Source organism: Colwellia sp. 12G3 (assembly GCF_002836775.1).
Taxonomy (GTDB): Bacteria; Pseudomonadota; Gammaproteobacteria; order Enterobacterales; family Alteromonadaceae; genus Colwellia.
The window spans coordinates 57672-103810 of record NZ_PJAQ01000008.1 but is presented as its reverse complement, the minus strand read 5'-3'; the positions used below and the strand labels follow the sequence as shown (position 1 = coordinate 103810).

The 46139-nt window shown below is 37.5% G+C and carries 40 protein-coding genes and 5 tRNA genes (1 of these 45 only partly in view); 19 read left to right on the top strand and 26 right to left on the bottom strand.

Annotation, left to right across the window (positions count from 1 at the left end):
• Positions 1-779 precede the first annotated feature (779 nt).
• Positions 780-1169 carry a helix-turn-helix transcriptional regulator gene (locus CXF71_RS21880; RefSeq protein ID WP_101228125.1) on the top strand — a complete coding sequence of 130 codons (390 nt, stop codon included), beginning with the start codon at positions 780-782 and terminating at the stop codon, positions 1167-1169.
• A 351-nt stretch (positions 1170-1520) separates the two neighbouring features.
• Here CXF71_RS21880 and CXF71_RS03295 read toward each other — a convergent pair.
• The 5 genes from CXF71_RS03295 to fdxA form a co-directional block, all read right to left on the bottom strand.
• A tRNA-Val gene (locus CXF71_RS03295) sits at positions 1521-1597 on the bottom strand.
• Positions 1598-1731: 134 nt separating this feature from the next.
• Complete coding sequence (locus CXF71_RS03290; RefSeq protein ID WP_101231561.1) at positions 1732-3129, bottom strand: MATE family efflux transporter; 1398 nt, start codon at positions 3127-3129, stop codon at positions 1732-1734.
• 164 nt (positions 3130-3293) lie between these two features.
• Entirely contained in the window at positions 3294-3500 is a 207-nt protein-coding gene (locus CXF71_RS03285) for a CPXCG motif-containing cysteine-rich protein (RefSeq protein ID WP_101231560.1), read from the bottom strand.
• 145 nt (positions 3501-3645) lie between these two features.
• The gene (locus CXF71_RS03280; protein WP_101231559.1) at positions 3646-4566 is read right to left on the bottom strand and encodes a fructosamine kinase family protein; all 921 of its coding nucleotides are present in this window, start codon (positions 4564-4566) and stop codon (positions 3646-3648) included.
• Between the two features lie 88 nt (positions 4567-4654).
• Positions 4655-4990 carry a ferredoxin FdxA gene (gene fdxA, locus CXF71_RS03275; RefSeq protein WP_101231558.1) on the bottom strand — a complete coding sequence of 112 codons (336 nt, stop codon included), beginning with the start codon at positions 4988-4990 and terminating at the stop codon, positions 4655-4657.
• A 148-nt stretch (positions 4991-5138) separates the two neighbouring features.
• Between fdxA and CXF71_RS03270 the strand changes: the two genes are divergently transcribed.
• Positions 5139-6818: an NAD(P)/FAD-dependent oxidoreductase gene (locus CXF71_RS03270; RefSeq protein WP_101231557.1), complete on the top strand. Its 1680-nt coding sequence runs from the start codon at positions 5139-5141 to the stop codon at positions 6816-6818.
• Positions 6819-7055: 237 nt separating this feature from the next.
• Here CXF71_RS03270 and CXF71_RS03265 read toward each other — a convergent pair whose 3' ends face one another.
• A complete protein-coding gene (locus CXF71_RS03265; protein ID WP_101231556.1) occupies positions 7056-7781 on the bottom strand; it encodes a hypothetical protein in 726 nt (241 codons plus the stop codon).
• A 426-nt stretch (positions 7782-8207) separates the two neighbouring features.
• Here CXF71_RS03265 and thrS point away from each other — a divergent pair, with 426 nt between their 5' ends.
• From thrS to CXF71_RS03240, 5 genes are all read left to right on the top strand, one after another.
• Positions 8208-10118 carry a threonine--tRNA ligase gene (thrS, locus tag CXF71_RS03260; protein ID WP_101231555.1) on the top strand — a complete coding sequence of 637 codons (1911 nt, stop codon included), beginning with the start codon at positions 8208-8210 and terminating at the stop codon, positions 10116-10118.
• 123 nt (positions 10119-10241) lie between these two features.
• On the top strand, positions 10242-10799 hold the full coding sequence (infC, locus tag CXF71_RS03255; RefSeq protein WP_101228117.1) for a translation initiation factor IF-3: 558 nt from the start codon (positions 10242-10244) through the stop codon (positions 10797-10799).
• 167 nt (positions 10800-10966) lie between these two features.
• Entirely contained in the window at positions 10967-11161 is a 195-nt protein-coding gene (gene rpmI / locus CXF71_RS03250; protein ID WP_033080618.1) for a 50S ribosomal protein L35, read from the top strand.
• Positions 11162-11177: 16 nt separating this feature from the next.
• Complete coding sequence (gene rplT / locus CXF71_RS03245) at positions 11178-11537, top strand: 50S ribosomal protein L20 (protein ID WP_101228116.1); 360 nt, start codon at positions 11178-11180, stop codon at positions 11535-11537.
• A gap of 220 nt (positions 11538-11757) precedes the next feature.
• The gene (locus tag CXF71_RS03240; protein ID WP_101231554.1) at positions 11758-12861 is read left to right on the top strand and encodes a phosphoribosylaminoimidazolesuccinocarboxamide synthase; all 1104 of its coding nucleotides are present in this window, start codon (positions 11758-11760) and stop codon (positions 12859-12861) included.
• A gap of 81 nt (positions 12862-12942) precedes the next feature.
• Here the strand turns inward: CXF71_RS03240 and CXF71_RS03235 are convergent, their stop codons facing one another.
• A complete protein-coding gene (locus CXF71_RS03235) occupies positions 12943-13980 on the bottom strand; it encodes a Leu/Phe/Val dehydrogenase (RefSeq protein WP_101231553.1) in 1038 nt (345 codons plus the stop codon).
• Between the two features lie 229 nt (positions 13981-14209).
• Here CXF71_RS03235 and CXF71_RS03230 point away from each other — a divergent pair, with 229 nt between their 5' ends.
• Entirely contained in the window at positions 14210-14617 is a 408-nt protein-coding gene (locus tag CXF71_RS03230; RefSeq protein ID WP_101231552.1) for a DUF4826 family protein, read from the top strand.
• A gap of 7 nt (positions 14618-14624) precedes the next feature.
• Here CXF71_RS03230 and CXF71_RS03225 read toward each other — a convergent pair whose 3' ends face one another.
• The 6 genes from CXF71_RS03225 to CXF71_RS03200 form a co-directional block, all read right to left on the bottom strand.
• Positions 14625-15098: a GNAT family N-acetyltransferase gene (locus CXF71_RS03225; RefSeq protein ID WP_101231551.1), complete on the bottom strand. Its 474-nt coding sequence runs from the start codon at positions 15096-15098 to the stop codon at positions 14625-14627.
• 235 nt (positions 15099-15333) lie between these two features.
• Positions 15334-16704, bottom strand: coding sequence for an adenylosuccinate lyase (gene purB, locus CXF71_RS03220; RefSeq protein WP_101231550.1), 1371 nt, complete (start codon positions 16702-16704; stop codon positions 15334-15336).
• Positions 16705-16780: 76 nt separating this feature from the next.
• Complete coding sequence (gene hflD, locus CXF71_RS03215) at positions 16781-17413, bottom strand: high frequency lysogenization protein HflD (RefSeq protein WP_101231549.1); 633 nt, start codon at positions 17411-17413, stop codon at positions 16781-16783.
• A gap of 62 nt (positions 17414-17475) precedes the next feature.
• On the bottom strand, positions 17476-18603 hold the full coding sequence (gene mnmA, locus CXF71_RS03210) for a tRNA 2-thiouridine(34) synthase MnmA (protein ID WP_101231548.1): 1128 nt from the start codon (positions 18601-18603) through the stop codon (positions 17476-17478).
• A 98-nt stretch (positions 18604-18701) separates the two neighbouring features.
• Complete coding sequence (locus CXF71_RS03205; RefSeq protein ID WP_232771365.1) at positions 18702-19211, bottom strand: NUDIX hydrolase; 510 nt, start codon at positions 19209-19211, stop codon at positions 18702-18704.
• Positions 19201-19806 carry a pseudouridine synthase gene (locus tag CXF71_RS03200; protein WP_198559821.1) on the bottom strand — a complete coding sequence of 202 codons (606 nt, stop codon included), beginning with the start codon at positions 19804-19806 and terminating at the stop codon, positions 19201-19203. Before CXF71_RS03200 ends, CXF71_RS03205 begins: the two co-directional genes overlap by 11 nt.
• A 179-nt stretch (positions 19807-19985) precedes the next feature.
• Between CXF71_RS03200 and CXF71_RS03195 the strand changes: the two genes are divergently transcribed.
• On the top strand, positions 19986-22217 hold the full coding sequence (locus CXF71_RS03195) for an NADP-dependent isocitrate dehydrogenase (RefSeq protein ID WP_101231546.1): 2232 nt from the start codon (positions 19986-19988) through the stop codon (positions 22215-22217).
• A 268-nt stretch (positions 22218-22485) separates the two neighbouring features.
• Positions 22486-23736, top strand: coding sequence for an NADP-dependent isocitrate dehydrogenase (icd, locus tag CXF71_RS03190; protein ID WP_101231545.1), 1251 nt, complete (start codon positions 22486-22488; stop codon positions 23734-23736).
• Positions 23737-23830: 94 nt separating this feature from the next.
• Here the strand turns inward: icd and cspD are convergent, their stop codons facing one another.
• Positions 23831-24049 (bottom strand): cold shock domain-containing protein CspD, encoded by a 219-nt coding sequence (gene cspD / locus CXF71_RS03185; protein WP_101231544.1) that lies wholly within the window; start codon positions 24047-24049, stop codon positions 23831-23833.
• Between the two features lie 253 nt (positions 24050-24302).
• Here cspD and clpS point away from each other — a divergent pair, with 253 nt between their 5' ends.
• Positions 24303-24623 carry an ATP-dependent Clp protease adapter ClpS gene (gene clpS, locus CXF71_RS03180; RefSeq protein WP_101231543.1) on the top strand — a complete coding sequence of 107 codons (321 nt, stop codon included), beginning with the start codon at positions 24303-24305 and terminating at the stop codon, positions 24621-24623.
• Positions 24624-24643: 20 nt separating this feature from the next.
• Complete coding sequence (clpA, locus tag CXF71_RS03175; protein WP_101231542.1) at positions 24644-26902, top strand: ATP-dependent Clp protease ATP-binding subunit ClpA; 2259 nt, start codon at positions 24644-24646, stop codon at positions 26900-26902.
• A 197-nt stretch (positions 26903-27099) separates the two neighbouring features.
• On the opposite strand, the gene CXF71_RS03170 is transcribed toward clpA, so the two are convergent.
• The 4 genes from CXF71_RS03170 to CXF71_RS03155 all read right to left on the bottom strand — a co-directional run bounded on the left by CXF71_RS03170 (position 27100) and on the right by CXF71_RS03155 (position 27624).
• Positions 27100-27175 (bottom strand) — tRNA-Asn (locus CXF71_RS03170).
• Positions 27176-27215: 40 nt separating this feature from the next.
• Positions 27216-27291, bottom strand: a tRNA-Asn gene (locus tag CXF71_RS03165).
• Positions 27292-27331: 40 nt separating this feature from the next.
• Positions 27332-27407 (bottom strand) — tRNA-Asn (locus CXF71_RS03160).
• A gap of 141 nt (positions 27408-27548) precedes the next feature.
• Positions 27549-27624 (bottom strand) — tRNA-Asn (locus tag CXF71_RS03155).
• Between the two features lie 634 nt (positions 27625-28258).
• Here CXF71_RS03155 and CXF71_RS03150 point away from each other — a divergent pair.
• Together CXF71_RS03150 and uvrB are read left to right on the top strand one after the other, a co-directional pair.
• Entirely contained in the window at positions 28259-29647 is a 1389-nt protein-coding gene (locus CXF71_RS03150) for an MATE family efflux transporter (RefSeq protein ID WP_101231541.1), read from the top strand.
• Positions 29644-31665 (top strand): excinuclease ABC subunit UvrB, encoded by a 2022-nt coding sequence (gene uvrB, locus CXF71_RS03145; RefSeq protein ID WP_101231540.1) that lies wholly within the window; start codon positions 29644-29646, stop codon positions 31663-31665. Before CXF71_RS03150 ends, uvrB begins: the two co-directional genes overlap by 4 nt.
• A 12-nt stretch (positions 31666-31677) precedes the next feature.
• Here the strand turns inward: uvrB and CXF71_RS03140 are convergent, their stop codons facing one another.
• The 3 genes from CXF71_RS03140 to queC form a co-directional block, all read right to left on the bottom strand.
• On the bottom strand, positions 31678-31890 hold the full coding sequence (locus CXF71_RS03140; RefSeq protein ID WP_101231539.1) for a hypothetical protein: 213 nt from the start codon (positions 31888-31890) through the stop codon (positions 31678-31680).
• 179 nt (positions 31891-32069) lie between these two features.
• A complete protein-coding gene (locus CXF71_RS03135; protein ID WP_101231538.1) occupies positions 32070-33044 on the bottom strand; it encodes an ion transporter in 975 nt (324 codons plus the stop codon).
• Positions 33045-33084: 40 nt separating this feature from the next.
• Positions 33085-33741, bottom strand: coding sequence for a 7-cyano-7-deazaguanine synthase QueC (gene queC, locus CXF71_RS03130; RefSeq protein ID WP_101231537.1), 657 nt, complete (start codon positions 33739-33741; stop codon positions 33085-33087).
• 301 nt (positions 33742-34042) lie between these two features.
• Between queC and queE the strand changes: the two genes are divergently transcribed.
• A complete protein-coding gene (gene queE / locus CXF71_RS03125) occupies positions 34043-34711 on the top strand; it encodes a 7-carboxy-7-deazaguanine synthase QueE (protein ID WP_101231567.1) in 669 nt (222 codons plus the stop codon).
• 15 nt (positions 34712-34726) lie between these two features.
• Here the strand turns inward: queE and alr are convergent, their stop codons facing one another.
• Positions 34727-35809 carry an alanine racemase gene (alr, locus tag CXF71_RS03120; RefSeq protein ID WP_101231566.1) on the bottom strand — a complete coding sequence of 361 codons (1083 nt, stop codon included), beginning with the start codon at positions 35807-35809 and terminating at the stop codon, positions 34727-34729.
• A 232-nt stretch (positions 35810-36041) separates the two neighbouring features.
• On the opposite strand from alr, the gene murQ reads away from it, so the two are divergent.
• The gene (gene murQ, locus CXF71_RS03115; RefSeq protein WP_101231536.1) at positions 36042-36968 is read left to right on the top strand and encodes an N-acetylmuramic acid 6-phosphate etherase; all 927 of its coding nucleotides are present in this window, start codon (positions 36042-36044) and stop codon (positions 36966-36968) included.
• A 10-nt stretch (positions 36969-36978) separates the two neighbouring features.
• Complete coding sequence (locus CXF71_RS03110; RefSeq protein ID WP_232771364.1) at positions 36979-38157, top strand: exo-beta-N-acetylmuramidase NamZ family protein; 1179 nt, start codon at positions 36979-36981, stop codon at positions 38155-38157.
• A gap of 50 nt (positions 38158-38207) precedes the next feature.
• On the opposite strand, the gene CXF71_RS03105 is transcribed toward CXF71_RS03110, so the two are convergent.
• Positions 38208-39476 (bottom strand): GGDEF domain-containing protein, encoded by a 1269-nt coding sequence (locus CXF71_RS03105; RefSeq protein WP_101231535.1) that lies wholly within the window; start codon positions 39474-39476, stop codon positions 38208-38210.
• 292 nt (positions 39477-39768) lie between these two features.
• Positions 39769-40878 (bottom strand): NAD(P)/FAD-dependent oxidoreductase, encoded by a 1110-nt coding sequence (locus tag CXF71_RS03100; protein ID WP_101231534.1) that lies wholly within the window; start codon positions 40876-40878, stop codon positions 39769-39771.
• A 217-nt stretch (positions 40879-41095) separates the two neighbouring features.
• On the opposite strand from CXF71_RS03100, the gene fdhD reads away from it, so the two are divergent.
• Complete coding sequence (gene fdhD / locus CXF71_RS03090; RefSeq protein WP_101231532.1) at positions 41096-42049, top strand: formate dehydrogenase accessory sulfurtransferase FdhD; 954 nt, start codon at positions 41096-41098, stop codon at positions 42047-42049.
• 154 nt (positions 42050-42203) lie between these two features.
• Here fdhD and CXF71_RS03085 read toward each other — a convergent pair whose 3' ends face one another.
• Entirely contained in the window at positions 42204-44519 is a 2316-nt protein-coding gene (locus CXF71_RS03085) for an FdhF/YdeP family oxidoreductase (protein ID WP_101231531.1), read from the bottom strand.
• A gap of 322 nt (positions 44520-44841) precedes the next feature.
• On the bottom strand, positions 44842-45537 hold the full coding sequence (locus CXF71_RS03080; RefSeq protein WP_101231530.1) for a 2OG-Fe(II) oxygenase: 696 nt from the start codon (positions 45535-45537) through the stop codon (positions 44842-44844).
• A gap of 183 nt (positions 45538-45720) precedes the next feature.
• Here CXF71_RS03080 and CXF71_RS03075 point away from each other — a divergent pair, with 183 nt between their 5' ends.
• On the top strand, positions 45721-46139 hold the 5' end (the start) of the coding sequence (locus CXF71_RS03075; RefSeq protein ID WP_101231529.1) for a S8 family serine peptidase. Its footprint extends 1942 nt past the window's final position; the window shows 419 of its 2361 coding nt (coding positions 1-419); its start codon is at positions 45721-45723; its stop codon lies off the right edge, out of view.

Here is a 46139-nt window from a genome sequence, read left to right as displayed (position 1 = left end):
AAAGAAGTCAAAAGGTAATCTTGAATGCTAACGTCCGCTTTAGATTGTGAGCAGTCCTTTTTGAATTAGGGGCTAGTGTCTCCTTTGTGGTAACAGTGAGCCTATCCAGCGAATTAAGAAATGTCAGGTTTTAGTAAAACAACCACTTATGAAATTGTTATAAGTGGTATTTAGGCAAATAAACCTGCTTTACAAACGGCTCGCTTCGGCGGGCTTTTTGTTGCCTAGAGTAATGAGATTAGCCCAAAATGATTACCTTTTATATAAGAAACATTATTAGAGTTAATAAGGTAATCATTTTAGGAAACTTAAGCTTAATAGGTACTAAATGGATACTTTCTATTAGTTTAGTAATCATTAGCGATGTGGCTTATTGCCTCTAGAATCTAGGGCGCTGCAAATACTAGGGTTGTTGTGGTTACGCTTTAACTTACCGCCAGCTCTTATTCCTTATGGTGTTACATACCGAAACCAACGTAACCAGTTCTTTAGGGCTTGCTTGACGGTGAACCTTAGGTCGTAATCAATTGCCAACGAAATGTGGGAAAGAAACTTTTCGAAAGTTAAGTATTGCTTTGTTGGCACTACGCTAGAAGTAAACGACACAGATATTTCTGTCACGGCTTCTGGAGATGAAGACAAAGTATCCATGAGATTTAATATCAATTCACCATTTGGCTTAAAGCTCAGATAAACTCGGTCAATATGTACAATTAAATTTTTTGGTAAAAGTACGTAATTTCATTGATAGTTAGAGCTTTAATAATAAAGGATCTGACATGAATAATTTGGAGTTTGAACTTCTCAATGGGTATTTAGAACAACTATCACTTAAAACCCAAAATACTATTAATGAATTGCAGTTAGTTAAACGACACATTGATGGATTTAAATCACAGCTTACAAAACGAGATATATCAGAACAAACAAGAGCAAATATTCCTGAACAAAAACTGAGTATTGAACAAACTCAGACACGTAGTAAGCAGCCTAGCGACCTAATCAGAATCAAAGAAGTTATAAGCATGACAGGACTATCAAGATCTTCGATATACACTTATAAAAACAAAGGTGAATTTCCAAGCCCAATACAGTTATCTTCTCGTTCTGTAGCATGGGTTAGAGTTGATGTTGAACAATGGATTTTAGGTAAGATAAACAATAGATAATCCTGTCAATAAATCACAGGGCTATTATTGTATCCCAAGATATTATTCATATAGTTAAACCATCAAACTGTTAGAATAATTGCCAAAATATTGCTGCTTGGGTTGACCCCTTAAGTATGAAAAAAGAGTAGTACTTCAGTTTTCTCATATCTTTGCAGGAAAGTATTCACGATTATTTGACGTTAACAATTGGTCATTGCTAACGTTAACAATTGGTCATTGCTAACGTTAGCAATAAATCATAGAATAATTATAGGCACGGCTTGAATGTTTATCGTGTGTACAAATTGGAATAGAGCTTGGATAGCAGAAAGCAAAAGAGCCACCCGAAGGTAGCTCTTTGCTATTATATGGTGCTCGCTACGGGACTCGAACCTGTGACACCTTGCATGTCATGCAAGTACTCTAACCAACTGAGCTAAGCGAGCACATGTTGATAACTCAACGAGCGCTATGTTAGCTTTTGCTTAAACGCCTTGCAAGCAATTTTGTTTAATTCATTGATAAATAGGTTCTACTTGCTTGTTAAATAAACAAAATGCTTGAATATGAGGCTAGCTAGCTAAGTTTGTACTTTTTCATTGTCACCTGGTTGTAAGAATTTACCCTTTTTAATCCGCTGTTGAATTACTTGTAAACGCCAAGCGAGTAATATTGCTGCGGTAGTTAAACCAACGATAAAGCCTATCCAAAAACCATAAGGTCCCATTTTAGGCACAATCCAGTCTGTTATACCTAAAACCAAACCTACGGTTAACCCGACCAGCCAATAAGATACGAAGGTTATATATAATATAGATTTAGTGTCTTTGTACCCGCGCAATGCGCCGGCAGAGACAACCTGAATAGTATCTGAAAATTGATAAATGGTGGCTAGTAACATTAAGCTAGCGGCTAATTCTATCACCGGCGCTTCAGTACTATAAATGCCTGCAATTTGTGTTCTGAAAAGTACCGTTATTAGCGCTGTGATACAAGCTAGGGCTAAGCCAAGCACTATTGAGTACAAGGTATAGTCTCTAGCTTGTTTGAAGTTTTTATTCCCAATAGCAAAACCGACTTTAATCGTAGTAGCCATGGCAATACTTAAAGGCACCATAAACACTAAACCGGTAAAGTTTAATGCTACTTGGTGACTTGCGACAACTTGCGATCCAAAGGGCACCAAAATAATAGCGACAATAGCAAAAAGGCTGACTTCAAAAAGTAGTGATAAAGCGATAGGAATGCCTAGGGCAAGGATTGTTTTTATTTCACTTAATACCGGCCAATAAAAATCACTAAACAAATTGGCCTGTTTTAATACTTTTGAATAAAAACAATAAATAAGCATACTAATAAACATTGACCAATAAACTAACGCTGTGGCTATGCCACAACCAGCACCGCCAAGAGCGGGCATGCCAAATTTACCGTAGATAAATATATAGTTGGCTGGAATATTAACCAGTAAACCAATAATACTAATAATCATGGTTGGCTTAGTGTATGAAAGACCTTCAGAGTAATTTCTTAGCACAAGGTATAAACAAAAGCCTGGTGCGCCCCAGACAATAAATCCCAAATAATCAAACATTAATGCTTCAAGATTACCGTCTAAGGTAACGAGCGGTGCAATTATTGGTGTAAGTAAGTAGTAAAGGCCTATTAACGATAAGCCGAGCACCAAGGCTATCCAGCCGGTTTGATACGTTTGTTCTACTATATCGTTATATTTCCCTCCGCCTGCAAGCTGTGAAACAATCGCGGAAAGTGCCATGATTAAGCCATAAATGGTTAATATCAAGGGCAGCCAAATACTATTTGCTACAGCAACGGCGGCTAAATCAGTAGCACTAACGCGTCCTGCCATCACAATATCAACAAAGCCCATTAAGTTTTGAATTAATTGTGCGATTAAAATAGGGTAAGTGAGTTTTAATAAGCTTTTGCTATGGGTAAAGAAGTCGGCTAAGTTCATGTCATTGGTAACTTTAGTGAAGGGAGGGGAACGAATTATTGACTATCGCTAAACTGCAAGCATCATAGATGAGATAGCTTGAGCAAACAAGGCAAAAAATGTCTTAAAAAGTAAAGTGATATTGTAAGTTTGTGCTTATGAAAAAAACGGAATTAATTGTTCAGTTAAAAGACTTGTTCATCATCACTATCAACGGTTAATTGAATCTTCTTTCTATATTCGTCTATATGTAAATGGTAGTGAATTTCCATGCAACAAGCGGGGCATTCATCATAATAATCTTGATCACCCGCTGTTGCATCTATCGTTGTATGCAAATGATGACCACAGTGAGGACAAGTAATGCGCTTTTCGGTGAGTTTAATTGTCATGATAGCCACCATAAGTAAAGGGAAGTGATTTTATATAATCATATCATCTGCATTGAGTATGACTATATTTGACTAAATTACCAAAATAGCCCGCTGTTTTAATGATTACTGACTAGGTTTTTGATCTACATGGTCTCTGCTTTTACTAGTGTAATGGTAATGACATTATTCGCGATAATGCTGCTTTTGCTTGGTTAATGTAAATCCCACCAAAAACATTGGCATGGTTTAAGATATGGTAAAAATTATAAACTAACTTTCTTTGCTCATAACCTGCATCTAAAGGATATTCTGCTTGGTAGCCATGATAAAAGTCATCAGGAAAATGTCCAAAGAGTTCGGTCATGGCAATATCAACTTCTCGGTCACCATAATAACAAGCAGGATCAAAAATCATGGCCTGTTCGCCGCTAAAGCCTGTATTGCCTTGCCATAAATCACCATGCACTAGACAAGGTGTAACATGGTGATGCAGTAATGCGTCGTGACAAACTTGTGTGATATATTCAATATTACCCAGCATAACGGAACGCTCGGACAATAATTGCAATTGCCAAGCAATGCGTTGGTCTGCAAAAAAGGTTGTCCAGTTGCTACTCCAGTGATTGGGCTGAATAGTGTTGCCAATGAAATTATCATGTTGCCAACCAAATTGACCATGGCGTGTTTCATAATGCATTTGAGCGAGTTGTTGGCCGAGTTGATACCACAGCATAGGTTTTGCTTTACTAAAATCAATATAATCTAACACTAAAAAACTTTTGTCTAAGCTGGTGCCGATGCTGGTTACTTTTGGACTAGCAATATTAGCCAGTGTATTAAGCTGCTTTAATGAGTATGCTTCGGCTTGAAAGTGTTCTAGGTAGGCTTTGTTGTTGATTTTTAGAAAATAAGTCCTTTCGCCATCCGTTATTTTGAATGCTAAATTGGACGGAGGTGCTTTCTGAGCAATTAAACTACTCAATGAAGAGGTGTTGCCGATTCCCGTTGATATTTCCTGTTTTTCTGAAATATGAAATGGTCTGCCAGTTTCAACACTTATGGCTTGTTCAATGCTGTGCCACATAATCATCTCCAAGGGTAATTATATGGTATTTAGTATAGCTGTTTTCTTACCGAGTGCTGTATTGACAAAAAATGTTTTTTAGCAATTATTATTCATCTGATTGGGTATCTAGATATTGAATTTTATCTGTGACGCCATCCCATTTTTTTGCCTGCTCTAACGGCGGTTTAACTTCGGTAATTCTAGGCCAGTGTTTTGCTAGTTCGGCATTGAGTTCAATAAACTCTTGTTGGTCTGCGGGTACATCATCTTCTTGGTAAATAGCACCTGCAGGGCACTCAACTGGGCATAAGTCGCAATCAATACAATCATCAGGGCTAATAACGAGGAAATTAGGTCCTTCATAAAAAGCATCAGCAGGACATACTGCGACACAGTCAGTGTATTTACATAAGATACAGTTATCAGTTACTACAAATGCCATAGGTTTATCTAAATTTGTTAATTATTGTCTTAATCATGTGGTGGATCATACCTTTGTTGAGGGCAAATTCAATCTCTTGTTTATAAAATGATGGCGTACAGGTAAAATAGTGAAAAATATTACTCTTCCTATGCTGGATCTCAACAGAATGATTCGTTTAACCAATATTAAACTTCCGCTTGACCATCAAGAGCACGAACTTGAACAAGCAATTTTAACTAAATTATCAATAAAAGCGGTTCAGTTAATAAAATTCACCGTGTTTAAACGTGGTTACGATGCACGTAAGAAAAATAGTATTTTCCTGATTTATACGCTTGATGTTGAAACGAATGCTAACGAAGCCCTTCTTGCAACATTTCAGGATGATACTCAAGTAAAAGAAACGCCAGATATGGCCTATAAGTTTGTTAGTCAAGCGCCAAAGAACCTTAAAAACCGTCCTGTTGTTATTGGTATGGGACCCTGTGGGTTATTTGTAGGTTTAGTGTTGGCACAAATGGGCTTTAATCCTATTGTACTAGAACGTGGTCAAGAAGTTAGACAACGCACCAAAGACACTTTTGGCTTTTGGCGTAAAAAGATATTAAATACTGAATCGAATGTGCAATTTGGTGAAGGGGGCGCAGGAACATTCTCAGACGGTAAGCTTTATAGTCAAGTTAAAGATCCTATGCATTATAGTCGTAAAGTTCTTCATGAATTTGTTGCAGCAGGTGCACCTGAAGAGATCCTTTATGTAAGTAAGCCGCATATTGGTACCTTTAAATTAGTTACTATGGTTGAAAAAATGCGAGCCAAAATTTTTGAGCTTGGCGGTGAAGTGCGATTTAATCAACGAGTAGATAAAATTCACTTTGTTGATGTTGATGGTAATGAATGCACCGCGCAAGGCATTGAAGGTTACCAAAACAAAAAAGTTACTGGTTTAACACTCTCAAATGGTGAACACATAGAGACGAACTATATTGCTTTAGCCATTGGACATAGTGCTCGTGATACTTTTAGTATGTTATTTGATGAAGATGTTTACATGAAAGCCAAACCCTTTTCTGTTGGCTTTCGTATTGAACATGAACAAGCGGTTATTGATGAAGCACGCTTTGGTAATAATGCCGGGAATGAAATTTTAGGCTCTGCAGATTACAAGTTAGTTCACCATTGCAGTAATGGCCGTTCGGTTTATAGTTTTTGTATGTGTCCTGGGGGAACTGTTGTTGCCGCTGCCTCGGAAGAGGGCCGTTTAGTGACCAATGGGATGAGCCAATACTCTCGTCTTGAACGTAATGCGAATAGTGCTATTGTTGTGGGTATTGAGCCGGAAGATTTCATCACCAGTGAATTTGCGTCAGATAGAAATTATGTACTTGCGGGTATGGAATTTCAACGTAACTTAGAAGAAAGAGCGTTTAAACTTGGCGGTGAAAATTATGATGCGCCAGTTCAGCTTGTAGGCGATTTTCTTGCAGGACGTAAAAGTGGCGAACATGGCTCAGTAGCCCCGTCTTATAAACCCGGTGTTACTTATTGCGATTTAAGTGAAACCTTACCTGATTATGCGATAGCTGCAATTAGAGAAGCACTACCTGCTTTTGATAAGAAAATTAATGGTTTTTCAATGGCAGAAGCAACCTTAACGGCAGTAGAAACTCGAACCTCATCACCGATTCAAATTACGCGAGATAAAGATACGTTGCAAAGCCTTAACGTGCAAGGTTTGTATCCAGCGGGCGAGGGTGCGGGTTATGCGGGTGGAATTTTGTCTGCGGGTATTGATGGTATTAAAATTGCGGAAGCAATGGCATTAGCCATTACAGCAGACCAGTAAATTAATGTTCCTATGCACATGGCTTAGGGACGTCATCCCCGTGGTGTTTTAATCGGCCGTAGCATGGATGCTACTTATTAGAGAATGCAGGACGCACATTCTCCTGGATCCAGTTTATAAAGAGTGATGGATCTTCGACAAGAGAACTCGGGAATGACGATGAATGGATTCAGGATGATTGAAATCTGACTAAGCTTTTGATGTCTTGGTTATTGGTGATGCTCTCGTCGTTATTCGTTAAGGTTTATCAGTTAAAGGTATTACAGCGTATTCAGTAATACCTTTAACGGTTTGTTGCTGCCACTTTTCCCTGGGTAACTGACGCCTAATATTACGCATACTTTTCCAAATAGACTTAAGAGCTAAATGATCAGCCAACCACTTTGGTGTGTCTCCTCGACCATCCGCAATAAAAATATATTCAATAGCAATATCACTACCTTTAGCTTCTGACTGCTTAGGCATTATTGTCCAATGAGCACGGTGGGTCTTAACCTGTAGGTAATCTTTTAAATCTCTCACAGCCGCTAGCATGTAGTCTTCAACGTTTACTGCGTCTGTTAATTTTATCTCAACACTTAAGTCATCGTTTTGCCAATAAACAGAATTGAGTATTAAAATTCTTGCCTGTAATGGCCAGATCTTCGTTAGCTTTATATAGAAGTTATTTTCGGTCGCTGAGTATTGCTTAATTATTTTGCTTTCACTGGCATTAACTAACCAATGTCGGGTGTTATCGACATCTTGTAAAAATAACATAAATCCAGAAATACTTGAGTGCACAACGGCTGTAGCCTTAATTTCGATTAGCGTTGTGTTAATATTGCCTTTTATTATAGCGGGACGATAACTAACACTTTGTGAACTGTTTTTTTTCCATAACTTCCATGGGTTTTCTGAAGCATTTGCGACGGATAGCAAAACATAAAACAGTAGCACTGTAGCAAGGGTAAATATTTTCACTAAATTCAGCTAGTTATTAAGTACTTTATCAATAGTATTACTGATTTTTCAGTAAAGTGCTATGTAGATCCGGCGCAGATAGCGTTGTCATTTTCTTGCTGATAAAGGTTTGCGAAACAAGTTGATTGATCCATAACCGCATCAGTTTATATTTATGTGCATTATTTTAAAGACCCTTTTACATTTTATTTTATTATTGAATAATAAAAAATGATTAAACTCGGTTAAAGCCCTTGTTTAAAAAGGGTAAGGCTTTTACAATCATCGGGTAAAAAACCTAATTCTAAAAAAAGAGCTATGTGCTCTTTTTTATGTTCAGGATGAACGTGATTAAGCGATTGCAGGACGCAACGGCTAAAACTATTTATTTTTAACTATTAAAACTCAAGCGACGCTTCGTGTGCGCCGCCACTGATAAGGAAAAACATGCCTGTAATTACTCTCCCTGATGGTTCTCAACGTTCTTTTGAACAAGCTGTATCTATAATGGATGTTGCTCTTGATATTGGCCCTGGTCTTGCTAAAGCAACCATTGCTGGCCGTATCGACGGAAACCTTGTTGATGCCTGTGAATTAATAACTCAAGATGCCTCTTTACAACTTATCACCAGTAAAGATAGTGAAGGTCTTGAGATCATTCGTCACTCATGTGCACATTTATTAGGGCATGCAATAAAGCAGTTATACCCAAATGTTAAAATGGCTATCGGTCCAACGATTGAAAATGGCTTTTATTATGACATTGACCTTGATGAATCAATTACCGAAGATGATTTAGCTAAGCTTGAAAAACGCATGACTGAATTAGCACGTACAGGCTATGAAGTAGTTAAGAAAACAGGTTCTTGGCAAGATGCTTATGATGCCTTTACGATACGCGGTGAAACATACAAATTAGCCATTCTTGATGAAAACATCGAGAAAACAGATACACCGGCTTTATATCATCATCAAGAATATATTGATATGTGTCGTGGTCCTCATGTACCAAGCATGCGTCATTGTCATCATTTTAAATTAATGAAAGTTGCCGGTGCATACTGGCGTGGTAATTCAGACAACAAAATGTTGCAACGTATTTATGGCACTGCATGGGCTGATAAAAAGCAACTTAAGGCTTATATAGTACGTTTAGCTGAAGCTGAAAAGCGTGACCATCGTAAAATAGGTAAAACATTAGACTTATTCCATTGGCAGGAAGAAGCACCAGGCATGGTGTTTTGGCATAACGATGGTTGGACTATTTATACTGAATTAGAAAAGTTTATTCGTGAAAAATTACACGAGTATGATTACGACGAAGTTAAAGCACCAATGATGATGGATAGAAGTCTTTGGGAAAAATCAGGTCACTGGGAAAAATATGCTGATGGCATGTTTACTACTACCTCTGAAAAGCGCGAATACGCCATTAAACCAATGAACTGTCCAGGTCATGTTCAAATATTCAATCAAGGTTTGAAGTCTTATCGTGATTTGCCACTGCGCATCGCTGAATTTGGCTGTTGTCATCGTAATGAACCTTCGGGGTCTTTACATGGTTTAATGCGCGTTCGTGGTTTTACGCAAGATGATGCACATATCTTCTGTATGGAATCACAAGTTCAAGCGGAAGTGAAAAAGTGTATTGAAATGGTATACGACGTTTATGGCTCATTTGGCTTTGAAGATGTTGTTGTCAAGCTTTCAACGCGCCCGGAAAACCGTATTGGTAGTGATGAGATCTGGGATAAAGCTGAAGCAGGTTTAGCACAAGCATTAACAGACAGTAACATTGCTTTTGAATACTTGCCGGGTGAAGGTGCTTTTTACGGCCCTAAAATAGAATTCACGTTAATGGATTGTTTAGGTCGTGCTTGGCAATGTGGAACGGTACAACTTGATTTTGCCTTACCAGAACGTTTAGGTGCAACTTACGTTGGTGAAGATAACGAAAGATATACTCCGGTAATGATTCACCGAGCAATATTAGGTTCATTAGAACGTTTTATTGGTATTTTAATTGAAGAGTTCACTGGCAAGTTTCCAACATGGTTATCGCCTATTCAGACAACAATTATGAATATTACCGATAAACAAGCGCCATATTGTGAGAAAGTTGTTAAAAAACTAAAAGAAAATGGCTTTAGAGCAAAAATAGACTTGAGAAATGAGAAGATAGGCTTTAAAATCCGCGAGCACACTTTGAAGCGAGTTCCGTATTTATTAGTTGTCGGTGACAAAGAAATGGAATCAGGTGAAATATCCGTTCGAACTCGAAGTGGTGAAGATTTAGGAAAAATGTCGGTTGATGACTTTATTGCTAAGTTATCTGATGAAGTTAAAGCTCGTCAGTAAGGCTTAAATAACAATAAAGCTATAAACGGATAACACATAATAAAAGCAAAGTAGTCTGCCTTTTCTATAATTCTATAGAATAAAGGCAGAGATTAAATAAATTAAAGAGTTCTTTGGAGGAACATGGCTATTAAAGGTGGACAACGAGGCGGGCGTAAAGAGCCGGCTCATCGTTTGAATGAGTTAATTACAGATATCCTAGACAACGAAATTCGTTTGATTAAGTTTGACGGAGAACCTGGTGGCATCGTTACATTAGACGAAGCAATGGACCAAGCGGATGACGCTGGTGTTGATCTAGTTGAAATTAGCCCTACTGCTAAACCACCCGTTTGTCGCGTGATGGATTACGGCAAGTTTATCTATGAAAAAGCTAAAGAACAAAAAGAACAACGTAAAAACCAGAAACAAATACAGGTTAAGGAAATTAAATTCCGTCCTGGTACAGATGAAGGCGATTATCAGGTAAAACTACGCAACCTGAAACGCTTTTTAGAAGGCGGTGATAAGGTCAAGGTAACTTTACGTTTCCGTGGCCGTGAAATGGCCCACCAAGAGCTAGGTTTAGCGCTTCTTACTCGTGTTAAAAACGATTTAGAAGAGCTAACAGTGCTTGAGTTCTTCCCGCGTCGTGCGGAAGGACGTCAAATGGTGATGGTCTTAGCCCCTAAAAATAGATAAAACTTGGTTTAATAAGAGTAAGAAACTTTATAGTTTCTTATCCACCAACTTTATCTTTACGCTGTAGTTAAGGCTTACAAGTAAGGTATTCAAGTTTTCTTGGTTACTTTCGCCCTAGCTACTTAATGTTTGGCAATACCTACGGGTATAAATGCGGAGTTATTCTCATGCCTAAAATGAAAACGAATAAAGGTGCTGCAAAGCGCTTTAAAAAAACAGCCAATGGCTACAAGTTCAAACAAGCTGGCCTTCGTCATATCCTGACTAAGCGTCGTACTAAAGTTAAGCGTCATCTTCGTGCTAAATGCATGATCGCCGCATCTGACATTAAGTCAGTTAAAAAACTTTTACGTCACGGTTAATTAGGAGATATAGAAAATGGCTAGAGTAAAACGTGGTGTACAAGCTCGTGCACGTCACAAGAAAGTTCTAAAGCAAGCTAAAGGTTATTACGGAGCACGTAGCCGTGTTTATCGTGTTGCTTACCAAGCAGTAACTAAAGCAGGTCAATACGCTTACCGCGATCGTCGTCAACGTAAACGTCAATTCCGTCAGCTTTGGATCACACGTATTAATGCAGCAGCTCGTCAAAATGGTTTATCTTACAGTAAATTCATTAATGGTCTTAAAAAGGCTTCTATTGAAATAGATCGTAAGATCCTAGCTGACATCGCAGTATACGATAAAGCAGCATTCACTTTCTTAGTTGAAAAAGCGCAAGCTTCTTTAGCTGCTTAAGATTATAGAATGTAAGCTTAGCTAAGTTTTAGTTAAGCTTGAATAAAAAGGACGCTTTATAGCGTCCTTTTTATTTTTAAATGAATCTGTTTAACTAAAGTTATTACTCTCAATAGTGCTAGTAACAATATTTGTAGTAACTTTAGTTAAGCAGCATGGTTGTATATACATGTGAGAATATTTAATCTTTGACCAAAATAAATAATCAAGAGAAATGACTATGAACCTAGCTGATAAAGTTTTAGCTGTTAATAATGATCTTCCTATCCGTACTGATGCACCAGTACACAGTGGTAAAGTGCGTTCTGTTTATTGGTTAACAGCAACAGATAGTAAGCGCCTTATCGAAGAGAAGGGCTATGATGTTCCTATTGATACATCATTAGCCATTATGGTAATTAGTGACCGAATATCAGCTTTTGACTGTATCTGGTCAGGTGAGAACGATATGCGTGGTGTACCAGGTAAAGGTGCAGCATTAAATGCTATATCAAACCACTGGTTTAAGTTATTTAAAGAGCAAGGACTAGCAGATAGTCATATTTTAGATATCCCGCATCCCTTTGTATGGATTGTACAAAAAGCTAAGCCAGTGATGATTGAAGCCATTTGTCGTCAATATATTACGGGTTCAATGTGGCGTGCATACACTAAAGGTGAAAGAGACTTTTGTGGTATTGAATTACCTGAAGGGCTAGAAAAAGATAGTAAGTTAACGTCGTTACTGCAAACGCCTTCTACCAAAGGAATTTTAGAAGGTATTCCCGGCGTTCCTGCCGTTGATGATGTTAATATTACCCGTAAAAATATTGAAGATAACTTTGAAGCTTTTAACTTTAAATCAGTCGATGATATTGCACGTTATGAAAAACTACTCACCGAAGGTTTCGATGTTATTTCAGCGGCTTTATCGAAAATAGATCAAGTCTTTGTTGATACTAAGTTTGAATTTGGCTATGTCAAAGACGTTACCGGTGATGATAAGCTTATTTATATGGATGAAGTAGGTACGCCTGATTCTTCACGTATATGGGATGGCGAGCAATATCGAGCAGGTAATGTTGTTGAAAATTCTAAAGAGGGCTTTCGCCAGCTGTTATTAAAGCATTTTCCAGATCCTGATATATTGCTAAATAAAGACCGGATGATTGAGCGCGAAGCATTAGCACGAGATAATAAACTGCCGTTGTCAGTACTTATGGATGTGTCAAAAACTTATACCGGTATCGCTGAGAAAATTACCGGTCAAAAAATTGTTTTATCTGATAATCCTAAAGCCGAAATTATTACAATTTTGCGTGAGCAGTATCAGTTAATTGATTAAGCTATAAAATATATTTTCAATAAAAAACCCAGCTGATTGCTGGGTTTTTGTTATCTACTCGTTAAGTCTTAGTGGACGTGGTTATATTTTACCACCGTTTTTGATGATTTCACGTGCCATTTCATCAGCAATGATGCCGGTAGGTCTACTTTGAGCATCTGCTTTAGTGTAAATATCTAGTAAGGTGTGATAAATCTCGCCAACCTTTGTAGTCGACTTTTCACAATCATAATTATCTTCAAATGAGACATTGATGATACCACCCGCATTAATAACATAATCCGGTGCGTATAATATGCCTTGGTCAACTAAGGCTTGATCATGACGAGGTTCGGCTAATTGGTTATTTGCACACCCTGCAATAATACTCGCTTTCAAACGACTTAGTGTTTTATCATTAATGGTAGCACCGAGTGCACAAGGAGCATAAATATCTACATCTTGATCGTATATTTCATCTAAACCAACAACTGTCGCATTAAACTCTGTAGCGGCAATGTCTAAAGCGGTTTGGTTGATATCAGTGATAATAAGTTCTGCGCCAGCTTTATGGAGGTGTTCACACAAAAGATATCCTACGCTTCCTAAACCTTGAACCGCAACTTTGAGTCCAGTTAAGTCATCACGATTAAGTTTATGCTTTACCGACGCTTTAATACCCAGAAATGTGCCAAGAGCAGTAAAAGGAGCAGGGTTACCACTTTTACCTTCTGTGCCAGTTACAAAAGGCGTCACAGTGTTTGCTATAGCAATATCGCTGGTGGTGATATTGACATCCTCTGCACTTAAATAGCGACCATTTAGGCCATTTAATGCTTCGCCAAAAGCTTGGAATAATGCTTCAGATTTGAGTTTTTTAGCATCGCCAATAATGACAGATTTACCACCCCCCATTTTAAGACCTGCCATTGCATTTTTATATGTCATGCCTTTTGATAGTCGCAAAACATCAACGAGTGCTTCCTCATCGCTAGCATAATCCCACATTCTACAGCCACCTACCGCTGCACCAAGTTTGGTACTATGTACGGCAATAATAGCTTTTAGTCCACTCGCATCATCACTGCAATAAACTACTTGCTCGTGGTCATCAAAATCAGGTAAATCAAATAAAGCCATTTAGTTTCTCCATTTTTTCTTGCTAGAAAAGGCAATTTAAATGTGTTGTAATGTTGTTATGGAACGATAGCACCTACAAAATAGCCAAGCTAGTCACTGATAAAATTAACAATTTAATATTAAGATGCCAGTTGTAAGCTAAAGGCTACAATTTGCTAATTAATCATGACAAACTTGCTCAGCTATTAAAGAAATAATTCAAAAAAATTCTAATGATTAGAGAGATAAAATGACCGAAGCAGTACAGATGACAGAAGAGCAACAGCAGCAGTGGGTAAAAAAACAATATCAAATTGCCACTAAATACTTAGCAGAAAAGGGTATTGTTACTAATAGTGTTAGTGTAGAAGAAAGTCGCTATTTAGTACCTTTATTGGCGTTATGGAAATTAACAGCAATGGACGGTAAAAAGTTTTGGGTTTTATGCGGCGATTTGCCCAGCGATCACAGTAGTATTGATGTAGCACCGAATGCGCGTGAAGCATTAAGGCACTTTGCGTTAAAGTGGCAGATGCAAGCGGAAAACTTATTACAGGCTAAGGATGAAGAGCAAAAGACGTTTGCTCATTTATTAATTGGCCGTGCCGAGGGTTTGTATAAACTATATAACGATGAGCCTTTGTGGGAATCAAAATAGTTAAGTTTTAATGATTTAAGTAGTACTTTGCTTTTTCAGCATGCTTAACTGCTTTGGATATTGCGCATGCCATACGTTGTTTTGGCATGCCAGCTTCCATGTATACTGAGCCAATAGGGTAAAATTCATGCTTAGTAAAATACTCTACTTTTTCAAGCGGACTTGAAATAAAAACTTCTTTAAGGGTTAATCTATCTGCAATACGAAATAGCCCCAGCATTATAAACTTATCTATTTTTTCACTTCTATAACCCATAACTACGGCAATTCGACTTATTTCTCCTTGTGGAGATATACGGCCAGTAGCAATAGGCTCTTGGTTATTATCATCACATACCAGCATGTGGTATGCAGTTCTATCACCTTGGTCAAACTCAATTTTTTTGGGGATACGTCTTTCACAGATAAATACTTTTTCACGAATGTTTTTAAGTAGTGGAGCTGCTTGTTGCCATTTTACTTGGCTAATACTGTAAGACATTTATAGAACCAACGTTAACTAGATAAGGTGAAGACCAGAAGTACATTCAGACTAGTTAAAAATTTGGGTTATTGCCAATAGATATTCGTATTTTTTTGTTCTTTTTTTTTACGATTTGTTATCGAAGGTTAAGTTAAATTACTTTAATCGATTAGTACTAAATTGTAGACATAAAAAAAGAAGGCATAGTGCCTTCTTTTTTATACTATTTAGATAGAAATATCTATTTTACAATCTATTTTAGTTCATCAATGAAAGCAACAGCGCGGCCAATGTAGCTAGCAGGTGTCATTTCACATAATTGAGCTTTAGCATGTTCTGGTAATTCAAGTGTCATGATAAAAGCGCGCATAGAGTCGCCATTAACACGTTTACCACGCGTTAATTCTTTTAGTTTCTCATAAGGCTTTTCAATACCGTAACGACGCATAACCGTTTGTACTGGCTCTGCTAATACTTCCCAATTACTGTCTAATTCAGCAGCTAAGTTAGCTTCATTTACTTCTAACTTACTAATACCTTTTAGTGTTGCGCCGTAAGCAATCATTGTATGGGCAAAACCAACACCTAAGTTACGTAATACTGTTGAGTCAGTTAAGTCACGCTGCCAACGAGAGATAGGTAATTTTTGTGATAGGTGAGTGAATAGGGCATTAGCAATGCCTAAGTTACCTTCTGAGTTTTCAAAATCAATAGGGTTAACTTTATGCGGCATAGTTGATGAGCCAATTTCGCCAGCAATAGTTTTTTGCTTAAAGTGGCCCATCGCAATATAACCCCAAATATCACGATCAAAATCGATTAAAATGGTATTAAAACGTGCAACAGCATCAAATAACTCAGCAATGTAGTCATGCGGTTCAATTTGAGTTGTGAATGCGTTAAATGATAAACCTAATGAAGTAACAAACTCATTAGCAAATTCATGCCAATCAACTTCAGGGTAAGCACTAAGGTGAGCATTGTAGTTACCTACAGCACCGTTAATTTTACCTAACATTTCAACATTAGCAATTTGCTCACGTTGACGTTGTAAACGTACATAGACGTTAGCCATCTCTTTTCCTAACGTACTAGGAGAAGCCGGTTGTCCATGAGTACGACACATCATAGGAATAGTTTTGTATTCAATTGCTAGTGCTTTCATTGCCGCTAAAATGTTATCCATTTCAGGTAACAATACGTTTTCACGACAGTCAGTTAGCATTAAAGCGTGTGATAAGTTGTTGATGTCTTCTGAAGTACAGGCAAAATGAATAAATTCAGTCACAGCGTTTAATTCAGCGTTATCAGCAATTTTGTCTTTTAAGAAGTACTCAACCGCTTTTACATCATGGTTAGTTGTTGCTTCAATTTTTTTGATCGACAGAGCATCTTCTTCACTAAAGTTAGTAACGATGTTATTTAAAACGTCATTCGCTTGTGCTGAAAATGCCGGAACTTCTGCTATTGCGCTAGTTGCAGCAAGTTTTTGTAACCAACGTACTTCAACCGTAACACGGTATTTAATTAGGCCAAATTCACTAAAAATAGGGCGCAATGATTTTACTTTGCTACCATAACGACCATCTACAGGTGATATTGCACTTAATGCTGAAAGTTCCATAATTTTTCCTAGGTTATATTAATATTCTCTTTAACTAAGATGCTTAATTTAAGAGCTAAATAGTGTTTAATTTTTATCAAATAGTGTTTAGTAATTGTTTTGCGGTATCGACTATTTTTTTACGGCTGAATAATATGTGCCGTCTTTTTCCGCCTACTTGTCGCCATAAAACAGCTGCACGAATACCAGCGAGCAACAAAGCTCTAATTTTATATTGATTTACGTTTTGTTTTAAAATACTTGGCTCGCCAGTGACCTGAATTTTATGACCTAAGGGACTGATAATATCGCTATAAATACTAGCGAAACTCGCCGTTAACGTTTCACTTGTTAGCGTGTAATGCTCAAGTTGGCGCTCGATTGCATTTATACGGTCACCAAGAGCGTTAAGCTGTTGTGGTTGTTTAGCAAGACGTCTTTCTAGATTTATTAAACTAATGATATAGCGAGTTAACTCAGGATCTTTGTGTTTTTTTGAGTTAGTACTGCTGTCATCACTGTCTAAATGGCTAATTAATAGCTCAAGACCTTTTTTAATATTCTCGATTTCACCACCATAAACCGCTAAGGTATTTACCGGTGAGGTTTCAATAATACTTTGCAATAAAACACCGAAATCTTCATCAGTGATTTGTCCTGTGCGTGATACTTGCTGTACTTGATAGGCTACTTGGCAAATAGCCGCAAAGGTAATTGTTTGATCTTTCATTTTGTCTCTAGTTCTTAGTTTATCTTGTCTTAGATGAGCTTGGCTTAGGTAATGCCTAGAACTTAGCGAATAAGGGTATCAATGATACCACCACCTAAACAAACATCATCTTGGTAAAATACGACGGACTGTCCTGGTGTTACTGAACTTTGCTGTTCGGTAAAATCAATTTGATATTCACCTGAAGCAGACTCGCTTATCGGCGTGACGGTGCATGAAACATCTTCTTGACGATAGCGTGTCTTGACGGTGCACTTAATACTACTTGTCAGTGCTTTTCTATCCACCCAATGTAACTGATTAGCAATTAAGCCTTTAGAAAAGAGGCGAGGGTGATTATGCCCTTGACCAACAATAAGCACATTGCGTAATAAATCTTTTTCAACAACATACCACGGCTCTTCACCAGCATCAGCTAATCCACCAATACGTAAACCTTTTCGTTGACCTAAAGTATGATACATCAAGCCATCGTGATGACCAACAGCAACACCTTCTGCTGACTCAATAATACCGGGCTTTGCAGGTAAATATTGACCAAGAAAGTCTTTGAATTTACGCTCGCCGATAAAACAAATACCGGTGCTGTCTTTTTTATTATGGGTAATTAATCCCGCTTTCTCGGCAATTGCACGAACTTCTGGTTTTTCGATATGGCCGACAGGAAATAAAGTTTGTGCTAATTGTTTTTCGTCAAGCGTGTAGAGGAAGTAGCTTTGGTCTTTGTTATTATCAAGACCACGTACCATTTTCCATGAATTATCACGTAACTCACGTTGCACATAATGCCCAGTGGCAATGTAATCTGCGCCTAAGTCTTCACAAGCAAATTCTAAAAAAGCTTTAAATTTTATTTCTTTATTACACATGATATCAGGATTAGGAGTACGTCCTGCTTTATATTCCTCAAGAAAATATTCGAAAACATTGTCCCAATATTCGGTCGCAAAATTGATAGTATGTAATTTAATATCTAGTTTGTCACAAATAGCCTGTGCATCTTCTAAGTCTTGGGCTGCAGCACAATACTCATCGGTATCATCCTCTTCCCAATTCTTCATAAATAAGCCTTCTACTTGATAACCTTGCTCTTTAAGCAAATAAGCAGAAACAGATGAGTCGACACCTCCAGACATACCAACAATGACTTTGGTTTGCTCTGGAGCTTTATTATTTGAGGCTGTTAACATGTTATTTGACCAATAGACGTTAAGAAAAAAATGTACTAACTAACTGTACCGAAATAAGAGGCGCAAAATTATAACATGCAGAACTAGTAGGATATAGATTAAAGATTAGATTTTAGCTGCGATAAGGGAATTTTATTGCCAGCTAAGTAATCTTCAATGCATTCTAGCACCATAGAACTGCGTAATTCCTGACGTCTATCTTTTATTTGATCTAGGCTGAACCAGTGAGTATCAATTATTTCACTATCTTGCGGTTGCCCGGTTAAACACTGCTCTAATTCAATGACAAAACAAAAGCGTAAAAAATATAGCTGTAGGTCGGGCCGGTGGAAATAATAAATACCACACAAGTAATCGGGCTCTAAAGCTAATCCCGTTTCTTCGAGTATTTCTCGCTTAATTGCGGTTATAAGGTTTTCATTTTCTTCTAGGTGTCCAGCGGGTTGATTAAAAACCATTTGGTTATTTTCTTGTTCTTCAACAAACAAAAATTTACCTTGGTGATGAATAACAGCAGCAACGGTTGTATTAGGCTTAAATTGTTTTGCCCCATGGTCGTTTGTCTCGGACTCATGAATACCAGATTGAACATAGTTGTTACTCTTCAACTTTATATTCTCCATTCTTAATATCGTCTAAGGTCCAGTTACCGATACGATATCTAATGAGGCGAAGGGTAGGGAATCCTATATTAGCTGTCATGCGTCTAACCTGTCTATTACGCCCCTCCGTTATGGTGATTTCCAGCCAAGTGGTAGGGATACTCGCACGCTCCCTTATAGGGGGAATGCGTGGCCAAATTTTAGGTTCAAGCATAATGGCGACTTTAGCTGGTTTTGTCATACCATCCTTTAATTCAACGCCTTGACGTAATTTAGCTAAATCTTGCTCTAAAGGGGCCCCTTCAATTTGCACCCAGTAAGTTTTCTCAGTTTTTTTCACTGGGTTGGCAATTTGATGCTGTAATTTGCCATCATTGGTCAGTAATAATAATCCTTCACTGTCTCTATCAAGTCGTCCTGCCGCATATACACCAGGTATGTTTATAAAGTCTTTTAAGGTTCGTCGATTATTTTCATCGGTAAATTGGCATAAAACGTCAAAGGGTTTATTGAAAAGCACTATTTTTCGCTTTTCATCAACTGGTCGTACCTTTTGTGCTGTTTTAGCGCTATGTCTTGTATAGCCTTTGCTCTGATTCATTTGTAGACTTATTTTCCTTACGAATATGGAATGGCTTTTTGTTCGGCTATATTAATACGCTTTGAATTACTATACTATGCGCGCGAAAAATAAATTTTAGCTTGGGTGAATATTAATTAATTTGTCGTGAATTTTTATGTGATCACCGGAGCTTTTGGCTAATTAAAGTAGGAATCTCAATGAGCACTGATAACTCAAAAATCATTTATACTATTACCGATGAAGCGCCTGCCTTAGCGACGTATTCTTTATTACCAATTATTCAAGCTTATACCGCTTCTTCAGGCATTAATGTTGAAACACGTGATATTTCTTTAGCAGCTCGTATCTTAGCTAATTTCCCAAAATATTTAACGGAAGAACAACGTGTTGATGATGCATTGGCTGAGTTAGGCGACTTAGCTAAAACGCCAGAAGCCAATATTATCAAATTGCCAAATATTTCAGCCTCTATTCCACAGTTAGAATTAGTTATCAAAGAATTACAAGCAAAAGGCTTTGATTTACCTAATTATCCAGCGGAACCACAAAACGAAGCAGAAGAGTCTATTAAGCTTACTTACGCTAAAGTATTAGGTTCAGCGGTTAATCCTGTTTTACGTGAAGGTAATTCAGATCGTCGTGCTCCTGCTTCTGTTAAACAATATGCTCGTAATAACCCCCATTCAATGGGCGCTTGGTCTAAGGAATCAAAATCTCACGTTGCTCACATGGCATCAGGTGATTTTTACGGCAGTGAAAAATCAGTAACTATTGATGGTGCAACCAGTGTAAATATTGAATTTGTTGCTCAAAATGGTGATGTGACTTTATTGAAATCAAAGTTACCGTTACTAGATAAAGAAATTATTGATGCATCAGTAATGAGTAAATCTGCATTGGTAGAATTCTTTGAAACTGAAATAAATAAAGCCAAAGAAGAAGATGTTTTACTTTCATTGCATTTAAAAGCAACCATGATGAAAGTTTCTGATCCAATCATGTTTGGTCACGCAGTTAAAGTATTCTACAAAGATGTCTTTGCTAAACATGCAGCGACTTTTGAGCAGTTAGGTGTTGACGCGGATAACGGTATCGGTGATGTTTACGCTAAAATAGCACGTTTACCTGCAGATCAAAAAGCAGAAATAGAAGCCGATCTTCAAGCTGTTTATGCCACTCGCCCTGAAATGGCGATGGTTGACTCTGATAAGGGTATTACTAACTTACATGTACCTAGTGACGTAATCATTGATGCATCAATGCCAGCTGCACTTCGAGCTTCAGGTATGATGTGGGGACCGGATGGTCAACAAAAAGATACTAAGTTTATGATACCTGATCGTAACTATGCAGGTGTATTTTCAGCGGTAGTAGATTTTTGTCGTGAAAATGGTGCTTTCAATCCTTCAACTATGGGTACAGTACCAAATGTTGGTTTAATGGCACAAAAAGCAGAAGAGTATGGCTCACATGATAAAACATTTACCATGGCAGCAGCGGGCGTTGTTCGTGTTGTTAATGATAATGGTGAAATACTAATTGAGCAAAATGTTGCTCAAGGCGATATATTCAGAATGTGTCAGGTGAAAGATGCACCTATCCAAGATTGGGTTAAATTGGCTGTTACTCGCGCTAAAGCGACTGGAACTCCTACAGTATTCTGGTTAGATGAAAATCGTGGCCATGATGCACAAATGATCAAAAAAGTTAATACGTATTTAGCTAATCATGATACTACTGGCTTAGATATCCAAATTCTTGAACCAGTGAAAGCTTGTGAATATACGCTTGCCCGTGTTGCTAAAGGTGAAGATGCGATCTCTGTTACCGGTAATGTATTACGTGATTACTTAACCGATTTGTTTCCAATTTTAGAGCTTGGCACAAGTGCAAAAATGCTTTCAATTGTGCCATTAATGAATGGTGGTGGTTTATTCGAAACTGGCGCTGGTGGCTCTGCACCTAAGCACGTTCAACAGTTTGAAAAAGAAAATCACTTACGTTGGGATTCTTTAGGCGAATTTTTAGCGCTTGCAGCATCACTTGAACATGTTGCAGTAACTACCGGTAATGCTAGAGCACAAATATTAGCGGATACCTTAGATTCGGCTACAGGCAAGTTCTTAGATACAAATAAATCACCTTCTCGCAGAGTAGGTGAGTTAGATAACCGTGGTAGTCACTTCTATCTTGCAATGTACTGGGCACAAGCCATCGCAGCGCAAACAATAGATACAGAGCTACAAGAAAGTTTTATCGGCGTATCTCAAGCACTAACTAAGCAGGAAGAAAAAATTGTTGCTGAATTAAATGCAGCTCAAGGTCCTGCTATTGATATTAATGGTTACTATTTTGCTGATACTCAACTGGCCGAAAAAGCAATGCGACCAAGTGAAACATTTAATACAATATTATCTGCATTACTTTAAGGTAGTGTTTGTTTTAAATAGATAAAAATAATACGGTGCTAGCTAATAGCACCGTATTAATCAAAAGCTAAGTAGTAATACTTAGCTTTTTTTTTGATTGTTTATTTTATTAGGCTATAGTCTAAGAGCTATTCATTCATTTTAATGATAATGGGTATCACTAAATAGTGATTAGTGCCTCGTCCTTTTTTGAATTAGTTTAGTAGAGAAACCTTTATACAAAATGTATTAATTTATCCATATACCCGTTTAACGTGGAGCTCGTCCTATGACTAATCAAATCATCATTCCCACTACTGGAGATAAAATTACTTTTATTGACGGTAAATTATCAGTACCAAATAATCCAATAATTCCTTTTATTGAAGGTGATGGCATAGGTGTTGATGTAACACCCCCAATGCTAAAAGTTGTGAACGCCGCAGTTGCTAAGGCTTATGCTGGGGAAAGAGAAATAGTATGGATGGAAGTCTATGCGGGAGAGAAAGCCACTAAAATGTATGATAGTGAAACGTGGCTTCCTGATGAAACACTTGCCATATTACAAGAATATAAAGTTTCCATAAAAGGCCCATTGACCACACCTGTTGGTGGGGGAATGAGTTCTTTGAATGTCGCAATAAGACAAATGCTTGATCTTTATGTATGCCAACGTCCAGTACAGTGGTTTACGGGTGTTCCAAGCCCAGTAAAGAGACCATCAGAAGTTGATATGGTTATCTTTAGGGAAAATACTGAAGACATTTATGCAGGTATTGAATTTAAGGCAGGTAGTGACAAAGCGAAAGCTATGATTAAGTTTTTGACTGAAGAAATGGGCGCAAGTAATATTCGCTTCACTGAAAATTGTGGCATAGGTATAAAGCCGGTATCAAAAGAAGGAACACAACGCTTGGTGAGACAAGCGATACAATACGCCATTGATAATGATAAAGACTCGGTAACTTTGGTTCATAAAGGTAATATTATGAAATTTACTGAAGGAGCTTTTAAAGATTGGGGCTATGAGCTTGCTTTAGAGGAGTTTGGTGCAAGTTTGATTGATGGCGGCCCTTGGTGTTCGCTTAAAAACCCTAAGACAGGTAAAGAAATCATCATTAAAGATGTTATTGCCGATGCTATGTTACAGCAGATTTTATTACGTCCTGCGGAATATAGTGTTATAGCTACGTTAAATTTAAATGGTGACTATTTATCAGATGCACTTGCGGCACAAGTTGGTGGCATAGGTATTGCGCCAGGTGCCAATTTAGGTGATGAAGTTGCCGTGTTTGAAGCTACCCATGGCACAGCACCAAAATATGCTGGTAAGAATAAAGTCAACCCAGGCTCGGTAATCCTTTCTGCTGAAATGATGCTAAGACATATGGGCTGGCTCGAAGCTGCTGATCTACTTCTTAAAGGGATGTCGGGAGCAATTAAAGCGAAAACAGTTACTTATGATTTTGAACGACTTATGGATGATGCCACGTTGGTCTCTTGTTCAGCGTTTGGAGATTGTATTATTGATCATATGTAATTATTGATGATATGCAGATACCGGAAATAAGATAATAAAAAACACAGCTAAATAGCTGTGTTTTTATGTGTCACTTTAGCGCAAAGTTTTATATTTATTCTATTTCGCCTTCAGCTAACTTAATACTAGCTGCATGGTGACCTTTAGGGCCATCATTTAGTTCGTAATTGACATCTTGTCCGGCTTTCAATGTTCGATATCCTTCCATCTCAATTGTTGAATAGTGCGCAAAAATATCATCTCCGCCGCTATCTGGACGAATAAAACCAAAACCTTTAGCATTATTAAACCATTTAACTGTACCGTGTGCCATACTTCAACTTCCTTTTATATCCTTTAGTATTTAATTATGTTTTACTTCTCTTTGTACTCCATATTCCCCAAGGAGTTGCAAACAATAGTATATACATAGACAACAAACTAAGCGGCTAAATATTAGCCACTTATAGAATCGTAGCTAATTTATAGAATTAGTCAAGTTGAAAAAGTGCTTTTTTCACGGTTTTTTAAGCATAATTGTACGAAAAGTTACAGCAAAAGTAAAAAGTAGAGACTAAGATAAACATATGAGCAACTGGAAAGAGTTATTTGACACCCAAGGCATCGTGGAAGATGAAGTTAGAGATAAAATAGAAGAGCCGGCAAGATACCATGTTTTTTTACTCAATGATGACTATACCCCGATGGACTTTGTTGTAGATGTATTGTGTAACTTTTTTAATAAAAGTGAAGAGCAAGCAACAGATATTATGTTAACCATTCACTATAAAGGAAAAGGCCTTTGTGGCACATATACTGCAGAAATAGCAGAAACAAAAGTAGAACATGTTGTCCAGTACGCTTTTGACAATCAGCACCCACTAAAGTGTGTGATGGAAAAAGCATAAAGTTATAAATTGGAGTAGCTATGCTAAACAAAGACTTAGAAGTATCACTTAATTTAGCCTTTCGCCAAGCTAAAGAATCTCGCCATGAATTTATGACTGTAGAACATTTATTGTTGGCATTGTTAGATAACCCCTCAGCGATTGAAGCCCTAGGAGCTTGCGGAGCAAATTTAGCAAAATTGCGTAAAAGTCTATTAGATTTTATAGGTGAAACAACACCCATGATCCCTGTTGGAGAAGATGAAAGAGAGACTCAACCAACGTTAGGCTTCCAGCGCGTTCTACAGCGAGCTGTGTTCCATGTTCAATCATCGGGTAAAAATGAAGTCAGTGGCTCGAATGTGCTAGTTGCAATTTTTAGTGAGCAAGAATCACAAGCGGCCTATATTTTGAAAAAGTCAGATATTAGTCGTCTCGATATTGTTAATTATATCTCTCATGGTATTGCAAAGGTTGATGATGATAATGCGCCTCATGCTTTGGATGGTGATCAACAAAGCGAAGAAGAACCACGTACCATTGAGAATTTTTCTGTAAATCTTAATGAAGAAGCCCGTAAAGGTAATATTGACCCATTAATAGGTCGAGACGATGAACTTGAACGTACTTTACAGGTATTAAGTCGACGTAGAAAAAACAATCCATTGTTTGTTGGGGAAGCTGGTGTTGGTAAAACTGCTATTGCAGAAGGATTAGCTAATTTAATTGTTAATAATCAGGTGCCTGAGTTTTTAGCTGATGCGACAATTTACTCCTTAGATATGGGGGCTTTATTAGCAGGTACTAAATATAGAGGTGATTTTGAAAAACGTTTTAAATCTTTATTAAAAGAACTTGAAGAAGATAAAAATGCAGTACTATTTATTGATGAAATCCATACAATTATAGGTGCTGGAGCGGCTTCTGGTGGCATGATGGATGCTTCTAATCTGCTTAAGCCACTTTTATCAGCAGGTAAAATTCGCTGCTTAGGCTCAACAACGTACCAAGAATATCAAAGTGTTTTTGAAAAGGATCGAGCATTGGCTCGTCGTTTCCAAAAAATTGACATAGCAGAGCCTAGTGTTGCTGATACAACTAAAATACTGCAGGGCTTGAAAGAAAAGTATGAAAACCATCATGGTATTCGTTATACCAATAAAGCCTTATATGCAGCAGCTCATTTATCAGATAAATATATTAATGAGAGGTTTCTCCCTGATAAAGCTATTGATGTTATTGATGAAGCGGGTGCTAGGCAACAACTTATTGCACCGAATAAGCGTAAAAAAGTCATTAATAATACCGATATTGAAAGCATTGTAGCAAAAATGGCTAGAATACCTGAAAAATCAGTATCGCTAAGTGAAAAAGATGGTCTTAAAAACCTTGACCGTAATTTGAAACTTGTTGTGTTTGGTCAAGACAAAGCTATTGATGAACTGTCATCTGTTATTCGATTATCTCGAGCTGGTCTAGGTAATGAAGAAAAGCCGGTAGGCTCTTTCTTATTTGCAGGTCCTACAGGAGTTGGTAAAACAGAAGTAACCCAACAGCTCGCTAAAATAATGGGCATAGAACTGTTACGTTTTGATATGTCAGAATATATGGAGAAACATGCTGTTAGTCGCCTTATTGGTGCCCCTCCAGGTTACGTCGGTTATGAGCAAGGTGGGTTATTAACAGATGCGGTTATAAAACATCCCCACGCAGTTGTATTGTTGGATGAAATAGAAAAGGCTCATGAGGATGTATATAACATCTTATTGCAAGTGATGGACCACGGCACATTAACGGACAATAACGGCCGAAAAGCGGACTTTAGAAACATTATATTGGTGTTAACAACCAATGCAGGTGTACAAGAAACTGTGCGTCAATCTATTGGCTTTAAACAGCAAGATCATAGCCTTGATGCATTAAGTGAAATTAATAAAGTATTTTCACCGGAATTTAGAAACCGTTTAGATAATATTTTATGGTTCAACCATCTAGATAACATTGTTATTCAGCAGGTTGTTGATAAATTCATTGTTGAATTACAAGCACAGCTCGATGATAAGGGTGTTTCACTTGAGTTAAGCAAGCAGGCGAGGTTATGGTTAGCTGAGAATGGTTACGATAAGTCGATGGGCGCAAGACCTATATCACGCTTAATACAAGAACACTTGAAAAAATCACTGGCAAATGAATTACTCTTTGGTGAATTAACACATGGAGGCGTAGCTAAGGTAAATGTTAAAAAAGATCGTTTAGTGATTACTTGTGAAAACAAACAAGAGTTGATTACTGAGAAATAATATTAGTAGTCATTTATTAAAAACCTAACAAGTTTACTTGTTAGGTTTTTTTATGTCAGTTATGAAGAGAAAGTGGTTTAGCTTGAAGGGGTATAACGGTGTTTATCAGTCAAAAGTTTTTTATTAAATGTGAGTTTTTACTTTATTCGAGACGAAAAAAAACCTGCATTAAGCAGGTTTCGTTTCACATTTTAATGTGGCTCCCCAAACTGGGCTCGAACCAGTGACACATGGATTAACAGTCCATCGCTCTACCAACTGAGCTATTGGGGAATAAACTTTTTTAACTTCTGTTTATTAATGAAGTTTAATGTGGCTCCCCAAACTGGGCTCGAACCAGTGACACATGGATTAACAGTCCATCGCTCTACCAACTGAGCTATTGGGGAATAAACTTTTTTAACTTCTGTTTATTAATGAAGTTTAATGTGGCTCCCCAAACTGGGCTCGAACCAGTGACACATGGATTAACAGTCCATCGCTCTACCAACTGAGCTATTGGGGAATAAACTTTTTTAACTTCTGCTTATTATGAAGTTGAAACTTTTCCCAAGCGAAGCTTGAAAAAACAACCAGTATTATATGCTTATTAAAGATAGTGCAGTTAACGCAATAGCTTTCTTAACATCGTACTCATTGTTAAATGTGGCTCCCCAAACTGGGCTCGAACCAGTGACACATGGATTAACAGTCCATCGCTCTACCAACTGAGCTATTGGGGAATCTCGTGTTAACCTCAGTGGCTAACGGGGCAGAATAATAAAGACCTGTGGCCTAAGTGTCAACAGAAAAATAATAAATTATTGAAATAAATATTGTTTGCTGAAGATGTGTTCAGAAGAGGTGCTTTTACACCACTTTTCGGCGGTTTTTTGAACTCTTGGGTGGGGTGGTTAAAATATGTTCGTAAAAAGGATAAATCTTTAGTTATCCACGATTCCTGTGGATAACTCTGTGGGTTAAAGTGTAGATTTATATTGATAATGCGTTTTTATTGGCGTGGCTATAAGTCAATATAAAATAAATTTGTTTTTAAATACTTTAATATCAATGCCTTGTTGTTATTTTGTGATTTACTTAATAAGTAGAGTGATTTTTAACCATGTTGTTTGGTAGCTATTATAACGGTGTGTTTATTTATAATGTCATGCCTCGGCTATGTACCTTGAGGTGTTTTCGTTATGACATAAAAGTAAAAGAATTTGTGACGTATTTATTATTAAGACATTAAGCAAAGGTGTTTTTTTTAAAGCAAGGTTATCTGATAAATCTGCGCTAGGTAAAAGTTAGTTAATCTTTTACAATGTATCGCTACGTATTATTTACCTTGACTAATAGAACCACTGATAATATTAAATGACTAAAACAAACACGGCTAGGCATAATAACAAACAAACTAATCTACTCGAAGATCCTGTACCTAATACGTTAAAACGCATGACCATTCCTATGATATATGGAATGATTCTATTAATGACGTTTAATTTAGTCGATACCTTTTTCGTTGGACTGCTCGGGACGCAACCCCTAGCAGCAATTAGTTTTACATTCCCTGTGACTTTCACTGTACTTAGTTTAATGATTGGTTTAGGTATAGGAACCTCTGCCGTTATCGCTAAGTTTTTAGGGAAAAAAGATCCAAAGTCCGCAAAAAATGCTGCAACCGCCGCATTATATTTAGCAGCCATTATTGTTGCGTGCTTATCAACAGTAGGGTATTTCATTACAGACCCCTTATTTACTTTATTAGGTGCTCAGCCGTCTTTATTACCCTTAATCCATCAGTATATGGATATTTGGTATATCGGAAGCATATGTTTAATTGGTCCGATGATCGGTAATGCCGTATTAAGGGCATCAGGAGATACTAAAACACCCAGTATAATTATGGGAAGTGCTGGACTCATTAACGCTGTACTTGATCCTATTTTTATATTTGGTTTTGGTCCTGTTCCTGCCATGGGGATACAGGGGGCAGCAATTGCTACCTTAATTTCATGGGTTTTTGGATTAGGGTTTGTACTGTACATTTTAACTAAAAAGCACGACCTTATTCATACTACTATGTTACCTATGAAAGAGCTGATTTGTGCTTGTAAACACATTTTGAAGATAGGTTTGCCTGCTGCAGGCGCTAATATGTTAACACCTATTGCTGCGGCTATAATGACCGCGATAGTAGCGACATATGGTGAGTCTGCGGTTGCCGCTTTTGGTGTTGGTTCAAGACTTGAATCAATAGCTTGTTTGATTGTGCTAGCTTTATCGATGACGTTACCCCCTTTTATTAGTCAAAATTTTGGAGCGGGTCAATTACAGCGTGTAGAAGATGCTTACAAAGTCTCTATAAGATTTATCTTAGCTTGGCAAATTATAATTTATGTATTATTAGCTCTTTGCGCCCCTTGGATTGCGAGTGTATTTACCAAAGAAACTGAAGTTGCCAACTTAATTAAACTATTCATTTGGATACTCCCACTGGGTTATGGTTTACAAGGCATCGTTATTCTGACCAATTCATCATTTAATGCTTTACATAAACCAATGATCGCGTTGGGATTAAGTGTTATACGATTATTTGTTTGTTATTTGCCTTTAGCATACTTGGGTAGTTTATTTTTCGGATTAGCAGGCCTATTTGCAGGTGCATTATGTGGAAATATCCTAATGGCTATGATTTCGTACCGATTATTTATGAAGCAATTTACCTTAAATAAGTCGATTTCATCTGAGCAAGTAGTATGAAAAAATTAACTATATGCTCTGATTACACGCCAAGTGGTGATCAGCCAACAGCAATAAAGCAATTATTGGAAGGCATTGATTCGGGTTTAGCCCATCAAACGCTTCTAGGTGTCACTGGCTCAGGTAAAACCTTTACTATTGCTAACGTGATTGAGAAACTTAATCGACCTACCATGATGTTAGCCCCGAATAAAACCTTGGCGGCGCAACTTTATGGAGAGATGAAAGAGTTTTTTCCAAATAATGCTGTTGAGTACTTTGTTTCTTATTATGATTATTATCAGCCAGAAGCTTATGTGCCAACAACAGATACTTTTATAGAAAAAGATGCCTCGGTTAATGAACACATTGAACAAATGCGTTTATCTGCAACGAAAGCACTATTAGAACGTCGTGACGTTATTATTATTGCTTCTGTTTCTGCTATTTACGGTTTAGGGGATCCCGACTCTTATTTAAAGATGATGTTGCATATTAGCCAAGGTGATATTATCAATCAGCGCGATATTTTACGTCGCTTGGCTGAATTACAATATAAGCGTAATGATGTTGCTTTTGCACGAGCTACTTATCGAGTTCGTGGTGACGTTATTGATATTTTTCCTGCTGAATCTGATCGTCTTGCGCTACGTGTTGAACTATTTGATGAAGAAATAGAGCGAATAAGCCAATTTGATCCTCTAACTGGACAAGTTGAAAGAACACTACCTCGAGTCACTGTTTACCCTAAAACACATTATGCGACGCCTAGAGAGAAAATATTAGCGGCAGTAGAAAAAATTAAAATTGAGCTGAAGCACAGATCGAAACAGCTCAAAGATAATAATAAGTTAGTCGAAGAACAGCGTCTTACTCAACGCACCCAATTTGATATCGAGATGATGACTGAGCTTGGTTATTGCTCGGGTATAGAAAACTATTCTCGCTATTTATCAGGGCGAGAAGAGGGAGGTGCACCTCCAACATTATTCGATTATTTACCTGATGACGGTTTACTTATTATTGATGAGTCCCATGTTACCGTGCCACAAATTGGCGCTATGTATAAAGGGGATAGGTCGCGTAAAGAAAACTTAGTAGAGTATGGCTTTAGACTTCCCTCAGCTTTAGATAACAGACCAATGAAGTTTGAAGAGTTTGAAGCTATTTCGCCACAAACAATTTATGTTTCTGCTACGCCAAGTAAATATGAACTAGAAAAATCTAATGGCGATATTGCAGAACAAGTTGTTAGACCAACAGGTCTACTTGATCCTCAAATTGAAGTTCGACCGGTTGAAACACAAGTTGATGATTTATTATCAGAGATACATAAGCGTCTACCATTAGACGAAAGGGTTTTAGCTACCACGTTAACTAAACGCATGGCCGAAGATTTAACGGATTATTTGGATGAGCACGGTATTAAAGCGCGCTATTTGCATTCAGATGTTGATACCGTTGAACGGGTCGAAATTATAAGAGACTTTAGACTGGGTAAATTTGATGTTTTAGTGGGAATTAACTTACTCCGTGAAGGCTTAGACATGCCGGAAGTGTCCTTAGTTGCGATTTTAGATGCGGATAAAGAAGGTTTTTTACGTTCTGATCGTTCTTTGATTCAAACTATTGGCAGAGCTGCGCGTAATCTAAATGGTAGAGCAATATTGTATGGAGATAGAATAACGGGCTCTATGCGACGTGCTATTGATGAAACAGAACGACGTAGAGTAAAGCAACATCAATACAATTTAGACAATAATATTACTCCTCAAGGCGTTGTTAGACGAATTACTGATGTCATGGGGGTTGGTAACTACAGTGACGCTAAATCACTCGATAAAGTTGCTGAAGCGAATACACATTATCATATCAATCAACAAGCGGAAGAGCCTTTACTAACCACTAGGCAAATTGATGCTAAAATAGTTGAGTTCGAAAAAGTAATGCAAGGGCATGCACAAAATTTAGAATTTGAACAAGCCGCATCTATACGAGATAAAATCGCAAAACTAAGAATACAGCAGCTATCTACATAAGCTGATAGCCGTTTACTTAAGTTCTTGTATTGAGTAATGACCGAGAATAGTAGCAACAGCATCACTACTACAGTGAGTGAGATGACTTATATCTTCTATTATTCGGTCTTGAATATCGACAGGAAACAACATTAGTCGCTCCATATAAAGGTGAGCTTGAGTTTCATTATTTGAATCAATCATCTGTTTCAAACGTCGTGCTTGATACTTCCACGTAGCACTCATAAGACATCCTTAATTTTTCTAGAACATCCTATAAGTCTAGGGGGAAAGAGGTGTTATTGTTATAAAATATTTATCTTAAAATATTTTTTTAATGACTATTTTCATCTATAGGGGGATAAGTTATTAATAAGCAGTGTATTAATATATAGCTACTGTTTTTTTATTGAACAAAAAACCAATTATTTTCCGCAATGAGGGCACTTTTCGTGGTGACTTTCCTGTTTTAATTGAGTGATGCTGCGCTGAAAGTCCTCTTGATCAATCTCTAACTTATCAGCTAACCTAGCTAATTCTTGATACTCTTTTTGGTCAATATAACCATCAGATAAAGCAACCTTAATCTTACTATCAAGGTTGTCTTTTCGCTCTCTAAGCTCTTCTCCAAATCTTGCTGCTAACATGCCAGCGGGTAATGCAACTAATCCGACACCAATAAGCATAATAACGGTGGCTATTACCTTTCCTATTGGCGTAATAGGAACTACATCCCCATATCCGACAGTAGTCATAGTCACAACAGACCACCAAAGAGACCGTAAAATACTGCCAAAAGTCTCTGGTTGAATTTTTCCTTCAATGGCATGCATTAAGCTAGCGGCAATGACAATGAGAAATATCATCACCATCATGGCAGCCGTGATACTTTTCAATTCTTTAGCAATAACCGAAATGAAAATATTAAAACCTTTAAAATAGTGCGTTAGTTTTAATAAACGTAAAACTCTAATAAGACGTAATGAGCGCAAATCGACACTGAAAAACATGGCGATAATAAAAGGTAATATCGCAATAAGATCAATTAATGCGATAGGGGAAAATACATACTTAACTCTCGCTTTACTATGAGATAAGTGTGCATATTCTTTTGCTTCAACACAGCACCAAAAACGGAAAAAATATTCAATGCAAAAAATGGTTAAAGAAATAAATTCAAATACAGCAAATTCAATTAAATATTGCTCATGGTAGTTTGATTCTGATTCAAATATAGCTGCAATAACGTTAGTAATGATCAGTATAATCAAAAATATATTTATACTTTTTGCTACCATACTTATACCAGAGTGACCTTCTAGTAACTGATATGCTTTAGCTCTATAAGACTGTGCTAAAGATTTGGTTGCAATACTTACATCTAACTTTGATTCAGTCATAGCTTCACTTTTTAACTTACTTTACCGATAACTCAGATTTCTATTCGTATGTAATTGGATCAGTTGCATTATTCTCTTCAAAAGCTTCTAAGCGCTCTTGGCATGCACCACATTTACCACATGCTTTATCTCGTCCGTTATAACACGTCCACGTATTAGTATAATCTAGACCCATCGCTATTCCATCAGCAAGTATTGCTGTTTTATTAACCGTGAGATAAGGACTAAATATCTCAACACTCTCATAATTAGCAATTTTACAAACATCATTCATTTTTTCGACAAACTCAGGTCGACAATCAGGATAAATAGCATGATCGCCTGAATGTGCGCCATAATAAACTTGCTCTGCACCGACAGATACCGCATAGGCAACAGCCAGAGAAAGTAGAATCATGTTACGGTTAGGCACAATCGTTGATTTCATATTCTCTGCTTCGTAATGACCTTCAGGAATATCAATGTCATCTGTGAGTGAAGAACCCGCAAGTAATTGATTAATTGCCGAGATATCAATTACTTTATGATTAACACCGAGTTCCTTACAAACAGTACTAGCGCACTCCAACTCTTTTACATGGCGTTGACCATAATTAAAGGACAACGCAAATACTTCTTTGCCATCCTTTCTAGCACGGTTCAATACAGTAAATGAGTCCATGCCACCAGAATAAATAACAACAACTTTTTCAGTCATTTGAAAGCTCTCTTAATTGATCTAAGGTATAATACTCATTGAACTAATTAATTACCTATCTTCAAGTGCACTAAATCTACAACTTCTGCGTTACGCTCAATCCTAATAGCTAGCTATTGATCAATCACGCACCTTGAACTTGAAAATTTATGCTCATTGAATTTTGGTCATTCACTTAATTCAAATGGTATAATAAAAAACGTCTATCATTTTACTTGAAATAAGCGATGGGCTAAAGCAGAAAGTGAATACCACGCCGAATAAACTAAACCACAATGCAGAAGAGAAAACCATAATACCCATGAACTATAAAATTAATGAACTTTTTGAAACGATTCAAGGAGAGGGCTCCTTCACCGGTCAGCCGTCAATTTTCATTCGATTGCAAGGTTGCCCTGTAGGATGCTCGTGGTGTGATACTAAACATACTTGGGATATTGAACTTAAAGATCAAGTTAGTCCTGACGTTATGTTTAATAAAACGGAAGAAACTGTGCAATGGTCAAGTTTTAGTGCTGAGGAGATCCTAGCTTTAGTGCAGGAAAAACAGTTTCGGGCAAAACATATTGTTATTACTGGCGGTGAACCTTGTATGGTTGACCTAACGCCACTGTGTGAAACCTTTGAACAGCAAGGTTATAGCACACAAATTGAAACCTCGGGCACGTTTGAAATTATCACCACAGCAAAATGTTGGGTAACCGTTTCGCCTAAAATTAATATGCGTGGTGGTTATGAAGTTTTAGCGAGCGCTATGTCACGTGCTAATGAAATAAAACACCCGGTTGCGACAGAGCAACATGTGGATGATTTAAAGGAATTATTGGCAAAACACCAGATTAAAAGCACTCCTATCTATTTACAACCGATTAGCCAAAAGCAACGAGCAACTGAGCTAGCGATAGAAACATGTATAGCTAATAACTGGCGCTTATCTGTGCAAGTTCACAAATATATTGGTATTGAGTAAAAAAGTATTGATAAGTTAACTCGCAATGACTTTGGGTACACGTTTAGACACGCGAGTTAATAATTCATAATTAATGGTATCGCTGTTTTGAGCAACAATATCAATACTAATGTTTTTGCCCCACAACTCAACGATATCACCGATTATTACATTTTCTAAGTCGGTAATATCTACCGTGATCATATCCATTGAAACTCGACCAACCACAGGTGCAATAGCACCTTTAATGGATACAGGAGTACCTGACTTAGTGTTACGTGGATAACCATCAGCATAACCAATAGCAACGGTCGCTAGAATCGTTTCTCGTTGAGCTTGCCAGATATCGCCATAACCGACATATTCACCAATTTTTACTGTATGGATAGCAATAATATTGGCTTGTAAGGTCATAACTGGTATGAGGGGTTGGCTTAATGGGTTTTCACCAATAGGGGATATGCCATAAAGTGCTAATCCTAATCGAGTATGATCGCCATGACTCGTTGGCCAATTTAAAATACCAGCAGAATTAGCCATACTAAATTGACAGCCGTATTGTGACACTAATTTCTTTAATTTCGCCAGTTGTTCTAAAGGTTTAGCACTATCAACTTGTTCAGCCGTCGAAAAATGTGAGCACAACACTAATTTTTTTCTTTGTTGAGCCGTGAGCTGCGACATGATGCTGTCTACTTGCTCAACCTGGAAACCCAAGCGGTTCATCCCAGTATCAACTTTTAGCCAGATATCACCTGAAAATTCAGGGGTCATAGATCGTAGCCATTTAATTTGATAATCACTGTGCAACATTAAAGAAAAATCATTTTCTTGCGCTAACTCGAAATCACTTTCTTTAAATGGACCTTCAAGGATTAGCACTGTTTTGCTAATGCCATCATTTCGCAGTGCTAACGCTTCATCAATAAAACCAACCGCAAATAGAGTTACTTTCGAACTTAGGGCTTGAGCTACTTTACTGGCATCATGGCCATAGGCGTCTGCTTTAATAACGGCAATGGTATTACTTTTGCTGGCGAGATTATCAATATATTGATAATTCTTTACTAAGGCGTCTAGGTCGATAACTGCTTGTGTATGTCTGGAGGTATGGTTCATGTATATGACTGATAATTTACTGATGAATGATTTACGGATAAATAAAGGCGGAAACATTAATTATTCGACTACTAAAAAGGTCGTTAATTTTTCTATTTATTATAAGTGATCAGTGTACCATGATAAATATTGTGCGCCTTAGCTTAATTGTAATCTTTATGGTTAAGCACCGAAATTGATTAGACTTAATTAATTTTAAGGAAAGGCCAATACACCCAAACGAGATGATTTAATGGACACGAAAGTAAACTTAGTTAATGAGCTTAAACACATTACTACCGAAGGACAAAATCCTAACACCCTAGATATAGATTTGCTTGATTCATTGGGTGTACTCAAAAAAATAAATACTGAAGATAAAACCGTTGCTGCCATTGTGGGTCAACTTTTACCAGAAATAGCGCAAGGAGTTGATTTTATTGTCGAAGCCTTTGCATGTGGTGGACGACTAATTTATATCGGCGCAGGTACTAGTGGCCGATTAGGCGTACTTGATGCCGTAGAGTGTCCGCCAACTTTTAGTGTATCGAGTGAACAAGTTATTGGAATTCTTGCCGGAGGAACGGGTGCTATGTATAAAGCGGTTGAAGGCGCGGAAGACAATAAACAGTTGGCCATTGATGATTTAAACGCAGTTAATTTATCTAGCAAAGATGTTTTAGTGGGTATTGCTGCTAGCGGTCGTACGCCTTATGTTTTATCAGCAATGGCTTTTGCCAAAAAACGAGGAGCTAAAGTTATCGGTATCAGTTGTAGTGCTAACACCTTATATGCGCAAAACAGTGATGTTGATATCTGTGCGATAGTTGGCGCAGAAATATTAACAGGCTCTACCCGAATGAAATCAGGGACTGCACAGAAGCTAATTTTGAATATGCTCAGCACAGCCAGTATGATCCGTAGTGGTAAAACGTATCAAAACTTAATGATTGATGTTACTGCCAGCAATGAAAAGTTATACGCACGTGCTGTTAGGATTGTTATGCAGGCAACAGAATGTGATTTTATTACCGCAGAGCAAGCCTTAAAAAAAGCAGATAATCAGACAAAACTGGCAAGCTTAATGGTCTTAACAGGCTTAGATAGTATTCAAGCCAACGCTGCGTTAGTTAATAATAAAGGCTTTCTTCGTAAAGCGGTAGAGCAGCAAGGTTGTTAAGGTCGTGCCAATGAAGTTAACTATGCTTTTCAAAGCAATCCTTGCACTATGTCTCTTTTCTATCGGTTGTTTTAGCGTATCGGTGAGTGCCAAAAATCCAATAATTGTTGGTGCGGAGCAAATTGAGCAATACTTACCGCAGCTCAAGGGAAAAAGGGTCGGGTTAGTGGTCAATCAAACCTCTAAAGTGTTTGATGAGCATTTAGTGGATGTTTTATTGAAAAAAAACATCGATGTCAGCATGATCTTTGCGCCTGAGCATGGTTTTCGAGGTGATAGAGATGCCGGTGAAAAGTTTGATTCAAGTGTTGATACTAAAACGGGTATCCCTCTGGTATCACTTTACGGTAAAAACCGTAAACCGTCGATAAGCACTATGGATAATCTCGATGTTATCGTCTTTGATATTCAAGATGTTGGTGTTCGTTTTTATACTTATATCAGTACTATGCATTATATGATGGAAGCCGCGTCTGATGCCGATGTCGAATTTATTGTTTTAGATAGACCTAACCCCAATGGCGCTATTGTTGATGGCCCAATACTGGAAAAAGAGTTTCGTTCATTCGTTGGCATGCATCCAATACCTTTATTACACGGCATGACTGTCGCAGAGCTTGCACTAATGATTAAAGGGGAAGGCTGGTTAGCAAGTGACAAAGAACTTGCTCTTAGCGTTGTTAAAGTAAAAAATTATCGACGAAACTTAGCGTACAGTCTGCCAACAAAACCGAGTCCCAATTTACCTAATGCTCATTCAATCGCTTTGTATCCGTCATTAGCGTTTTTTGAAGCAACGCCAGTAAGTATTGGTCGAGGAACACCTTTTCCCTTTCAGGTGATCGGTCATGATAATATACATATTGGAGATTTCACCTTTACACCCATTTCAACACCAGGCGCCGCGACTAAACCTAAACTCATGAATATAAAGTTACAAGGAGAGGATCTTCGTCAAGTTGATAGCCATGGAATAAATTTACGTTTCATCCTGCACTGGTATAAAGCTTTTGCAGAGCAAGGTATCACATTTTTTAATAGTCCAAAATTTATGGATAGGTTGGCCGGTACGGATAAATTAAGAAAAGCGATTATTTCGGGACAAAGTGCAGAGCAGATTAAATTAAGTTGGCGAGCGGGTATTATTAAATTTAAGCATAATCGAAAACCTTATTTATTATATCCTTAACGACTAACATTAAGTGTGTTAGTCGTTATCTACTCAGCTTTAATTTGAAACTAAGCGGCCGCGGTTCTATTGCTACCGCTATTTTTTGCTTTATACAGAGCCCTGTTGGCACGGGAAATTAAATCATTAAGATCCTCATCATGCATTTGGGCAACACCAGAACTACAGGTTATTTTAATATTATTTGGCCAAACGGTTTTCTCGATCACGTTTCTGATTTTATCAGCAACATCAACCGCAGGTGAAATAGCCGTATCAGGACATACTAATAAAAATTCTTCAACATTCCAACGGACTAAGGTATCACTAGATCGGCTAGTGCTGTTAACCTTGTTGGCAAAATTTTGTAAAACCTCATCCGCTTTTTTCTGACCATTTTTTGAATAAAGATCTTCAAAGTAATCAATACTAATAAAAATAATACTTAGATGTTTTAAATCTGTTGGCGCTAACTGATCAAAACATTTTCGTAAACCAATACGATTAAGTGCGCCTGTTAAGGGGCAACTCATGGTACCGAATTCAATGGTCTGGGTTACTTTCTCAGGTATATCAATAGCTACTTTTACAGCTGTTCTCAAACCTCGGATGACATAACCCAGCGCTATGCTCCATATCATGATTAACACGGAAATAAGTGTTGCGGTACTAATATACTGACCTTTTAATTCAATGCGTTCAATAGTTAGCTGATAGTTTCCCTCTTGCACTTGCGTACTTGGCGCTATGGCTATTGAATATATGTTTGAAAAATCAGTACCGCCATGTGTTAGCGTTAAATTATGACTATTGTGCCACCATTGAGGGATCGCAAAATCATTCAGTTTTAGCCAAACAGGGTTAGTCACGTATGCCTCTAAATACTCTAAACTGTTATGTTTTAATATTATTTGATTTTCTTTATTAGAGTATTCTGAATCAAAGTTGCGTAATTCAATACGAGTACCCGGCTGTGTTGGATGTTTATGTTGTATCCATAAACCAATTTGCTCAAAATTAGACAGATCTAAACCGGTAAAAGGAGCTTGTTTGCTTAAATCTTGTAAATTTATAATTAACTCACAATAGGGCTGAGCTAGATGTGATTTTGTTATTTGGCAGGTAAATTCAAGACCTTGATTGGTTTTAACTACGGTCGCTACTGATGCACCTAGCACCGCACGATCATCCATGACGTTCACATCAGCATAATTTAAATTAATTGTTTTGTGTTTTTCTATGTTGAGAAACAATAATACTAAGCTGATTAATGTTAGCAAAACCAGTAGTATAGATGCATAAAATCCTTTGCTTCGTTGAGTATCCTTTACTACTTTCATAGAAAAAATCATCCCTTAAAGTATGTGAACTTAATTAAATATCTAAATCAAAGTATAACCACATTAAAGCCAAAATAACGATAGTTGATTAGTTTGAGAAAAGAGAACTTAAAAATAGGCGCTACTTTAAAGGTAATACAGCATTAGCAATTATACCAATTTCATTAAATTATTACGCACATGTGTTGGCTGAAATACGTCACGTCAGCGTTGCTCTTTATCCCAATAGCCAGCTTATTGCCCCATTTACTTTCCATGTGCTCAAAAAAACACCAATTTAATGTGATCGGTATTAATCAACTTTTAGTTTTTCAGCGACATACTCTGCGATGGCTAAACTAGACGTAAGACCAGGCGAATCAATGCCGAATAAATTTATTAGGCCCTTAAGTTGATGTATTTCACTGGTTTGAATAACAAAGTCTTTAAAGGGGCCATCGGCAGCTTGTAATTTAGGGCGTATACCAGCATAGGCAGGTTGTAACTTATCTGGTGTTAAAGTAGGAAAGTATTCTGAGACTTGTTTTATGAATTTTTCTTTGAGCTTTTCTGGAAAATCATAATCCAGCTGCTCTATATATTGCGTATCGGGACCAAATTTTAATTGTCCGCCCATATCAAGTGACGCATGAATCCCTAAGCCGTTGTCGCGTGGCACAGGGTAAATGAGCTGTTTAAAAGGGCTTTTACCTTGATAAGAAAAATAATGTCCGCGACACCAATGTAACTTAGGGATGTAAGATTTTTTCAGCCCTTCAATAGTATGAGCAACTGATTCACTGTGCAAGCCAGCACAATTAATTAAATACTTACACTTAATCGTTAACAACTCACCTTGGCATTCTAAAATAACTTTAAAACCATCTTTTGTAGGTGATGCGTTAACCATCTTGGTTTGCGCGACAAACATGGCGTTATCTTGTTCTGCTTGTGCTAATAAACTTTGCATATAAGCATGGCTGTCAATAATGCCTGTTGAAGGGGAATGCAAAGCCGCGGTTGCCTGCAATTTTGGTTCAAGATGCTTTAAGGTCTCTTGGTCAATCCAAGTCAAATCATCCACACCATTACTTCGAGCGCTAATTTGTATTTTCTTTAGAAAAGCTTCTTCTTCTGCACCTTGGGCAACCAATAATTTACCAATTTTATTTACCGGAATATGGCGCTCATGGCAATATTGGTAAAGCATTTTTTTACCTCGCACACATAATTTAGCTTTAAGGCTGTTTTTCGGGTAATAAATACCCGCATGAATCACTTCACTGTTACGACTACTGGTTTCTTCACCAAAACTAACATTTTTGTCAACCAATAAAACATCATCAAAAAGTTGGCTGATTTTTGCAGCGATTGCTAGACCAATAACACCCGCCCCAATGATGAGAACGTTTACCTTTTCCATACTATCCTGCTCTATAATTAACAGCTTTACTGTAAGCATAATGTAATGTCATAAATAATAATAATGCAAATTTAACGCTGATTATTGGCGTTGCAACAAAAGGTATACAATAGTTAACGTCATGACTTATTAAACAGTGCAACAACACCTTTATTGTATGAAAGTAAGCGGGTAAACTTTCAGGCATTAAGCATCATTAAGCAGTGTTAAATTTTATATGCCAAATACTGAATTATCTGAATATTCCACAAAAAAAATCAACAAGGTTAGTTACGAGTTTTCTCATGAATATTCAGGAGATACTTTAAACGAGACTTCAGGTGAAGTTACAGCAAACAATCAGAACATACTGACAAGAAAAGCGAGTGCAGATATCGTTATTGTTGAACAACCGTTGCAAATCACTTTATCTTGGTTAGAGCAAGGTGTAGAGAAAAGCAAAGTATTCACTATTACTATGCGTACACCTGGACATGATTATTTTTTGATTATTGGCTTGTTACATAGTGAAGGAGTAATAAAGCAACTTACTACTGTGGAATCAATAAAAATAGCATCAGAAGATGTTCCAGGTGAAGGTAAACATAACGAATGGTTAGTAAGATTTATTGATGGTTTTATCCCAGACTTATCTATATTAGATAGATATATGGTGAGCTATTCTAGTTGTGGCCTTTGCGGTGCAACGTCATTAAAAACACTACAATTAAAAACGGACATCAACTTATCTTATTCTGAACATAAAAACGTACTTGCGGCGCAATCAATATTGTTATTGTCGAGTAAAATGCGGCGTGAACAAGGTCTTTTTGACAAAACAGGTGGAGTTCATGGCGCGGCCTTGTTTGATCAACAATTAAATATACAGCAACTCTATGAGGATATTGGTCGTCATAATGCAGTAGATAAAGTTATTGGTGCCTTATTAGCTTCGGATAAAGCTGTGCAAAAAGCGCCTTTATGGATCTTACTGGTTAGTGGTCGAATAAGTTTTGAAATAGTACAGAAAACTATTATGGCGGGTATTAGTGTATTGGTGGGCGTTGGAGCCCCTTCAGACCTCGCCATACAAGCAGCTAAACAATTTAACTTAACCTTGATAGGTTTTGTCAGTAATAAAGGCTTTAATGTTTATCATGGTGATTGGCGCTTAACAAATAATATTAAATAACAGTCGACAAATCTCTAATAGAAAAATCAGTGCACACCTTGTCACTTTTTCTCCCTGCAACTTGGATAAGCTAAGATGACTTGAAAGTGAGAAACAAAGATGTTTCTCATCTAATGCTATAAAGTTTATTTGGCACAAAACCGCTAAATAGACGTTAAATCAGCGGTGGGTTTTTAGCTTTGTTGATGATTACCGCAACCGATTTTGACGTTGGGGTATAAGATCTATCACCATAACTATCCAGTGGTACCAGAGGATTGGTTTCTGGATAATAAGCGGCAAGATTACTTCTTGGAATATCATAAAAACACAGTATGAAGTTATCTACCGTTCGATTTTTGTTATCAGACCAAATCGAGGTGATGTCGACATAGTCTTCATTTTTAAAACCTTGTTTTAGGGCATCTTTTTTATTGATAAACAGTACGTTTCTTGCGTTACTAATGCCTCTATATCTATCATTCATGCCATAGATAGTCGTATTGTATTGATCATGAGAGCGCAACGATTGCAGGGTATAAAGTGGCTGGTTCTTATTTTGAAGATCGTTTATTTTATCCGCAGAAATATTGACAATACTTGTTGGCAGAGTGTGAGCAGAGAACAGCGCTTTTTCTTGAAAATTGCTCCATTTGAGTTGTGCTGCACTGTTACCAAGATAAAAACCACCAGGTTGGTCAAGCTGCAGATTAAAATTGGTAAATCCAGGAATGCTTTGTTCGATTAAATCGCGTATCAGATCATAGTTTCCTTTCAATTGTTGCCAGTTAATGCTCGAGTTTTTTAAGGTTGCGTCAGCGATGTCTGCGACAATGGCGGTTTCAGAGCGCAATGAAGTTGTTAAGGGGACCACGCTACCTTGCGAAGCATGTACCATGCTAAAAGTATCTTCCACGGTAATAAATTGCTCACCCGTGTCTTGGTTATCTATTTCGGTACGACCTAAGCAAGGTAGAATAAGAGCGTCTTGACCGATACACAAATGACTACGGTTGAGCTTAGTGCTTATTTGTACATTCAATTCAGTATTTTTTAATGCTTGATGGGTTTGCTCTGTATCTGGCGCAGCTTGCGCGATATTACCACCTAAACAAATCAGTACCTTACTGGTTTTCTCCAATAAAGCATTTAATGCATAATAAACGTTATGGCCTTTTTCTTTCGGTAGTTGAGTATTAACAGCTTCCGAAAGCTTGTCGATAAAAGCAGCGGTTGGTTTTTCATTGATGCCCATGGTGCGATTACCTTGCACATTTGAATGACCCCGAACAGGACACAAGCCAGCACCTTTTTTACCGATATTGCCAGACAACAACTGTAAATTAACAATTTCTTGAATGGTTGCGACTGAATGTTTGTGTTGAGTGATACCCATTGCCCAAGTACAAATGACTTTCTCTGCAGCCAAAAATACATCGGTAGCTTGCAATAATTGTTCAAATGATAGCCCCGATTGCTGCTCAATTTGTTGCCATGAGGTGTCACTAACTACTTGCTGATATTGTTCAAATTGTTGGCAATGTTGTTTAATAAAATCCTTATCAATTATGGCAGGCTCGCCGTTTGCTGTTAGCTCTGCGTTACGCGCGAGAATAATTTTTACCATGCCACGAACAGCCGCCATATCTCCACCTAATTTAGGGGTGAAATAAGCATGGCTAATTGTCGTTGCTTTAGTGGTAAATAGTTCTACAGGGTCTTGCGGACTGGCAAAACGTTCTAGTGCCACTTCCTTTAAATTGTTAAAACTGACAACTTTGCAGCCACCTCGTGCGGCTTTGCGCAGGGCATTCATCATTCGAGGGTGGTTGGTTCCTGGGTTTTGTCCAAAAACAAATATCGCATCAGCGTGGTCAAAATCGTCTAATATTACCGTGCCTTTGCCAATGCCAATCGATTCATTTAACGCTACACCACTGGCTTCGTGACACATATTTGAGCAGTCGGGAAAGTTATTAGTACCGTAGAGTCGGCCAAATAATTGATAAAGAAACGAGGCTTCATTGCTGGCGCGGCCAGAAGTATAAAATTCAGCTTCATTGGGGGATGATAAACTCTTGAGTTTATCGCCTATCAGTTGATACGCGGCTTGCCAGTCAATAGGTTCATAATGGTCGGTTTGTTTGTTGTACTTCATCGGCTCAGTTAACCGACCTTGGTACTCTAACCAATAATCACTTTGCTTTTGTAACTGGCGGACACTGTACTGGGCGAAAAAATCAGCGCCGACTTTTTTACTGGTTGACTCCCAAGCAATAGCTTTGGCGCCATTTTCACAAAATTGCAGTAATTCTTCTTTTTGATCTCCCCAGGCACAACCAGGGCAATCAAAGCCCTTGTCTTTATTTGCCTTTAATAAATTTTTGACATTTGTTTGCGGTTGTTGGCTTTGTATTATGTGTTTTAAGGTCGATGTTAATGACGAAAGACCACCGGCTTTTTTGGGTTTTTTACTAAAATGCTCTGACACGAAATACACCTTGAAATTACTACGCAGACAATTGAAAAATTCAACCTCTATTGTTGTCTCAATTATATACGGAGGGAGAGCCCTGACGCTAGTATTTCAACTTTTTCGGGGTGATTAGTTCCATTGGAATGAACATTTATGTGGCGAAATGAATACGGTTACTGTACGGCTAAAACTCGCTAGCTGATGTCTATAAATATCCCAGAACTTTAGTTAAAATCAGAGCGTTTTTAGTGATGTATAGTTGATTGTTTGCTCAATCCTGTCTACTACCGTTGAATTAAAGTAGGCTAAAATGAGCAAATAAATGGGCAAGGTGATGCTATTTCTTACCATAAAGCTGTTCAGCTTTGTTATACATTAACCATGAAGTGACCACATATTTTTCATCAGACAAAGGAATATGACCTTTATGCGTATGAGTAAATCCCGCAGGAAAAATAACTAACGAGCCCTTTTTTGGTTTTACTTTCATTTTCTGATAATGAAATTCAGTTTCGCCGCCTTCTTCAACATCATTTAAGTAATACAAAAAGGCTAGCACCCTATGCAAGGGTTTATTATGTGGTAGTTGCGGGTAAATTTCTGAATGCCAGTAATGGTATCCACCAACGCCTTGCTCATACTGCTGAACGGTAAAATTATCGTAACAAAAAACGTACTGGATCAGTTGGTCTAAATAAGCAGTGCCTAAACGGTCAAAGTTTTCTTTGTTAACTGACGTAGGTAAACCTGTTTCAGGGTCGGTAACTGTTGGATTCAATGCTGAAATTAACGCCATATAATGCTCAGTCAAATAAGCTTTTACATGGGGATAGCTGGCATTAATAAGTTCAAGTTGTAGTGTTTGCCAGTCTTTCTCAGCCATAGTGACATCATGACTATCTTTTAAGTCGGTATTAACACCGCTACCAACACGACCTTTAACAATTCTGTCACTTTTTTGATGGCCTTGCATTAGTCTATCGCACAGTTCATCAGGTAAAGCGTTCTCAAAAACACCTATAAATTGGCTCATTAATTATCCTAGTAGTTTTTCATTTATTGAATATGACATTTTTATAGGGAATTTTCATTAATATTTTTACTGTCTTGTAAATTTTATGTAACAAACTTGTAATAAATGGGATTTTAATGCTATGTTGGAATTGCTTTGATGAAAATCAAAATAAATAATAATAATTAACGACTAGGGAAAAACATGTCAAATAATAATAAACGATTCAAATTACTGACCAATAAGACCGCAATAGTAACAACGGTAAGTGTTTTATCACTTTCAATCTCAACGGCTCTTTATGCAGCGCAGCCAGTGGGTGTTCAAAACACAGATAACTTATTATCTGCAGTGGCGAGTTCACCTCTAGCAAAACGCTTTATTGTTAAATACAAGCAATCAGGTAATAGCCAAGCTGTGATGAGTAATGCTCCAAGTGTCAGCAATATGGCCAGCCCTCAGGCTATTCTTCGTCTTGCTGCAGTTAAAAGAAAGTTAAAGAAGCTTGGTGCTAAAGGTAAATCTGAATATCCAGAAATGAATATGATCAGTGCGGAATTATCTGCATCAGATGCGATGAGTTTAGCGACTGATGAAAACGTTGAATACGTAGAAGAAGATTT

Coding starts and splice junctions, on each gene's coding strand:
- CXF71_RS21880 (WP_101228125.1), top strand. CDS start 780: ATGAATAATTTGGAGTTTGAACTTCTCAATGGGTATTTAGAACAACTA.
- CXF71_RS03290 (WP_101231561.1), bottom strand. CDS start 3,129: ATGAACTTAGCCGACTTCTTTACCCATAGCAAAAGCTTATTAAAACTC.
- CXF71_RS03285 (WP_101231560.1), bottom strand. CDS start 3,500: ATGACAATTAAACTCACCGAAAAGCGCATTACTTGTCCTCACTGTGGT.
- CXF71_RS03280 (WP_101231559.1), bottom strand. CDS start 4,566: ATGTGGCACAGCATTGAACAAGCCATAAGTGTTGAAACTGGCAGACCA.
- fdxA (WP_101231558.1), bottom strand. CDS start 4,990: ATGGCATTTGTAGTAACTGATAACTGTATCTTATGTAAATACACTGAC.
- CXF71_RS03270 (WP_101231557.1), top strand. CDS start 5,139: ATGATTCGTTTAACCAATATTAAACTTCCGCTTGACCATCAAGAGCAC.
- thrS (WP_101231555.1), top strand. CDS start 8,208: ATGCCTGTAATTACTCTCCCTGATGGTTCTCAACGTTCTTTTGAACAA.
- infC (WP_101228117.1), top strand. CDS start 10,242: ATGGCTATTAAAGGTGGACAACGAGGCGGGCGTAAAGAGCCGGCTCAT.
- rpmI (WP_033080618.1), top strand. CDS start 10,967: ATGCCTAAAATGAAAACGAATAAAGGTGCTGCAAAGCGCTTTAAAAAA.
- rplT (WP_101228116.1), top strand. CDS start 11,178: ATGGCTAGAGTAAAACGTGGTGTACAAGCTCGTGCACGTCACAAGAAA.
- CXF71_RS03240 (WP_101231554.1), top strand. CDS start 11,758: ATGAACCTAGCTGATAAAGTTTTAGCTGTTAATAATGATCTTCCTATC.
- CXF71_RS03235 (WP_101231553.1), bottom strand. CDS start 13,980: ATGGCTTTATTTGATTTACCTGATTTTGATGACCACGAGCAAGTAGTT.
- CXF71_RS03230 (WP_101231552.1), top strand. CDS start 14,210: ATGACCGAAGCAGTACAGATGACAGAAGAGCAACAGCAGCAGTGGGTA.
- CXF71_RS03225 (WP_101231551.1), bottom strand. CDS start 15,098: ATGTCTTACAGTATTAGCCAAGTAAAATGGCAACAAGCAGCTCCACTA.
- purB (WP_101231550.1), bottom strand. CDS start 16,704: ATGGAACTTTCAGCATTAAGTGCAATATCACCTGTAGATGGTCGTTAT.
- hflD (WP_101231549.1), bottom strand. CDS start 17,413: ATGAAAGATCAAACAATTACCTTTGCGGCTATTTGCCAAGTAGCCTAT.
- mnmA (WP_101231548.1), bottom strand. CDS start 18,603: ATGTTAACAGCCTCAAATAATAAAGCTCCAGAGCAAACCAAAGTCATT.
- CXF71_RS03200 (WP_198559821.1), bottom strand. CDS start 19,806: ATGAATCAGAGCAAAGGCTATACAAGACATAGCGCTAAAACAGCACAA.
- CXF71_RS03195 (WP_101231546.1), top strand. CDS start 19,986: ATGAGCACTGATAACTCAAAAATCATTTATACTATTACCGATGAAGCG.
- icd (WP_101231545.1), top strand. CDS start 22,486: ATGACTAATCAAATCATCATTCCCACTACTGGAGATAAAATTACTTTT.
- cspD (WP_101231544.1), bottom strand. CDS start 24,049: ATGGCACACGGTACAGTTAAATGGTTTAATAATGCTAAAGGTTTTGGT.
- clpS (WP_101231543.1), top strand. CDS start 24,303: ATGAGCAACTGGAAAGAGTTATTTGACACCCAAGGCATCGTGGAAGAT.
- clpA (WP_101231542.1), top strand. CDS start 24,644: ATGCTAAACAAAGACTTAGAAGTATCACTTAATTTAGCCTTTCGCCAA.
- CXF71_RS03150 (WP_101231541.1), top strand. CDS start 28,259: ATGACTAAAACAAACACGGCTAGGCATAATAACAAACAAACTAATCTA.
- uvrB (WP_101231540.1), top strand. CDS start 29,644: ATGAAAAAATTAACTATATGCTCTGATTACACGCCAAGTGGTGATCAG.
- CXF71_RS03140 (WP_101231539.1), bottom strand. CDS start 31,890: ATGAGTGCTACGTGGAAGTATCAAGCACGACGTTTGAAACAGATGATT.
- CXF71_RS03135 (WP_101231538.1), bottom strand. CDS start 33,044: ATGACTGAATCAAAGTTAGATGTAAGTATTGCAACCAAATCTTTAGCA.
- queC (WP_101231537.1), bottom strand. CDS start 33,741: ATGACTGAAAAAGTTGTTGTTATTTATTCTGGTGGCATGGACTCATTT.
- queE (WP_101231567.1), top strand. CDS start 34,043: ATGAACTATAAAATTAATGAACTTTTTGAAACGATTCAAGGAGAGGGC.
- alr (WP_101231566.1), bottom strand. CDS start 35,809: ATGAACCATACCTCCAGACATACACAAGCAGTTATCGACCTAGACGCC.
- murQ (WP_101231536.1), top strand. CDS start 36,042: ATGGACACGAAAGTAAACTTAGTTAATGAGCTTAAACACATTACTACC.
- CXF71_RS03110 (WP_232771364.1), top strand. CDS start 36,979: ATGAAGTTAACTATGCTTTTCAAAGCAATCCTTGCACTATGTCTCTTT.
- CXF71_RS03105 (WP_101231535.1), bottom strand. CDS start 39,476: ATGAAAGTAGTAAAGGATACTCAACGAAGCAAAGGATTTTATGCATCT.
- CXF71_RS03100 (WP_101231534.1), bottom strand. CDS start 40,878: ATGGAAAAGGTAAACGTTCTCATCATTGGGGCGGGTGTTATTGGTCTA.
- fdhD (WP_101231532.1), top strand. CDS start 41,096: ATGCCAAATACTGAATTATCTGAATATTCCACAAAAAAAATCAACAAG.
- CXF71_RS03080 (WP_101231530.1), bottom strand. CDS start 45,537: ATGAGCCAATTTATAGGTGTTTTTGAGAACGCTTTACCTGATGAACTG.